Annotated in this window: 47 protein-coding genes and 2 pseudogenes (1 of these 49 running past the window's edge); 38 read left to right on the forward strand and 11 right to left on the reverse strand. The window is 39.5% G+C overall.

Annotated elements, in window-relative coordinates:
* Positions 1–545 precede the first annotated feature (545 nt).
* From RG571_RS03445 to RG571_RS03455, 3 genes are all read left to right on the forward strand, one after another.
* The gene (locus tag RG571_RS03445) at positions 546–812 is read left to right on the forward strand and encodes a GlsB/YeaQ/YmgE family stress response membrane protein (protein ID WP_002289280.1); all 267 of its coding nucleotides are present in this window, start codon (positions 546–548) and stop codon (positions 810–812) included.
* 143 nt (positions 813–955) lie between these two features.
* Complete coding sequence (locus RG571_RS03450) at positions 956–2,947, forward strand: KUP/HAK/KT family potassium transporter (protein WP_114635015.1); 1,992 nt, start codon at positions 956–958, stop codon at positions 2,945–2,947.
* A gap of 353 nt (positions 2,948–3,300) precedes the next feature.
* Positions 3,301–4,602, forward strand: a complete 1,302-nt coding sequence (locus tag RG571_RS03455; protein WP_195193844.1) for a hemolysin family protein — start codon at positions 3,301–3,303, stop codon at positions 4,600–4,602.
* Between the two features lie 129 nt (positions 4,603–4,731).
* On the opposite strand, the gene RG571_RS03460 is transcribed toward RG571_RS03455, so the two are convergent.
* The 3 genes from RG571_RS03460 to RG571_RS03470 form a co-directional block, all read right to left on the reverse strand.
* Complete coding sequence (locus RG571_RS03460) at positions 4,732–6,102, reverse strand: MATE family efflux transporter (RefSeq protein ID WP_308947770.1); 1,371 nt, start codon at positions 6,100–6,102, stop codon at positions 4,732–4,734.
* A gap of 181 nt (positions 6,103–6,283) precedes the next feature.
* Complete coding sequence (locus RG571_RS03465; protein ID WP_002289744.1) at positions 6,284–6,607, reverse strand: DUF960 domain-containing protein; 324 nt, start codon at positions 6,605–6,607, stop codon at positions 6,284–6,286.
* 325 nt (positions 6,608–6,932) lie between these two features.
* The gene (locus tag RG571_RS03470) at positions 6,933–7,541 is read right to left on the reverse strand and encodes a 50S ribosomal protein L25/general stress protein Ctc (protein ID WP_002299254.1); all 609 of its coding nucleotides are present in this window, start codon (positions 7,539–7,541) and stop codon (positions 6,933–6,935) included.
* Positions 7,542–7,870: 329 nt separating this feature from the next.
* Here RG571_RS03470 and RG571_RS03475 point away from each other — a divergent pair, with 329 nt between their 5' ends.
* The 7 genes from RG571_RS03475 (at position 7,871) to RG571_RS03505 (ending at position 13,770) form a co-directional block, all read left to right on the forward strand.
* Complete coding sequence (locus tag RG571_RS03475) at positions 7,871–8,587, forward strand: 16S rRNA pseudouridine(516) synthase (RefSeq protein ID WP_002325204.1); 717 nt, start codon at positions 7,871–7,873, stop codon at positions 8,585–8,587.
* Positions 8,588–8,599: 12 nt separating this feature from the next.
* Positions 8,600–9,295: a YjjG family noncanonical pyrimidine nucleotidase gene (locus RG571_RS03480; RefSeq protein ID WP_002317068.1), complete on the forward strand. Its 696-nt coding sequence runs from the start codon at positions 8,600–8,602 to the stop codon at positions 9,293–9,295.
* A gap of 83 nt (positions 9,296–9,378) precedes the next feature.
* Entirely contained in the window at positions 9,379–10,008 is a 630-nt protein-coding gene (gene udk, locus RG571_RS03485) for a uridine kinase (protein WP_002289751.1), read from the forward strand.
* A 502-nt stretch (positions 10,009–10,510) separates the two neighbouring features.
* A complete protein-coding gene (locus tag RG571_RS03490) occupies positions 10,511–11,113 on the forward strand; it encodes a TVP38/TMEM64 family protein (RefSeq protein WP_002331170.1) in 603 nt (200 codons plus the stop codon).
* 21 nt (positions 11,114–11,134) lie between these two features.
* Complete coding sequence (locus tag RG571_RS03495) at positions 11,135–11,623, forward strand: N-acetyltransferase (protein ID WP_002296548.1); 489 nt, start codon at positions 11,135–11,137, stop codon at positions 11,621–11,623.
* Between the two features lie 322 nt (positions 11,624–11,945).
* Complete coding sequence (locus tag RG571_RS03500) at positions 11,946–13,319, forward strand: hypothetical protein (protein ID WP_002317071.1); 1,374 nt, start codon at positions 11,946–11,948, stop codon at positions 13,317–13,319.
* Complete coding sequence (locus RG571_RS03505) at positions 13,303–13,770, forward strand: YaiI/YqxD family protein (RefSeq protein ID WP_002307386.1); 468 nt, start codon at positions 13,303–13,305, stop codon at positions 13,768–13,770. The genes RG571_RS03500 and RG571_RS03505 overlap by 17 nt, the downstream gene beginning before the upstream one ends.
* Positions 13,771–14,018: 248 nt before the next feature.
* Here the strand turns inward: RG571_RS03505 and RG571_RS03510 are convergent, their stop codons facing one another.
* A complete protein-coding gene (locus RG571_RS03510) occupies positions 14,019–15,764 on the reverse strand; it encodes an AarF/UbiB family protein (protein ID WP_308947515.1) in 1,746 nt (581 codons plus the stop codon).
* 195 nt (positions 15,765–15,959) lie between these two features.
* Here RG571_RS03510 and RG571_RS03515 point away from each other — a divergent pair, with 195 nt between their 5' ends.
* From RG571_RS03515 to RG571_RS03540, 6 genes are all read left to right on the forward strand, one after another.
* Positions 15,960–17,024 (forward strand): D-alanine--D-alanine ligase, encoded by a 1,065-nt coding sequence (locus RG571_RS03515; protein WP_002339488.1) that lies wholly within the window; start codon positions 15,960–15,962, stop codon positions 17,022–17,024.
* Positions 17,025–17,188: 164 nt separating this feature from the next.
* A complete protein-coding gene (gene murF, locus RG571_RS03520; protein WP_002317074.1) occupies positions 17,189–18,541 on the forward strand; it encodes a UDP-N-acetylmuramoyl-tripeptide--D-alanyl-D-alanine ligase in 1,353 nt (450 codons plus the stop codon).
* Positions 18,542–18,862: 321 nt separating this feature from the next.
* Positions 18,863–20,374, forward strand: coding sequence for a DEAD/DEAH box helicase (locus RG571_RS03525; protein ID WP_002294211.1), 1,512 nt, complete (start codon positions 18,863–18,865; stop codon positions 20,372–20,374).
* A gap of 129 nt (positions 20,375–20,503) precedes the next feature.
* Positions 20,504–20,854, forward strand: coding sequence for a holo-ACP synthase (gene acpS, locus RG571_RS03530; protein WP_002296554.1), 351 nt, complete (start codon positions 20,504–20,506; stop codon positions 20,852–20,854).
* Between the two features lie 15 nt (positions 20,855–20,869).
* The gene (alr, locus tag RG571_RS03535) at positions 20,870–21,991 is read left to right on the forward strand and encodes an alanine racemase (protein WP_002296555.1); all 1,122 of its coding nucleotides are present in this window, start codon (positions 20,870–20,872) and stop codon (positions 21,989–21,991) included.
* 10 nt (positions 21,992–22,001) lie between these two features.
* A complete protein-coding gene (locus RG571_RS03540; protein ID WP_002289874.1) occupies positions 22,002–22,364 on the forward strand; it encodes a type II toxin-antitoxin system PemK/MazF family toxin in 363 nt (120 codons plus the stop codon).
* 175 nt (positions 22,365–22,539) lie between these two features.
* On the opposite strand, the gene rpsN is transcribed toward RG571_RS03540, so the two are convergent.
* Positions 22,540–22,809, reverse strand: a complete 270-nt coding sequence (rpsN, locus tag RG571_RS03545; RefSeq protein WP_002293413.1) for a 30S ribosomal protein S14 — start codon at positions 22,807–22,809, stop codon at positions 22,540–22,542.
* A gap of 189 nt (positions 22,810–22,998) precedes the next feature.
* Between rpsN and RG571_RS03550 the strand changes: the two genes are divergently transcribed.
* The 3 genes from RG571_RS03550 (at position 22,999) to RG571_RS03560 (ending at position 29,377) form a co-directional block, all read left to right on the forward strand.
* Positions 22,999–23,946 (forward strand): NADP-dependent oxidoreductase, encoded by a 948-nt coding sequence (locus RG571_RS03550; RefSeq protein WP_202765112.1) that lies wholly within the window; start codon positions 22,999–23,001, stop codon positions 23,944–23,946.
* A gap of 305 nt (positions 23,947–24,251) precedes the next feature.
* Positions 24,252–26,957, forward strand: a complete 2,706-nt coding sequence (locus RG571_RS03555) for a YhgE/Pip domain-containing protein (RefSeq protein WP_258430414.1) — start codon at positions 24,252–24,254, stop codon at positions 26,955–26,957.
* Between the two features lie 596 nt (positions 26,958–27,553).
* Complete coding sequence (locus RG571_RS03560; protein WP_002294202.1) at positions 27,554–29,377, forward strand: APC family permease; 1,824 nt, start codon at positions 27,554–27,556, stop codon at positions 29,375–29,377.
* 97 nt (positions 29,378–29,474) lie between these two features.
* Here the strand turns inward: RG571_RS03560 and RG571_RS03565 are convergent, their stop codons facing one another.
* From RG571_RS03565 to RG571_RS03580, 4 genes are read right to left on the reverse strand one after another with little or no spacing between them, the layout of a single operon-like run.
* Positions 29,475–30,152, reverse strand: a complete 678-nt coding sequence (locus RG571_RS03565) for an ABC transporter permease (protein ID WP_002329722.1) — start codon at positions 30,150–30,152, stop codon at positions 29,475–29,477.
* Positions 30,149–31,066, reverse strand: a complete 918-nt coding sequence (locus tag RG571_RS03570) for an osmoprotectant ABC transporter substrate-binding protein (protein ID WP_002298332.1) — start codon at positions 31,064–31,066, stop codon at positions 30,149–30,151. The genes RG571_RS03565 and RG571_RS03570 overlap by 4 nt, the downstream gene beginning before the upstream one ends.
* Positions 31,063–31,704 carry an ABC transporter permease gene (locus tag RG571_RS03575; protein WP_114634825.1) on the reverse strand — a complete coding sequence of 214 codons (642 nt, stop codon included), beginning with the start codon at positions 31,702–31,704 and terminating at the stop codon, positions 31,063–31,065. Before RG571_RS03575 ends, RG571_RS03570 begins: the two co-directional genes overlap by 4 nt.
* A gap of 3 nt (positions 31,705–31,707) precedes the next feature.
* The gene (locus RG571_RS03580) at positions 31,708–32,883 is read right to left on the reverse strand and encodes a betaine/proline/choline family ABC transporter ATP-binding protein (protein ID WP_258430416.1); all 1,176 of its coding nucleotides are present in this window, start codon (positions 32,881–32,883) and stop codon (positions 31,708–31,710) included.
* A gap of 216 nt (positions 32,884–33,099) precedes the next feature.
* On the opposite strand from RG571_RS03580, the gene queA reads away from it, so the two are divergent.
* Positions 33,100–34,131, forward strand: a complete 1,032-nt coding sequence (gene queA, locus RG571_RS03585) for a tRNA preQ1(34) S-adenosylmethionine ribosyltransferase-isomerase QueA (protein WP_002293403.1) — start codon at positions 33,100–33,102, stop codon at positions 34,129–34,131.
* Between the two features lie 863 nt (positions 34,132–34,994).
* Positions 34,995–37,634 carry a cation-translocating P-type ATPase gene (locus tag RG571_RS03590; protein ID WP_308947772.1) on the forward strand — a complete coding sequence of 880 codons (2,640 nt, stop codon included), beginning with the start codon at positions 34,995–34,997 and terminating at the stop codon, positions 37,632–37,634.
* Positions 37,635–37,860: 226 nt separating this feature from the next.
* On the opposite strand, the gene RG571_RS03595 is transcribed toward RG571_RS03590, so the two are convergent.
* Positions 37,861–38,559, reverse strand: coding sequence for a DUF975 family protein (locus tag RG571_RS03595; protein ID WP_258430417.1), 699 nt, complete (start codon positions 38,557–38,559; stop codon positions 37,861–37,863).
* Between the two features lie 219 nt (positions 38,560–38,778).
* Between RG571_RS03595 and tgt the strand changes: the two genes are divergently transcribed.
* From tgt to RG571_RS03640, 9 genes and pseudogenes are all read left to right on the forward strand, one after another.
* The gene (tgt, locus tag RG571_RS03600) at positions 38,779–39,924 is read left to right on the forward strand and encodes a tRNA guanosine(34) transglycosylase Tgt (protein WP_002294183.1); all 1,146 of its coding nucleotides are present in this window, start codon (positions 38,779–38,781) and stop codon (positions 39,922–39,924) included.
* Between the two features lie 96 nt (positions 39,925–40,020).
* Positions 40,021–40,401 (forward strand): preprotein translocase subunit YajC, encoded by a 381-nt coding sequence (yajC, locus tag RG571_RS03605; protein WP_002300794.1) that lies wholly within the window; start codon positions 40,021–40,023, stop codon positions 40,399–40,401.
* Positions 40,402–40,705: 304 nt separating this feature from the next.
* On the forward strand, positions 40,706–43,303 hold the full coding sequence (gene adhE / locus RG571_RS03610) for a bifunctional acetaldehyde-CoA/alcohol dehydrogenase (protein WP_114634812.1): 2,598 nt from the start codon (positions 40,706–40,708) through the stop codon (positions 43,301–43,303).
* 228 nt (positions 43,304–43,531) lie between these two features.
* A pseudogene (locus RG571_RS03615) lies at positions 43,532–44,646 on the forward strand (glycoside hydrolase family 105 protein).
* Between the two features lie 16 nt (positions 44,647–44,662).
* Positions 44,663–45,691 (forward strand): TRAP transporter substrate-binding protein, encoded by a 1,029-nt coding sequence (locus tag RG571_RS03620; RefSeq protein WP_258430442.1) that lies wholly within the window; start codon positions 44,663–44,665, stop codon positions 45,689–45,691.
* Between the two features lie 5 nt (positions 45,692–45,696).
* On the forward strand, positions 45,697–46,176 hold the full coding sequence (locus RG571_RS03625; RefSeq protein ID WP_002288258.1) for a TRAP transporter small permease: 480 nt from the start codon (positions 45,697–45,699) through the stop codon (positions 46,174–46,176).
* A 15-nt stretch (positions 46,177–46,191) separates the two neighbouring features.
* A pseudogene (locus tag RG571_RS03630) lies at positions 46,192–47,471 on the forward strand (TRAP transporter large permease).
* Positions 47,472–47,481: 10 nt separating this feature from the next.
* Complete coding sequence (locus RG571_RS03635) at positions 47,482–48,306, forward strand: sugar phosphate isomerase/epimerase (protein WP_114634809.1); 825 nt, start codon at positions 47,482–47,484, stop codon at positions 48,304–48,306.
* Between the two features lie 164 nt (positions 48,307–48,470).
* Positions 48,471–49,370: an AraC family transcriptional regulator gene (locus RG571_RS03640; protein WP_308947773.1), complete on the forward strand. Its 900-nt coding sequence runs from the start codon at positions 48,471–48,473 to the stop codon at positions 49,368–49,370.
* Between the two features lie 125 nt (positions 49,371–49,495).
* Here the strand turns inward: RG571_RS03640 and RG571_RS03645 are convergent, their stop codons facing one another.
* Entirely contained in the window at positions 49,496–50,365 is an 870-nt protein-coding gene (locus RG571_RS03645; protein ID WP_104765307.1) for an AraC family transcriptional regulator, read from the reverse strand.
* 152 nt (positions 50,366–50,517) lie between these two features.
* Here RG571_RS03645 and rhaB point away from each other — a divergent pair, with 152 nt between their 5' ends.
* The 8 genes from rhaB to RG571_RS03685 form a co-directional block, all read left to right on the forward strand.
* Positions 50,518–51,978, forward strand: coding sequence for a rhamnulokinase (gene rhaB / locus RG571_RS03650; protein ID WP_258430446.1), 1,461 nt, complete (start codon positions 50,518–50,520; stop codon positions 51,976–51,978).
* Entirely contained in the window at positions 51,975–53,231 is a 1,257-nt protein-coding gene (gene rhaA, locus RG571_RS03655; protein WP_258430447.1) for an L-rhamnose isomerase, read from the forward strand. The genes rhaB and rhaA overlap by 4 nt, the downstream gene beginning before the upstream one ends.
* Before the next feature lie 13 nt (positions 53,232–53,244).
* Positions 53,245–54,090: a rhamnulose-1-phosphate aldolase gene (gene rhaD, locus RG571_RS03660; RefSeq protein WP_258430448.1), complete on the forward strand. Its 846-nt coding sequence runs from the start codon at positions 53,245–53,247 to the stop codon at positions 54,088–54,090.
* A gap of 1 nt (position 54,091) precedes the next feature.
* Positions 54,092–54,403: an L-rhamnose mutarotase gene (rhaM, locus tag RG571_RS03665; protein WP_258430449.1), complete on the forward strand. Its 312-nt coding sequence runs from the start codon at positions 54,092–54,094 to the stop codon at positions 54,401–54,403.
* Positions 54,404–54,485: 82 nt separating this feature from the next.
* Positions 54,486–55,637 (forward strand): lactaldehyde reductase, encoded by a 1,152-nt coding sequence (gene fucO, locus RG571_RS03670; protein ID WP_258430450.1) that lies wholly within the window; start codon positions 54,486–54,488, stop codon positions 55,635–55,637.
* A 126-nt stretch (positions 55,638–55,763) separates the two neighbouring features.
* On the forward strand, positions 55,764–56,522 hold the full coding sequence (locus RG571_RS03675; RefSeq protein ID WP_258430451.1) for an IclR family transcriptional regulator: 759 nt from the start codon (positions 55,764–55,766) through the stop codon (positions 56,520–56,522).
* A gap of 99 nt (positions 56,523–56,621) precedes the next feature.
* The gene (locus RG571_RS03680; protein WP_002288242.1) at positions 56,622–57,266 is read left to right on the forward strand and encodes a bifunctional 4-hydroxy-2-oxoglutarate aldolase/2-dehydro-3-deoxy-phosphogluconate aldolase; all 645 of its coding nucleotides are present in this window, start codon (positions 56,622–56,624) and stop codon (positions 57,264–57,266) included.
* 6 nt (positions 57,267–57,272) lie between these two features.
* On the forward strand, positions 57,273–57,671 hold the start of the coding sequence (locus tag RG571_RS03685; protein WP_002298306.1) for a sugar kinase. It continues 609 nt past the right edge of the window; only the first 399 of its 1,008 coding nucleotides appear in the window; its start codon is at positions 57,273–57,275; its stop codon lies beyond the right edge, outside the window.

Raw genomic sequence — 57,671 nt, forward strand, 5'->3', positions numbered from 1 at the left:
ACCATCCAAATAATCATGAACGATCTTTAATTTAAGTTCAAAAGTATACTTAGCCATAAAAAATACCGACCTCCAAAAGTTAGATTTTTTGGTCTAACTTTTGGGGGTCGGTACACAAAAGCCGTGTCACAGTCCTTTTTTTGCGAATAAACGGTGTTCAAAAGCTTGCATCTGCGGTAATAAGTCCAGCCAAGTTAAAAACATTAGGAGCTGTTTTTACTTGGCTGTTCTTATTACTTGATGCAGAACAGCTTTTTTACAACCTCTCCAATAAACGATGTTCAATCAGCTGTCCCTCGATATTAGCTCAAAAAACGGCAAAATATGAGGAACTATTTTTCCGTTTGTTTCTCTAATACTCAGGTCAAACCGCTGATTTCACAACCTCTGATTCACGGTGTTCCAGAAGCAGCTTCTACGGAAATAAGCTGAACACTTTTGTTACAACCTCTTTTTTTCTGGAGTTTCTTGGCGTATATTTTTGGAGTCCTTCTGAATAAAGCGTAAAATAAAAGTGAGAAATATGGATAAAGGAGGGAAAGAAGATGCTGAATTTTTTATGGTCGTTATTTATCGGCGGTATATTAGGTTTGATAGCTGGCGCAATTTTAGGAAAGGAAGTCCCGGGAGGTGTATCTGGAAATATCATTATCGGTTTTTTAGGTAGTTGGCTCGGCGAATTTTTACTAGGACCACTGGGACCGGAACTCGGCGGTTTTTATTTGATACCAGCATTATTGGGTGCAATTTTTTGCCTTGCTCTTTATTCATTTGTGGCAAGACGTATCAGAGAACGTCCAAAGAAAGAATAATTTTATTCAAATAAGTTGACACTTCAGTGTGTTACTTGGATAATTAGAAGCAATTTAGGAAAGCGGGTGTCATGGATAAGAATATCATCTATCATTCAAGCTTACCTAAAGGATATCCATATAACAAGAAATGAGGGAAAAACGTGGCAACAACGCACAATACCAAAAAGATATCAATGGCTGGCCTGCTTGTAGCGATGGGAGTCGTCTACGGAGACATCGGGACAAGTCCGCTTTACGTTATGAAATCGATTGTTGAAGATAATGGCGGATTGTCAGGAATCAATCCTGATTTTGTTATCGGATCAGTCTCATTGATTTTTTGGACATTGACTCTACTGACAACAATCAAATATGTCGTGATTGCATTGAATGCAGATAACCATGGTGAAGGTGGAATTTTCTCGCTCTACACACTTGTCCGAAAAGGTGGGAAGTATTTGATCATTCCTGCAATGATTGGAGGAGCTGCCTTACTAGCAGATGGGGTATTGACCCCTGCTGTGACGGTAACGACTGCGATTGAAGGCTTGCGAGGAATTCCGCAGTTTTTTGACCAATTCGGTAATAACCAGAACGTGATCGTCATTATCACTTTAGTTATTATTTTTGTTTTATTCATGGTCCAACGCTTTGGTACAGATATTGTCGGAAAAGCATTCGGACCAATCATGTTCGCTTGGTTTACTTTTTTAGGCGTCATGGGATTAATGAACTTCAGTCAAGACTGGACAGTTATCCGTGCACTGAATCCTTATTACGCTATCCAGCTGCTTTTTAGTGCAGATAACAAATTAGGCTTGTTCATTCTTGGAAATATTTTCCTGGCTACGACAGGTGCAGAGGCGCTTTATTCCGATCTTGGACATGTCGGCAAACGAAATATTCGTCTGAGCTGGCCTTACGTCAAAATTTGTTTGGTTATCAATTATTTTGGGCAGGCTGCGTGGTTGTTGAATGTTTATCAAAACCCTGAAGCACAGCAAATCAAGAACCTGAATCCATTCTTCCAAATGATGCCTCAAAGTTGGATCGTGATCGGCGTTGCTTTTGCAACAGTCGCTGCAGTCATTGCTTCGCAAGCATTGATTACAGGTTCGTTTACGCTAGTTTCAGAAGCAATCAAGTTGAAACTGCTGCCTCGGTTAAAGATCATGTATCCTGGGAACAGTATCGGGCAAATGTATATCCCAGCAGTCAATCTGATTTTATGGATCGCCTGTTCTCTAGTGGTTGTCACATTCCGAACGTCTCATCATATGGAAGCTGCTTACGGTCTATCGATCACTGTGACGATGTTGATGACAACAGCACTGCTTTACTTTTATCTTATCCAAAATGGGCATTCTCGTTGGCTTGCATATTTAGTTACCTTTTTCTTCGGTGCGATAGAAGTCGTTTTCTTTATCTCAAGTGTTGTCAAATTCTTCCGAGGCGGTTTTGTAGCCGTTCTGATTGGTCTGATCATTTTAGTCGTGATGTTTATTTGGGAACAAGGGAACATTATTCGCGAATCGTCAACCGAGGATGTGTCTTTGAGAGATTATATCCCGCAGCTTAGAGAATTACGTGATGATACTTCTTTACCAATCTATCAGACAAATGTGGTCTTCTTGGTTCCTGATATGGCTGAAGATAAAGTTGGCCGACAGTTCATCTATTCGATTTTAGATAAACGGCCTAAAAGAGCACGAGTCTATTGGTTTGTTCATGTGGAAGTGACGGATGAGCCATATACGAAAGAATATCAAGTAGTTATGATGGGCACCGACTTTATTGTCCAAGTGAATCTGTTCTTAGGTTTCAGGGTCCAACAGGAAATCAACGTATATGTTCGCCAAGTCATCCATGATTTGATGAAACAAGGCCGTTTGCCAAAACAGCCACAAAGATACTCTCTGACACCAGGACGGGAAGTTGGCGATTTCCAATTTGTCCTGATTGATGAAGTAGTTTCCAATGTGACAACTCTAGGAAAATGGCAACGTCAAATCATGCAGGCAAAACTGGCAATCAAAAAAATCGCTACCTCGCCAGAAACATGGTTTGGGCTAGAGTACAGCGAAGTAAAACATGAAACTGTTCCGCTTATCATTGGAAATACTCGGAAAACATGGTTGAAAGAGCGGTTGTGAAAGTAGCGCTTTGACCTGAACTAATGTCGAATGTCAGCTACTTGAACACCGTTTATCAGAGGTCATGAAAAAGCTGTACTGCAACAAGCAGTAAGAACGAGCAGATAAAAACAGCTTCTCATGTTTTTCATCTGTTTGGGCTTAATGCCGCAGATGCAAGCTTTTGAATACCGTTTTTATCAGAGGTCATGAAAAAGCTGTTTAGCAACAAGTAACGCAATGATTTTGAAGTGATAAGGAGATGTGGCTGAAAAATGCCGCATCTCCTTTTTTATTCTTAAATATGAATACGCATTATTTTCAATCTTTTTGTAGAAAAAGGGTACAATAGAAAAAGAGAAAGGCGGGAGAATATGGTTATCAATTTCATTATTTTATTTTTGATGATTGCAATTACTTCATTTTTTGTAGCAAGTGAATTTGCTTTAGTGAAAATCAGACGATCAAGATTGGAACAACTAGAAAAGGAAAATGTAAAGAACGCCAAGCTAGCTCTTCATGTTACACACCATTTAGATAACTATTTATCAGCTAGTCAATTAGGAATTACGCTAACCGGTTTGATCATCGGGTGGGTCGGTGAAGGATCTGTCGCGGCTTTACTAGAACCAGTGATCGGTAAACTACCTTTTAGTTCGGCTATTAGCAGTACAATCTCTGTGGCGCTGGGATTTATTTTAGTTACGTATATCGATGTGGTTATTGGCGAACTGCTTCCTAAGAGCTATAGTATCGTCAATACGGAGAAGGTCGTCTTGTTCGTAGTTAAACCACTTCATTATTTTTATAAAATAATGTTTCCTTTTATTTGGGTATTGAATCATTCAGCTGCAGGGCTAGGGAAGCTATTAGGTGTGCGTCTCGTATCTGAAGGAGAAGAGACATTGTCTCAAGAAGAGCTGACATTAGTCGCATTGAATTCTTATGAAAAAGGAGAGTTGACCAAAGAAGAATATCATTATTTGGAAAACGTGTTTGAATTTGATGATACCTTGGCAAAAGATATACAAGTAGACCGTACGTCCATGCAAGTATTCGAAGCTTCAGAAACCGTCAAAGAAGCGATAAGAGCTTCGATTGAACAAGGACATACTCGCTATCCGGTTATCTTAGAATCAAAAGACAATGTTTTAGGTTATGTCACCTTGCCAGATTTGATCAAGCAATCTTATAAAGATGACCAGCTGACAGTAGAACATTTGATTGAAGAGCCGATCGTAACAACTGAAACGATCCCTATAAAAAAATTATTGACGATCATGCGAAAAAAGGGAAAGCATATTGCTATCTTAAAAGATGAATACGGAGGAACAAGCGGTTTAGTGACGATTGAAGATATTTTAGAAGAAATTGTCGGGGAAATCCGAGATGAGACAGATTTGGACGAAGCATTGATAGCGGAACAGTCAGATGGCTCTTATATCATCTCCGGCAAACTAACATTAGATGATTTCCAGCGTTATTTTCATGTAGAAATTCCAGAGTTTGAAGAAACGAATTTTACTACACTTGCGGGCTTTGCTTCTAGCCGATATAAAGAAATAAAAGCAGGAACAATCATTGAGATTGCATCATTTCGTTTCACGGTATTAGAATACCAGCATGCACATATCGATTATTTCAAAGTAGAGTCCACAGAAAGAAAAACAGAATAAAAGAAAAAAGGCTGTGACATTTTTTGTCACAGCCTTTTTGTTATCTAAAAAACCTGTTTTCGGTAAACGAAGAAGATATTTTCAATAAAAGTTTTCATTTTTAGCCGCAACGATTTCTTTTAATCAAGGCTATCTTGCTTCTGCATATTCTAATGTGAAATGTTCCTCTTCACCCATGTGTTTCAATTGTTTCATCGAACGCATATAAGAGTAAAGCAACACGGCAACAGAACCGATCCAAGCTAAAGGAGAAGCTGCTGCTGCTCCTGGGTATCCCCACATTCCTGTAAGAACGATAGCTGCAAAAGAACGCATAAGCAATTCCATCATACCGGCGATCGTAGGGATCTTGCTTTGTCCAAGCCCTTGAAGTGTGTAGCGTAAAATGAACAGGACTGCTAAGATCCAGTAAAGAGACCCATTGATATTGAAGTAGGTTTGTGCTAATTCAAATACACGTGTTTCTGATGGGCTAACAAACAATTGAACAAAGAAATGACCGAAGAAAATGACGATAGCACCTGCTAAGAGACTAAATCCGACACTCATCAGTAAAGTTTGACGTACCCCTTGCAAGATTCGGCCATATTCTTTCGCACCATAGTTTTGTGCAGTGAAAGTTGCCATTGCAATACCAAATGACATCATCGGCTGATTTGCAAATTGGTCGATACGACCAGCAGCGGCTTGAGCAGCTACGACATCTGTCCCTAGACTATTTAGTGCTGCTTGTAACACGATAGCACCAACAGCGATGATCGAAGATTGAAACGCCATTGGCAAAGCAGCGTTTAGGTGTACAGCAAACTCTTCTTTTTCAAATTTGAAATCTTTTTTGCGTAACTGTAACAAAGGCATTTTTTTCTTGATATACACTAGACACAGTACGCTGGAAGAAACTTGTGCGATTACTGTAGCAATAGCTGCACCTTCCACACCCATGCCAAAATAGATAATAAAGATCAAATCAAGTACGACGTTGCTGATGACCGCAATGATCAGAAAGAATAGTGGTGTGCGGCTGTCACCAAGTGCGCGAATGACATTAGAAAGCAAATTGAAACTGACTGATGCAAAGATCCCTAATAAAATAATTGAAATAAATGTTTGTGCTTGATCAAGTATTTCAGGAGGAGTTTGCATCAATTGAAGCATCGGACGAATAAACAGGAGACTTAGGACAGTTAAAATCACAGTGACGACAAGACTAATGACAACACTAGCAGCAAAACTTTTCTTCAGACCCCGATAATCTTTTGCACCGTAACGTTGTGCGGTGATAATGGCTAAACCAGCTGTTAAACCTTGGGCAAAGCCAATGATCAAAAATGTCAGGCTTCCAGTTGCACCAACCGCTGCCAGCGCATTTTTACCTAGCGTCTGACCCACGATGATCATATCGATCATATTGTAGAACTGCTGAAAAACATTTCCGATCAGTAAAGGAACAGTGAACATCAAAATCAGTTTAGCGGGGCTTCCTTTTGTTAAATCGCGCATCTTTTAAACTCCTTATATCTTTAAAATTTAGTTAGTAGTATATAGCGTTTATCCTGAGAATACCATTTAGAAATCAATGATAATTTATGAAACTCCATAAAAAGAAGCCAAGAATTGAGTCAAAGAATCAACAACTTGGCCTGGTCTGTAAAATAAGGGACATCCACGTTTATCTATCACCTTAATATTGTCTGATCTCACTTGGTAAAAGGATCGTTTCTCTCGTACCGTCATCATAGGCGTATACTTGAGCAGGAAATTGGTTCGAATAGGCAAACGGCAAATCAATATCCATTTCCACATTGCTTCCTGCTTGAGAAAAATGCATCGTCACTTTTCCACGATTTTCGATCAAATCAAAGGTTAATATATTTTCTAATGGAATGACTCCCTTAAGATCTAGGTCAATAATAAACCATATACTGTCAATCAATTCATCTGGCAAACTTGATACGACACCAACTGAAGCGTAACGGTTGCGGCTGCTATCAAAACTTTCAAACATCTGTTTAACCTCCTTCGAATCAACGAATGTTTTATTTTTATAATTAATCCTAGGATAAACTAGAAATACTTACTTCAACGAGGGTTCATTCTAATAAAGAATCAGGAAAAATGCAACAATAATTGAATACTTTTTTTCAAAGTATAAATTTTTATAAAGGTACGATAAAAGTATGCGAGGAAAAGCTTGGTAAATTAGGATTTTTCGTTTGCAAAGCTATTTGTAAAAGTGGAAGCCTCATATGAAAATAAACGATTAGAAAGAAAAAAAGGCGTGTTAAAAGCTGCTGACCCGCCGCTTCTAACACCACCTGATTGTTTCAGTATTATTCTTCTGTTGAACCGATTACTTCTGGTTCGCCACCTTCACCTGTGCTTTCTTCTTCTTCACTTTGAGCGACTACAGCAGCGATTTGCTCTTCACTGTCGGTCACGAATTTGTAATCGTCGTTTTTTGGAAGATCGGCTACTGTAATAGAATCACCTAATTCCAAGTTTGTCACGTCAACTTCAATTCGTTCAGGCAATTTGTCTGGTGTAGCAGATACGACTACTGTATACAAGTTTTGAGCTAACACTCCACCAGATTTAGCACCCACTGATTCGCCAACAAGAACGACTTCTGTTTCGACTTCTGTTTCTTCCGACATGTTTACAGATAGAAATTCTGCATGTTCGAAATGATTGGTAAAAGTGTTCGTTTGGATCTTGTGAACCAATGTATTGACTTTTTGTCCATCGATGTCCATCGTGATGACTGTGTTCGCTCCATGTTCACGCAACAATTTGCTTAGTGTCAAACCATCGAATGAGATAGGGGTACTTTCTACTTTATACCCATAAACAACAGCTGGAACTTTCCCTTCGTGACGAAGTTTGTTTCTTAATGAACGGGGACGTACTTCTCTTTTACTTACTTCTAATGATACTGACATAACCAAAATTCCTCCTTAAAATGTGACTGTCTGCTTTGGTAACGGACAGATTTTATTTAAGTGAATTCTAAAGGCTAATCTCGTGCACATCATCGAAGGCAGGGCGCTTAAAAAAGCGCAAAAGGAGAGATGCGCGCATCTCCCCTTAGAAAGTCAGGATTCAACTTTTCTCCACCAGGTCATTACGCTGTGTATGAGAAATCCAATTCACTTTACTATTTAACCGTAACGTGAACTGTTAATTAAGTCAAGGAATAACTATGATGATGTATTTGCAAGCAAGAATATTCAAGGTATAATTAATTAGTAGTAATAAGAAAGGAAACAGCATGCGTTTAGATAAATTAATAGAAGAAAAATTAGAAACGACACGCAAGGAAATGAAGCGGCTGTTTGCTTTGAAGCAAGTGATGATAGATGGCACAGTCGAATTTCGACAAAATCGAAATGTAGATAGTTTACTGCATCAAATCGAAGTAGCAGGTGAACACTTAGAAACAAATGAGTCCTATTATCTTCTCAATAAACCTGAAAAAGCTGTTACAGCTGTATCAGATCCAGAAAAGACGACAGTAATCGATCTGATTGCAAGTGCCGATCGTTTCCAACCATTATATCCAGTGGGAAGACTAGATAGAGATACAACAGGACTATTGCTGATCACTTCGAATGGACAATTGGGATATGAAATGCTACTTCCAGAAAAAAAGGTTTCAAAGACTTATCAAGTAGTTGTGAACGAAAGGGTGACATCAGCAGACGTAACAGCATTTGAAAATGGAATCGTATTCGCTGATGGGTATCAATGTAAGCCGGCTGATTTAAAAATACTCAAAGCAGACAAGCACCAAAGTACGGTTTTATTGACGATCCAAGAAGGAAAATTCCATCAAGTCAAAAAGATGTTCTTAGCCCAAGGAAAGAAAGTGACCGCATTGAAACGGCTAAGCATGGGACCATTGGAATTAGATGAACAGCTAGGAGTAGGCGAGTATCGATCGTTGACATTAGCAGAGATGAAAAAGTTAAGTATTTATTTTAAATAGGAGGTCAAAAAGATGAAATATAAAACTTTATTGTTCGATGTAGATGATACATTGTTAGATTTTCAATTAACTGAAGCCAATGCTTTAAGTGCTTTGTTTGCAGAACAAGGAATCACATTGACACCAGAAATCGAAACCAGCTATAAGGCTTTGAATCATCATTTATGGCAGGAGTTTGAAAAAGGCAGACTATCACGAGAAGAAATAATAGGCAGTCGTTTTGGGTTACTTTTCCAGCAATTTGGGAAAACAGTAGATAGTGATCAAATGGAAAAACGCTACCGCCACTACTTGAACCAAGGTCATGATCTTGTTCCAGGAAGTCTAGAAATCCTGAAAAAGGTCCATCCGCATGCTGAACTTTATATTGTGACGAACGGTGTGTCGCACACGCAACATCGGCGATTAACAGATGCAGGAATGCTTGATTACTTCAAGGATATCTTTGTCTCAGAAGCTGTCGGAGCGCAAAAGCCGATGAAAGAATTTTTTGATCATGTCTTTTCCCACATTCCTAATTTTGATAAAAAGCAAACTGTGATCATTGGTGATTCTTTGACTTCTGATATCAAAGGAGGAAATATGGCAGGGATCGATACGATTTGGTTCAATAGAAATAAATTACCAGAAATCGAAGAAATCCAGCCTACTTATCGAATCGATTCATTAGAGGAACTTTATTCATTATTGGAAATTGAAAAGGATTAATTTTCAGAAAAATATAGCATTTTCGTGTTTTTTCGCTATAATAGATTAGAATGAAAAAACGGATACGAAAGAGGTTTTAGTCAATGACAAAAAGCAAGCCAATTATCATTGGTGTGACGGGTGGATCCGGAAGCGGAAAGACAAGTGTCAGCCGTGCGATTTTCAACAACTTCCCGGACCATTCCATCATGATGCTTGAACAAGATTCTTATTACAAGGATCAGAGCCATTTGAGTTTTGAAGAACGCTTGAACACAAATTACGATCACCCATTTGCCTTTGATAATGATCTGCTGATTCAGCATGTAGGCGACTTACTGAACTATAAAGCCATTGAAAAACCCGTGTATGACTATGTAGCGCATACAAGAAGTCAGGCAACGATCATTCAGGAACCAAAAGAAGTGATCATTCTAGAAGGAATCCTGATTTTAGAAGACGAACGTCTGCGTGACTTGATGGATATCAAAGTATACGTAGATACAGATGATGACATTCGTATCATTCGTCGTATCAAACGGGATATGGAAGAACGGGGACGCACATTGGACTCCGTGATCGAACAATATTTGACAGTTGTTAAACCGATGTATCATCAATTTATCGAACCAACGAAGCGCTATGCGGATATCATTGTTCCAGAAGGCGGAGAAAACCACGTTGCTATTGATTTGATTACAACAAAAGTAGCTAGTTTCTTAAACCATAAATAGTGCGCAGCGAAACAGTTGAACGGACTGCGACCGTTTGAAAAGCAAGGATTCTGCTTTTTGAACAGTCACCAGCCAACTGTTTTTTTATTTATAACAAGAGGTTGTGAAAACAGCATCTTGACCTGAGTATTAAAAGAAGAAACGGAAAATAGCTGTTTATATTTTACCGTTTTTTGAGCTAATACCGAAGGTCAGCTGATTGAGCACCGTGAAGTAGAGGTTGTAAAAAAGCTGTCTTTGCATCAAGCGATAAGAGCATCCAAATAAAACAGCTCCTCACGTTTTTCGTTGGGTTGGGCTTATTATCGTAGATGCAAGCTTTTGAACACCGTTTAACGAGAGGTTGTAACAGAAGTGGTTAGATGCAATAAATAAGAAGAAACTTACGAAAATTATTTCTCGAATTTGTGTGAGATTTCGACTTATTTTTTTGAAGAAGCTCTTTTGTCGCACCCCCTAAGGAGGCAGTTTTAATAAATGAAAAAAGATGTGGGGAATATAGATGTCTAAAAAAGGATCAGTTTTACAAAAATGTCTTCAGATCATGCCTATTATTGGTCTGTTTTTTTTCTTTGTGTTGATTCTTTATGCTTATCATCATGGGATTTTTCGATCGAGCACGTCTTTGCAAGCGTTTATCCAGCAATTTGGCAAGTATGCAGTGATGATATTTGTTCTGTTGCAAGTGATCCAAGTGATCATTCCTATTTTGCCGGGAGGGATCTCCTCAGTAGCGGGCATGCTGATGTTTGGCAATGGATTTGGGCTTTTATATAGTTGTATTGGCCTAGTGATTGGGGAAGCAATCGGATTTTTGCTTGTCCGTTACTATGGCGTAGCCTTTGTCCAGCTTATTTTATCGCCAAAAAAGTATCAGAAATTTGATGAATTGCTGACAAGAAAAACGAAAGATATCAAAAAAGTACTAGTCGTTACCTTGCTGCTTCCCTTTGCGCCAGACGACTTGATCTGTCTAGTAGCTGGTTTGACGAAATTATCTTTTAGGGAATTTATGCAGATTGTGATTTTCTTGAAACCATGGTCGGTAGGTGTGTATAGCATGATCATGCTCTTTTTATTCCATCAAGCGCAAGGTCATATATAATGTAAAAAAGGACGTGGGTGTATGGAAAAAATAAAAGTAACAGAAAATGAACTGGATGAGCTGATGGCAGTCATACAAGAAGTATGGCCGGAAGCTTTTGTGCCGATCATTGGTCAAAAACAAGTGGATTACATGCTGAAAACTTATCAGTCAAAAAAACAGATTCAAAAAGAACTGACAGAAGGTGTGTCCTACTTTTTATTAAAAAGCGAAGAAAAGACGGTCGGTTACACTGCTTATGAAGAGATAAATGGAAAAATTTATTTAAGTAAATTATATTTGCTAAATAAAGTACGTGGCCAAGGATTGACTTCTTCGGTTTTTCGCTGGTATGAAGAACTTGCTGCGCAAACAAAGGAAAGAGAGATCTTTTTGCGAGTGAACCAGGGAAATCATCAAGCAATCGAGGTTTATAAGCATGAAGGGTTTGAGATTACAGAAGAACTTATTTCAGATATCGGTCAAGGATTCCAGATGGTTGATTATAAAATGAAAAAAGCTCTCGCATAAACATAGGAACTGTGTTAAAGTAAATTTATGCGACGGGTCGAGAAGGACTCTGGTTTACAGAGTTCCTAATTGATTTTGGAGGCACAGGATAATTGATTTCTATCTTTATCACCTGCCGGATGCAGGGGTGTCGGACAAGACTTTTGTGGAGAAGGGCTTGTCTGCTTGAGTAATCAAGTACCGTAAAAATACAGAAAGAAGCTTATGCTTCTTTCTGTATTTTTTTTTACAAGAATATATTCTGTAAAATTGGTTTATTTCCCCTTTAATGCTAAAATCGAAGAGCAGATTAGTTATAAGACTGTTTAAGGGAGCCATTGTCATGTTCGAAAAACTCAAACGATTTGGGCGTAATTTTACACAAACAACGCCCTTTATCTTAAGTAACACGGTTATTTTTATTCCTTATCTTTTATTTTTGGGACTAACAGACTCGCATAATTGGCTGACGATTTTGCCATTTACGCTGTTTTATGCCTTTCGGATGACTGGACTATTTTTAGTCAACAGTCTACGATTTGGTCTAGATAGTTACACGTTGCTGATGATCGCTCTGCTGATTGGTGGTGCGGGTTCATTGCTTGGAATATTAGGCGTATTTTATTTTCCTTTATTTTATTTTTCAAGTGTTTTGCTAGGGCTGAGTGCAGCATGGCTTGTACCTGCTAATACCACGGTCAATTTTCACGAAAAGACGCAAGGTTTTATCAATATGGATGGGAAAAAGTACTTATTTGCAGCTATCTGGCTATTTCTCCTGTATCAAGCGATTGAGTTGCCTGCACCGACTCAGATTGCAGCAAGCTTTACTATTTATACACTTTTTTACGTTATGGCCTACCATACGGTTAGTCATTATCCGCGTTACGAACTGGATTTCAAAGACATCAAAAGAAATCTGGTAGCTACGCGAGAGCTTGTTTTATTTTTGATATTCTTTGGCTTATTGTTTCTTTTGAGAAATGCCCGATTGTTATTCGATGAAAGGCTTTTTGATCTTGCTATTTATGGTTTCTTGCTGCTGTTCATCTTGTTCGTGTTTGTTTTAGGACACCAGAAGAAGGAATGGAAGTTGCCAAGCTGGCTAAATCTGTTTACTTTTCTAAATGGAATGCTAGGGAATTTCCTTTTTTTGTTTAGCAGTTTTTATGTTGGCATACTGTACGGATTAGAAAAACTTTCGATTTTTATGTATTTGCCTTATGCAGCAGGCTTGATTGCAGCAAAAATAGTCGGACCATGGATTTTGAAACGTTTATCATGGTCTCCATTGGCTATGCAATTGCTTGGACTGAGTTCTTCTTTATTGGTCCTCTTGATTCCAAATGGTTTTGCGATAGGTGTCTTTCTGCTTAGTTTCTGGCACGTAGTAACAGGCAGCTGGCTAAATAAGGAATATTATCAAACTGATGCAGCTATTCCAATGGATCGCCGGATCGTTGTCAAGTATACTACTCAAAATAAAGGGAGTGTGATCCACCAGTTTTTATTGATGACGCTTTTGTTTATTTTAGCAAAAGAAATGGGAGAGCCAATCCATCTATTATTGATCACGCTGAACCGTGAATCAGTGCCGATAGAAAGTGTACAACTGCTTATCTTGGCAAAATGGATCAATGTTGGTCTTTTACTGAGCGGATTAGTAACTGTTTATCATTTATGGAAGAAGGCGAAAAAGAATGAGGCTATTCATTGATGGAGATGGTTCTCCAGTAAAAGAAGATGTCATAAAATTAGGAGAATCCTATGGTCTCGACGTGATTATCGTAACCAGTGTGGACCATTATACGACCAAAGAATACGCTAATCATGTCCAAATCGTCTACGTAGACCGCGGAGCTGATAGTGCGGATTATAAAATCGTCGGTATGGTTAAGAAGAATGACTTTTTGATCACGCAAGATTATGGTTTAGCTTCACTTGTATTGCCGAAGGGCGTCCGAGTGTTCCATCACTCTGGAAAAGAATTTGACGAAGCGAATATCGGCACGCTTCTAGAACAACGTTATCATAGTGGAAAGTTAAGAAAAGCTGGCATAAGGACAAAGGGTCCAAAACCCTTTACGGAGAAAGATCATATGTCTTTTCGTCAAGCGTTAAAAAAGGCAATTGACCAAGGTTTACCAAGTACAGAAGATAGTAGGTAACGAAGGTATTTTATTTATGCTCGAATACACCAAAAAAGGAACAGGGAAACAGGATAAATGGATTCCTTGTTCCTTTTTGATTGTTCTTATTACTGGGTGCAGAACAGCTTTTTCACATTTTTTATTCTCGGTGTTTCAGAAGTAGCCTCTTCGAAAAATAAGCCGAATTTTCACAAAAATTTGAGAAACAATTTATGTAAAACCCCTTCTTATTTCTTGAAGCTGATTCTTTCTGTCACAACCTTTTTCTACTTTTTCCTCTTCTTATACATTTGGATCAATGCATCGATTGCCAAAAAAATAATGACGAATGCGGCAATAGCATACGTAAATATCCCTAATAAGGAAACGACCTCTGCGTTTTCTACAGGTGCTGCTTGGACAAGCAGGGAGGACCCTACGATCAATGCAGCTAAAATCATACCGAAAACAAGCCGATTGATCATACTTTCGATCCTGCTCAATAATTTGTCTTGCTTTTTCAATTCCAAATTGACTTTTCCTTGTCCCGAAGACCACATTTCTAATAGATGGTGGAGCTGTTGAGGGATCTTAGGCGCAGCCTTCATCCCTTCCAATAAGTCTAATCCGCTTTGTTTCAATGTATCTTCTACATCCAGATGAGTGAGAAAATAATGTTGGGCAAAAGGCGAAGCGACTTCCATGAGGGAAACTTCAGGGTCAAGGACACGGATCACCCCTTCTAATGTCCCGAATGCTTTCAGCAAAAGCGTGATATCACGATCGAACTGCAGATTATTTTGATGACAAATCGTCACGACGTGTGTGAATACTTCTTGCAAGTTGATTTCATCAATAGGAGAATCATAATACTGTTCAAGAAAACTTGTCAGTTCTTGGTGGAACCGACTTTCATCAAACACGCCTTCTTGCTGACAAAGTCGCAAGACCGCTTTTTCGATTCGATAAGCATCTTTTGTATACAGCGCTAAAACGGCTTGTGTGAGTTTTTGCCTAAGCCCTGCAGAAAGATGCCCCATCATACCAAAATCGATGTAGTTGACGGTATATGGCGCAACAGGGTCTTCTGTAGAAGTAGAGGCTCGAAAAGTAAAGGAACCGAACTCTTTTTCATGGACTGTTTCAGTTTTTTGGCTAGCTCGTGTCTGTTCTTCTTTTGTTAGTACATGGAATAGCAGATTCCCTGGATGAGGATCAGCATGGAAAAAACCATCATCAAATACCTGTTTCATAAAGTTCTCAACTAAAAGCTTTGCAACTTCTTGTTTCAGCTGCTTGTTTTGAATACCGGTGATAAAAGTTTCTGTTCCGTTTTTGGCATTCATCAAATGATTCAAGTTTTTACCAGACATTTCTTCCATCACGATCACTTTTTTCGAACAAAAAGCGTCATAAATTTTGGGGCTGCGGATCTCTTTCCAGCCATTGTTCTTTTGATAGAATTGTTCGCCATTTTGATTTTCTTTTAAGAAGTCCATTTCATTGATCAAGGAACGTTTCACTTCTTGGAGTACCCCTTTTAGATCAACTACGCTAGTTTCAGGAATGTATTTGATCAAAGGGATCGCTCGTTCAAATAGTTGAAGATCAAGTCGAATCTCTTCGGCGATGTTAGGGTGTTGGATCTTAACGACGACCGAGTCACCGTTCTTCAGCTTGGCACGATGAGCCTGCCCCATAGAAGCAGAGGCAAAAGGCGATTTGGAAAAATCATCGAATATATCTGATAATGAAAGAGAAAGTTCTGTTTCGATCGTCTTTTTGACCGTTGAAAATGTGTCGCTAGGTACACTATCTTGTAATGTTTTGAATGTTTGAGTGAAGGCAGAAGAAAGCAAATCTTCTCGAACAGAAAGCATCTGTCCTATCTTGATGAAGGTGGGGCCTAGTTCTTCAAAGGCTTTTTTTACCTGTTCGGGATTTTTTTGCTGTACAAAGTTTGGCACTACATTGTAATTGATGAACACTCGAATGATTTCTGCCAAGCGGCTGCGTGGATTTGTTTGCGCCATCATCATCCCTCCTTTTCTTTATCATAACTTTTTAAAAAAAACGGGACAAATAATCTAGCTGACAAAAAATAAATGACGTTTGTTCTTTTAGAAACCAACTCGTTTTTTTATAAATAAGTTATTCGTTTATTTTTGTTTTGTGCTAAAATATGAGAGTAAATCACTGAACGATTTAGAATACAGGAGGACAATCTTTTGAAGATTACTTTACTATATGGCGGACGCAGCGCAGAGCATGAAGTGTCCATTCTTTCCGCATTTTCAGTTTTAAATGCCATTTATTATAATTATTACCAAGTTCAACTCATATTTATTACAAAAGAAGGACAATGGGTCAAAGGTCCATTACTAACAGAAAAACCTGCAAGCAAAGATGTCTTGCATCTTTCATGGGACCCAAGTGGACAGACGGAGGAAGGCTTTACAGGAAAAGTGATCAATCCGGGCGAAATCAAAGAAGAAGGAGCCATCGTTTTTCCAGTTTTACATGGGCCAAACGGGGAAGATGGAACGATCCAAGGCTTCTTAGAGACATTGAATATGCCTTATGTCGGCGCAGGCGTATTGACCAGTGCATGTGCCATGGATAAAATCATGACCAAGTATATTTTACAAGCTGCTGGTGTGCCGCAAGTTCCTTATGTACCAGTACTTAAGAATCAATGGAAAGAAAATCCTAAAAAAGTATTTGATCAATGTGAAGGTTCTTTGCTTTATCCGATGTTTGTCAAACCGGCGAATATGGGTTCTAGTGTCGGCATTACAAAAGCAGAAAACCGAGAAGAGCTGCAAAATGCTTTAGCAACAGCCTATCAGTATGATTCTCGAGCAATCGTTGAACAAGGAATTGAAGCGCGCGAAATCGAAGTTGCTGTATTAGGAAATGAAGACGTTCGGACGACTTTGCCTGGTGAAGTCGTAAAAGACGTAGCATTCTATGATTATGAAGCAAAATATATCAATAATAAAATCGAAATGCAGATTCCAGCCGAAGTGCCAGAAGAAGTTTATCAAAAAGCACAAGAGTACGCGAAGTTAGCTTACACGATGTTAGGCGGAAGCGGATTGAGCCGGTGTGATTTCTTTTTGACAAATAAAAATGAATTATTCCTGAATGAATTAAATTCTATGCCAGGATTTACGGAGTTCAGTATGTACCCACTCTTATGGGAAAATATGGGCTTGAAATACGGTGATTTGATTGAAGAACTGATTCAATTAGGAATGAATCGATACCATCAGCGTCAATCTTTTTTTTAAAAAAATGAATAAAGAGAAATAAAGAAGAAGCTGGAGTGATTGCGTAACCGCGTTCATTCTAGCTTCTAAATACGAATAGAGAAATTTACTTGGAAGTGAGAGTCATGCGAACCCGCCGTTTAGGCCAAACGCTTTTTTCACAACCTTTTTTAGGAGAGATCTCAATGAATCTAACAATACAAGAAATTGCACAAGCCGTGGGCAGCGAATGCTCTGCACTGACAAAGATTACCAATGTCGAATTTGACAGCCGGAAGATAACCGAAGGAAGTTTATTCGTTCCTCTTGCTGGTACGCGAGATGGACATGAATTTATCCAGCAAGCGATCACAAACGGAGCATCTGCTTCATTTTGGAGCTTGCCTGTTGAACAAGCTCCAAAAGATTTTCCAGTTATTCCTGTAGCAGATCCTTTGAAAGCCATGCAGCAATTGGCAACCTATTACTTGGAAAAAGTAGGCGCAGAAGTCGTTGCAATTACAGGAAGCAATGGTAAAACCACCACGAAAGATCTAACCGCGTCTGTCTTGTCTGAAAAATACAAAACATATAAGACGCAAGGAAATTACAACAATAATATTGGTCTTCCTTACACGATTTTGCACATGCCCCAAGATACAGAAAAGATCGTCTTGGAAATGGGCATGGATCACGCCAATGAAATCACGGAACTTTCACTTATGGCTCAACCAAAAGCTGCAGCAATCACAATGATCGGTGAAGCACACATAGAAAATCTTGGGTCGCGAGAAGGAATCGCTAAAGCCAAAATGGAAATCACTGACGGACTTGTACCAGACGGATTACTCGTTGTGCCCGCAGATGAACCGTTGCTGACACCTTTAACGGCAACATTAGTACAAACAGTCACAACATTCGGTATTGGAAATGGCGATGTTCATGCGGAAGTGACAGCAAAAGGAAAAGCACAAACCGATTTTGTAGTAGAAGGAGAAACATTTACGATCCCGCTGCCTGGAAGTTATAATGTAACGAATGCTTTGATTGCGTATACGATCGGGCGCTTCTTTGGACTGTCCATACCTGAGATACGCCAAGGGCTCGCCCATGTTTCTATCACTCAAAACAGAACCGAATGGCTAACGGCAGGAAATGGTGCAGCTATTTTGAGCGATGTCTATAATGCAAATCCAACAGCCATGGGACTGGTATTAGATACTTTTAAAAATCTACCAACAAAAGGACGCAGAATCGCTGTGTTAGCAGATATGCTGGAATTAGGGAAAGAGTCTTTAAATATGCATGCGCAAATGAGTGAACATATCGATCCTGAGAAATTCGCCATGATTTTCCTTTATGGGGAACAAATGCATGCACTAAAAGAAGAATTGAACCAAAAATACCCCCAACTACCTGTGTTCTATTTTGAAAAAGAAAAGAATAAATTGATTGATGCTGTAAAACAAAATCTTGAAGCAACAGATAGTATTATGCTAAAAGGCAGCAACAGCATGGGCTTATTTGAAGTGGTAGAACAGCTTCAGCAAATGAAATAAAAATCTGTAAACTTGCAGAAAACGAAAAACTATGTTAGAATAACCTATTGCCGAAAGATGAAGAGAAATTGGACTGGTTTTGCCATAGAAACAACTTGTTGAAGCCAGATGTCATAATAATGATAAAGCTGAACGCGACCCGTTTGGCTTTTCTAATGCCTAAACTTCGCAAAGTGATTTTTCGGTGGTGCCACAGGGGCTAAGAATGGATAAAAACGTGCGTGGCCACTGTCAAAAAGAAACAATACACTTTGACCGAACAAATCGACGGGGTAGCAAAAAAGCTACATCCTCAGTTAACAACCATATAGGAGGATTCATTTGAAATTTAAAGAACTAGAATTATCACCAGAATTGTTGAAATCAGTCGAACGCGCTGGTTTTGAAGAAGCAACACCTATCCAATCAGAAACGATTCCACTAGCATTAGCTGGAAAAGACGTTATTGGACAAGCACAGACAGGTACAGGGAAAACAGCTGCATTTGGATTACCAATGTTAGAAAAAATCGATCCAGATCGTCACGAATTACAAGGTTTAGTTATCGCACCAACACGTGAGTTAGCTATCCAAACACAAGAAGAATTATATCGTTTAGGGCGCGACAAAAAAGTACGTGTACAAGCCGTTTACGGCGGAGCAGATATTGGCCGTCAGATCCGTGGCTTGAAAGATCGTCCACATATCGTTGTGGGTACACCAGGACGTATGCTTGACCACATCAACCGCCACACATTGAAACTTGGAACCGTTCAAACATTAGTTTTGGATGAAGCAGATGAAATGTTGAATATGGGCTTCTTGGAAGATATCGAAAAAATCATTTCACAAGTTCCTGATCAAAGACAAACATTACTTTTCTCAGCAACGATGCCGCCAGCTATCAAGAATATTGGCGTTAAATTCATGAAAAATCCACATCATGTGAAGATCAAAGCGAAAGAAATGACAGCTGACTTGATCGATCAATACTATGTCCGCGCAAAAGAATACGAAAAATTCGATATCATGACTCGCTTGTTTGATGTTCAAACACCTGAACTAACAATCGTCTTCGGACGTACAAAACGTCGTGTAGACGAATTGGCACGCGGATTAGAAGCACGCGGTTACCGTGCAGAAGGAATCCATGGCGATTTGTCTCAACAAAAACGAATGAGCGTATTGCGTTCATTTAAGAGCGGTCATTTAGATATCCTTGTAGCGACAGACGTTGCTGCACGTGGATTAGATATTTCAGGTGTCACTCATGTGTACAACTATGATATCCCTCAAGATCCAGAAAGCTACGTTCACCGTATCGGACGTACAGGCCGTGCCGGAAAAGGCGGTATGTCTGTGACTTTCGTTACACCAAATGAAATGGACTACTTGCATGTGATTGAAAACTTGACGAAAAAACGGATGACGACTTTACGTCCACCAACCGAAAAAGAAGCATTCAAAGGTCAATTAGGTGCTGCAGTTGAACAAATCGAAACAAAACTTGCAGAAAATGGTCTAGATAAATACCTGCAAACAGCAGATAAATTATTAGAAGAATATTCTGCACAAGATTTAGTTGCACTTTTGCTAAAAACGACAGCAAAAGATCCAGCTGATGCAGTGCCAGTGAAGATCACACCAGAACGCCCATTGCCAATGCAGAAAAAAGGATACAATAAAAATGGCAAACGTGGTGGCGGAAACAACCGTAATCGTCGTGACGGCGGTAATTATCGTGGAAACAAATCAAAAGGCGGTTATAGCAAAAATAATAACAGCCAAAAAGATGGCGGTAAACGTCACAATGATAAAAAACGCGGATTTGTAATCCGTTCAAATAACGATTAAACATAAAATGAAAGTTTCTCTTTTTTAAGAGAAACTTTCATTTTTGTTATTTGTGGACTTATTTGTGGCAAAATGGTTATAATTTGGTAGAATGAGAGTGTTCTAAATTTATTGAAAAGAGAAAAGCATATGATAAAAGGAATTGGGATCGATGCAGTCGAACTTCCTAGGATCACTCGGCTGATCGAAGAAAAACCAAAATTCATTGCACGAATCTTGACCTCTGATGAAATGAAACTATTCCAGTCCTTGCCTTTTCATCGCCAAGTAGAATTTTTAGGCGGGCGTTACGCTTGCAAAGAGGCTTTCTCTAAAGCTTGGGGAACTGGGATCGGAAAAGTTACCTTTCAAGATGTCGAGATTTTAAAAAATGAAAACGGTCAGCCTGTTGTGACGCGTTCACCTCATGAAGGCAATGTATGGGTCAGTATTACTCATACAAATGAAACAGCTTTTGCACAAATTATTTTGGAAGACTAGAAAGAAGGAAAAACGATGGTTGTCGCTTGGCACCGCCCAACGAAAGCAGTGATACATAAAAAAGCTATAACTGAAAATGTAGCAAATGAAGTTGCAAGACTTCCGCAAGGAAAAGAATTGTTTGCAGTAGTAAAAGCAAACGGATACGGTCATGGAGCTATTGAAACAGCTGAGGCAGCAGTTGCAGGTGGAGCTTCGGGCTTTTGTGTTTCAAATTTAGATGAAGGAGTCGAGTTGAGAGAAGCTGGATTTACTCAGCCCATCCTTATCTTGAATATGGTTCCTTACGACGCACTGACTGTAGCTGTTGCTCATGATTTATCAGTAACTGCAGGTACACGGGAATGGTTGCAGGCAGCAGCTGCTGTTTTAGAGAAAAGTAAGCTAGAGACGCCTCTTTCGATTCATCTAAAAGCAGACACTGGGATGGGTCGTATCGGATTTTGTACACCTGAAGAAGTAAAAGAGGCAGCTGCATTCATCAAAGAAAGTCGTGTATTAGAATGGGAAGGTTTATTTACCCATTTTTCTACAGCAGATCAGGCAGATGATACATATTGGAATCTGCAAAAAGAACGCTTTATAGAAGTGCTAAAAAAACTTCCCGAACTTCCTCGATATGTACATGTCAGCAATAGTGCAACGGCTTTATGGCATGATGAAACAATCGGCAATATGATTCGTTATGGAGTAGCAATGTACGGACTGAATCCCTCTGGGCACGCACTACCGGAAGTTTATCCATTGCAGCCAGCACTTGAGCTGGTTTCTGAATTGATTCAAGTCAAAAAACTCCCAGCAGGTGAAGGAATCGGCTATGGAGAAACATATATCACTCCTGAAGCAGAGTGGATCGGAACGATACCGATCGGTTATGCAGATGGCTGGCCACGAAAGATGCAGGGTTTTTCTCTATTGGTAGAAGGGAACTACTGTGAAACGATTGGGCGTGTATGTATGGATCAACTGATGATCCGATTGCCTCAAGAATTTCCTGTCGGAACAAAAGTGACGCTTATCGGCAAAAATGCAGACAAAGAAATCACTATGCAGGATATAGCAGATCAATTAGGTACGATCCACTATGAAGTGGCTTGCGGATTAGGACAGCGGATACCAAGAGAATATCAAGAATAAGGAGGATCCTATGGTAAAAAGAGGAGATATTTATTTTGCTGATCTTTCTCCAGTCGTGGGATCGGAGCAAGGCGGAACACGCCCAGTTTTGGTTATTCAAAATAATCTAGGTAACCATTTTAGCCCGACGATCATTGTTGCGGCCATAACGGCAAAAATGGCTAAACCTAAGCTTCCGACTCACATTGGGATCAAAGCTACTGGAACAGGAATAGAAAGAGACTCCGTTATCCTGTTGGAGCAGATCAGAACGATCGATAAATCAAGATTGAAAGAAAAGGTCTGCCATTTGGATCGACCCATTATGGCAGAAGTTGACCGAGCATTGAAAATTAGTGTGGGTATCGAAGCACTGACTCCTGTTACTAAATAAATATAGCGAAGTAACCATGCAGCCTTTACATATAAAAAAGGACCAGCTGTGCGTAAAAAAAGATACGTCTGCTTCTAGTACCAGCATTTCTGCTAGAAGAAGCGAACGTATCTTTTTTGATGATCCAAGGAGTGGTCCATGCGCCCTCCTCCTTTACATTACAGCCAGACTTGGATTACCAGCTGGCTTTTTTTACTCCTGGAATCAAACCTTTATGTGCTAATTCACGGAATTTTATACGGGACATCCCGAATTTACGCATGTATCCGCGAGGGCGTCCATCGATTAAATCACGATTTTTCAATCGTTCTGGACGAGCATCTAAAGGAAGTTTGCGCAAGCCTTCGTAATCTTTTTGCGCTTTTAATTCCTGGCGTAAAGCAGCATAGCGTTCAATCGTTTCTTGCTGTTTTTTTGCTTTGGCAATCTTTGATTTTTTAGCCATCAACAAATTCCTCCAATTATTTTTTATTAGCGTAAATCGTAATCTTTACGCTTTTAGATAAATAATTTAACACGTTACGCGAAAAAAGACAACTATTTTGTTTTGAATCATGCGCCAAAACGAAAAGACATTTTTTTTGTCAAAATAAAGGCATAAACGTAAACTTAAAGAAAAAGGGAGATGGTGACCATGCGAAGATTTGCAATTAACGGTTACGGAGAAGCACAAGATGTTTTTGAAGAAATCGATGCTCATCCCAGAGAAGTCGGTTCTGGACATGTTCGTGTAGAAATAAAAGCATTCAGTGTGAATCCTTATGATGTTGCCTTGCGTTTAGGAGAAATGAAAGAGATACGAACATTGAAATTCCCTTATGTACCAGGTAATGATGGCGCTGGTATTGTGACAGAGATTGGTTCAGATGTCACAACTGTTCATGTAGGTGATCGAGTAGCTGTCCATGCAGTCGGCGGGACTTACGGAGAAGAAGTCGTGTTGCCATCAGCAAAAGTAGCAAAAATTCCAGATAAAATGAGTTGGGAAGAAGCAGCCGGAATGGTCACGCCAGGAATTACGGCTTATAATCTAATCAACCATTTGACGGAAATCCAGCCGACAGATACTGTAATGATACTAGGAGCATCAGGTGCGGTCGGGTCAAGTCTGATCCAGCTTCTCCATGAAAAGGGAATCCGAATCTTAACCAGTGCATCCAGTAAAAATGAGGAAAAGGTAAAAAAATTAGGAGCTTCAGCATTTGCTGCTTATGATAAAACAAATCCAGGTCTGCAATTTGCTGATCAGGCAGACCTTGTAATCGATGCGACGAAAGGAAGTATCAAAGGAGAAACCGGCATCCAGATCATGAAACCAGGCGGCAGGTATGTTGCATTAAATGACCTCCCAGATCTAGATTTGCGGCAAAAAAAGGAAGGCTTTTATGAATCGTTTGTTCCAAGAAAGGAATATCTAGATGCAGAAGCCTTTGCTGGCATAATCAAAGCCTACCAAAAAGGAGCCTTTCATGTTTTTATTTCAATGAATCTGTCTGCTTCACTTAAGCATGTCATCCAAGCACATCAGCTAGTTGAAGGACATCCTTCTGCTGGGAAAATCATCCTGTCATTCGAAAAATAAGAAATACAGGAATAAAAAACGAAAAAAGCTGAAACATTTTTGTAGGGGAAAAGACAAAAAATGTTTTAGCTTTTTTGCGTATACGTATAATAGATAAAAACTTTGGCATAAAATTATCTTTCCCTTTTATTTCATGATAAAGTAAAGGCTGTAATCCTTAATTATTTCTCAATATGTAAGAGATTACAATGAGACAATTGCCGTGATATGTCCAAAAATTCGACTTTTTTGAAAAAAGCCGATTGAAAAAAGTATGAAATACATGGTAAAGTAATTCAGCTGAAAAAAGAAGAAGGGGGAGAACTATGCAGTCAATCAAAAATACGCTTCGATTATATTTGCTTGACTGGAAACGGATTTTCAAAAACCCGATTGCAACACTTCTGATCATCGCGATCATGATCATCCCTTCGCTATATGCGTGGTTTAACATCAAAGCATTATGGGATCCATATGGAAATACTGGAGAGCTGCCAATTGCTGTTTACAGTGCAGACAAGCCAGCAGAGTTTCAAGGTAAAGAAGTGGCCATTGGGGAGCAAGTCATTGAATCGCTTCATAAAAATAAACAATTAGGATGGCAATTCGTTGATTCAAAAGAACAATTAGAAGACGGAGTCCGTTCCGGAAAGTATTACGCAGGTATTTACTTGCCAAAGGATTTCTCAGAAGATCTGCTGAGTTTTACTAGTGGTGATATCAAGAAACCAAAAATCGAATATACGGTAAATGAAAAAATCAATGCGATTGCACCGAAAATCACCGATAAAGGAGCAAGTTCGATCCAATCGCAAATCACAAATGAATTTATCAAAACAGCCAGTTCGACTTTATTGAAAGTATTCAATGAAATAGGTTACGACATCGATACGAACCTAGTAAGTATCAATAAAGTCAAAGATATGATTTTATCAACAGATGAAAATTTGGACACGATCGACGGCTACACAAAACAAGTCCTCGAATTACAAAGTCAACTACCTGAAATCAAGGAAAAACTGAATAAAGCAAATGAATTCGTGGATTACATCCCTAAAGTAGATGAGATGGGTGAAAAAGTCGTTGCATTGAATGACAAAATGCCTGAATTGAAAGACCAAGCAAAAATCATCCTTGATTTGCAAGAAAAAATCCCAGAGATCCAAAATGCCGGTAAACAACTAGCAGAGATCGACGGTGATTTTGCTTCGATCCAAGAGACAATGAATCAAGGAATTGACGAAGCAAAACAAGGCTTGACGATCATCCAACAAGTACAAGATATCTTGCCAGATGTGAAAAATTTAGAAAACCAGGCAAGTGATCTAGCAAACCAAACAAAATCAGGTGCCTCTCAACTGAAAGATGCGATACCAAGCATCACAAACAGCGTAGATGTCACATTGAAGTCAATTGGACAAGTGGCAACAACGACAGGTTCGTTAATAGATACTGTAAGAACAGCTATTGAAGATGGTAAGCTGACTGATGATGAAAAGAAAAACATCAGCAATGTATTGAACGGCTTTATTGACGGAATATCTCAACAACAAAATGCAATCGATAAACTGGTCGAGTTCCTGACTAAATTGCAAACAAGTGCTGGAAATACGAAATTACAGCCAATTATTGATCAGCTAAATCAATTAAAACCCTTGCTAAGCAATCTGCAAAACCGCCTATCTGCTTTGAACACAGCTGTTCAAAATGAAGACACGAAGGCTATTGATGAATTGCTAGATCAAATTGAGGTCGTTGTTAATAATATCAATGGCATCATTGCTGGTATCAATACAGGTCAAATCAGTTCCACTGTCACTTCTCTACTAGACCAAGTCATCGATACGATTGGGACTGCACAAGGGGTGCTAAGCAAAGCGGACCAGATCGATTTTGAATCTCTGCTAAGCTCAACGAAAGCAACTGTAACGAATGCAGTGACAATTTTAGAAAAATATCAAAAAGAAATGCCTGCAATTGGACAAGAAATCCATGATGCCAATACAATGCTGAATGGAAATATGGATACCATCGTCAATGGCATCAATGAAGGGGCAGACCTATACAACAATGAATTACCGATCCTTCAGCAAAAATTAGGATTGGCCGCTGATTTTATCCAAAATGATTGGCCAACACTAAAAAATGAAATCACCGGTACATTGACAACAGTAAATGAAAAAATGCCAGAGGTCGAAACAGCTGTGAACGCTGCTGCGGACTTGATCAACAATGACTGGCCAAATATCAAAGCTGGCATCCAAAAAGCAGCAGACGCGATCCGAAAAGGCGAACAAGAAGTCGATCTAGGCGAAGTCATCAAATTATTGAAACTAGATGCAACAAAAGAAAGTGACTTCTTTACACAACCTGTTGAGCTACAAACCAATGCGCTTTATCCAATCGCAAATAACGGTTCAGCTAGCACCCCGTTTTATACTGCACTATGTCTGTGGGTCGGCGCTGTTCTTCTTTCAAGTGTTGCTACGACAGAATACTATTTAGGAAAGAAAGACCGAAACAATTTTACGAAACGAGAACAATTCGTTGCTCGTATGCTGACATTTTTGACAATGGCGATTGCGCAAAGCTTGATCGTTACATTAGGGAATATTTTCTTACTAGGAGTAGATGTCCAAAATCCGGTCTACAGCGTGTCATTTGCTGTCTTGATCGCCTTAGCGTTCATGATGATCGTCTATGTCTTGGCTGCATTATTCGATAATGTCGGTAAAGGGATCGCTATTATCATCTTAGTACTGTCGATCTCTGGCGGAGGCGGGAACTATCCGATCCAAGTCTCAGGGAAATTCTTCCAAATGATCAATCCGTTCTTGCCATTTACTCATGCGGTAAACTTGTTACGGGAATCTGCAGGAGGAATTTATTGGCCAAATGCTACGAAAGCAATCTGGATCATGATCGGTTTGTTTGTTGTCTTTGGAATCGTAGGAACGGCAATCTATCCATTCATCGAAGAAAAAATGACGAAATTCAAAGAAGCGGCGCATGAGAGCCATATTTTTCATTAAAAAAAGAGGTTGTGAAATCAGCGTTTTGACCTGAGTATTAGAGAAAAAAATGGAAAAATAGTTCCTCATATTTTGCCGTTTTTTGAGCTAATGCCGAGGGTCAGCTGATTGAACACCGTGTACCAAGAGGTTGTAAAAAATCTGCTCTGCATCAAGTAATAAGAACGACCAAATAAAAACAGCTTCTTATGTTTTTAATTTGGTTGGGCTTATTACCGCAGATGCAAGCTTTTAAACACCGTTTATCAAGAGGTTGTGACAACTGCGCTATGCTTCGAGTAGTAAGAATGATGGGTAGAAAACAACCTTACATCTCTCTTTCAAAAGTTAAGATATCAAAAAGGATAGAACTTGATTTTCTAAGTCAAGTTCTATCCTTTTATTATAGAATTCAAAGAAAAAGCCCATAAAAAAATGTTAGATTTTTGCTGTATTAAAGCGTTTGAAAAAGCGCTTGATATTTTTCTGTTTTTTTCCAATTATTTTCTTAAAGTTTATTGACTTTTAAGGTCAGTGAGCGTACTATAACATCTTGTTTACTATAAATTTTCGACTATAAAACTTGAAGTAAAATTGTGTGTAAAGGAGTTTAGAAATTGGATTACTTAAAAAGGTTGTTAGTAGGTAAGCCTTTAAAATCTGCTGAAAATGATGAGCACAAATTAACCCGATTTGCTGCTTTGGCATTATTGTCGTCTGATGCGTTATCATCTATTGCATATGGTACGGAACAAATCGTTGTCGTTTTAGTCGCTTTGTCTGCTGCAGCCATCTGGTATTCGCTACCCATTGCCGCTTTTGTTATTATTTTATTGATTTCATTAACGCTATCATATCGTCAAATCATCCATGCTTATCCTCATGGCGGGGGAGCATATGTCGTCAGCAGTGAGAATCTTGGAAAGAATGCTGGCTTGATTTCCGGTGGCTCTTTATTGATCGACTACATGTTGACAGTAGCAGTATCTGTCTCAGCAGGTGCTGAAGCGATCACATCAGCGGTGCCAGCACTCTACGGTCATCAAGTCGCTATTTCTGTGACAATCGTTTTGCTACTGATGATGCTGAATCTTCGTGGTCTGAGGGAATCTGCATCGTTCCTGTTATTTCCGGTGTACACATTTATCCTTGTGATCTCGTTACTGATCGTTGTTGGTTTATATAATATCGTGACAGGTGCTGTGCCATTGCAAGCTACTGCACTTCCAGGAGCGGCTGTGCCGGGTGTTTCTATCGCTTTGATTTTACGAGCATTTTCTTCTGGTTCTTCCTCTTTAACTGGGGTGGAGGCGATTAGTAATGCTGTACCATTCTTTAAGAAGCCAAGAGCAAAAAATGCCGCTGCTACATTGACGATGATGGCATTGATCTTAGGTTTCTTCTTCGTGGGGATCACATTTATCAACTATTGGTATGGGATCGTTCCTGAAAAAGAAGTCACTGTTTTGTCTCAAATTGGTAAAGCTGTCTTTGGACATGGTATTTTGTATTACGTCCTTCAATTTGCTACAGCGCTGATTTTAGCAGTTGCTGCTAACACCGGTTTTTCTGCTTTTCCAGTTCTTGCATACAATCTGGCAAAAGATAAATTCATGCCTCACATGTATCAAGATCGTGGGGATCGACTAGGCTATTCCAATGGGATTATCACACTAGCGCTAGGTTCGATCGTATTGCTGTTTATTTTCCATGGCTCAACAGAACGCTTGATTCCGTTATACTCTATCGGCGTGTTCATTCCATTTGCTTTATCTCAAACAGGGATGGTCGTCAAATGGAAAAAAGAAGGAAAAAGATGGTTAAGCAAGTCGATTGCCAATATTACAGGTGCGTTCATCTCATATGCAATCATTGCGATTTTGTTTGTCTATCGGTTAGGGGACATTTGGCCTTTCTTCATCATTATGCCAATCGTTATGTTCATTTTTTATAAGATCCATGATCATTATAAAAAAGTAGCAGAACAGCTTCGTTTAGAAAATGATGCAAAACTACATGATTATGACGGGAATACCGTTCTTGTATTAGTCGGAAATGTGACACGGGTAAATATCGGTGCGTTGAATTACGCACGTTCGATCGGTGATTATGTCGTTGCGATGCATGTTTCGCTAGACGAAGATGTCGAAAAAGAAAAAGAAATCGAAGCAGAATTTAAAAAGCATTTCCCAGATGTCCGTTTTTCAATCGTCCACTCTTCTTATCGCTCGATTGAAAATCCAATTATCCGTTATGTAGATATCGTAAGTAAAAATGCAGCGAAACAAAACTATACAACTACTGTGTTGATTCCTCAATTTGTACCAAACAGACGCTGGCAGAATATTCTCCATAACCAAACAAGTTTGCGGTTAAGATTGCGATTGTCTTGGCGTGAAAATATCGTTGTCAGCACCTATAGCTACCATTTGAAGAAATAAGTCCATCAAGAATCTGGGACACAAAGTAGTTTATTGAATATCATTTAAATAAAAAAGGTCGTAGCGCTCAAGCGCCACGACCTTTTTTTGCCTTGATTCATTCTGTCTGCGATTTTTTTGAAGCAGGATCTAGCCGTCTTTCCAAAATACCTAAAAGCCAGTCCGTGATAATCGCCATTAATGCAGTTGGCAATGCACCTGCTAAAATAATCGATGTGCCATCTGTTGCATTGGTTCCTCGGATAATGATATCTCCAAGACCACCAGCACCGACGAATGCACCGATCGCGGTTATCCCGATGGCAACAACTAACGCGTTTCTTATGCCTGCCATGATAACAGAAACAGAGAGTGGTAACTCTACCATGAATAGTCGTTGTCTAGCAGTCATCCCCATGCCTTTGCCGACATCAAGGATGTTTTTGTCTACTTGGATCATCCCGGTATACGTATTCTTGATGATCGGTAAGAGGGAATACAAAAATACAGTAACAATCACGACATTGACTCCCAGGCCTAATCCAATGATTAAAATGGAGATCATGGCTAGAGAAGGGATCGTCTGGATGATATTCGCCAAACGAATCACCCAGTTTGCTAATTTACGTCTCCTAGAAATCATGATCCCAACCGGAATCCCGACAACTGCTGCAAAGAGGACACCATAGATAGAAATCAGGAAGTGACGGATAAATTGTGCAAAGATATAGGAGCCATTTTCCTGGAAATAATAGAAAAATTGTTGAAAGACATTCATTTTATCCAATTGCTTCACTTCCCTTCAAAATAGTGGTTTTCTTGTAAGAAACGTTGTGCTACTACTGATGGTTCCACTAGATTATTATCTGCTTCGTAGTTCAATTCCTGCATTTTTTCCGTACTGATGGTATGACCTAACTTATTTAAGGCTTCTTTTAAATGAGGCGTATCAGCTAATATCTTGTTGTCTACAACTGGAGCAGCATCATATGGTGGGAAGAATTGACGATCATCTTCCAACATGACTAGATCATAACTGGCGATCCGTCCATCCGTAGAGTAGCCAAGAACAATATCCATTTTTCCTGCTTCGACTGCGTCATAAACAAGTCCAATCTGCATAGGTAATATCGAATTAAAAGAGAAGCCATAAGTTTCTTGGAAGCCGTCATAACCGTCTCCTTTACGATTGATCCAAGAAGTATCTACACCAGCTACTAATTCATCCGCTACATTTTTCAGATCGCTGACTTTAGATAGATGGTATTTTTGTGCGGTGTCTTTTCGAACAAGAAAGACATACGTATTTTCAAAACCATAGGACGGGAACCACGTTTGATCGTATCTTTTCTCAAATTCATCTTTCACGGTAGCAAACGCTTTTTTCGGATCTTTTTCAGGAGGAAGGTTCAATGTAGTCGTTAAATCTGTTCCTGTGTAGCGAGCCGCTGAAATTGAAGCATCTCCGTTCATCATCGCTTGATGGTTGATAGTTGTGGTAGCCAGATTGTTGATGATTGCGGTATTTTTATCTGTATAATGTTCAACCATTCCGGCAACTAGGCTTGCTAAGATCTGTGCTTCTGAAGTGATTCCACCTGTGATCGAAATGGTGTCTTCATCTGTATTGCTGGCAAGACCAGGGAAGGAACAACTCGCAAGTATAAGAAGAGAGAAAAGAACCATGGTCATTTTTAGTATACGTTTCATTCTTCATTCTCCTCTCTAAGTGCGATCGGTGTCAGCCGATGTTCCAAGAGACCTAGAAGCCAATCAGCCAATAGTGCTAAAATTGTTACAGGGATCGTACCTGCCAAAATGAGATCTGGTTGGTAATTATTCAGTCCACTAAAAATCAAATCGCCTAAACCACCAGCGCCGATATAAGAGGCAAGTGTAGCCCATGCAATCACGTAAACGGCAGCTAAACGAATACCAGCCATGATCGTTGGCATAGCAATGGGCAATTCAACGGAAAAAATGGATTGGAACTCAGTCATCCCCATGCCTTTTGCCACATCCCGATAATTCCAATCGATATTTTTCATCCCAATGTACGTATTACGTAAAATCGGCAATAATGAATAAATAAAGAGTGCGATAATCGCAGGTAATTTACCTACGCCAAATAGCGGGATCATCAATGCCAATAAAGCAAGAGAAGGGATTGTCTGCAAGGCACTGGTTAAGCCAATCACAATCGTGGCAGCTTTTGGAAAACGTGTCAGTAAGACACCAAGCGGTACAGCAATGATGATACCAATGATCAAAGCAAGTCCCGAAATATAAAGATGTTCAAAACCTTTTGAGAGAATTTCTGAACCGTGCTGATGAAAAAACTGCTGCATAGGTCAGACCTCCTTAGATTCTTCAGGAGTAGCTGACTCTGCAACATCAGTAGTTGCGGGATCTTCTCCCCAAATCACATCGTAGACGATATCCACTAATGATGCACGAGTCAGGATACCTACGACTTTGTTCTGTTCATCAACGACCGGCACGTATTTCAGTCCGCGTTTTAAAATGCGTTGCAAGGTATCACGAAGATAGGCGGATTCTTTTACGTAAAAAACATGTTTATTCAAAATGTCGCCGACACTGGATACTTTTCCTCGCTTTTTATTCAACGTTTCTACATCGATAAATCCTTTTAATACATTCGAATTATCGGTAACTAACAACGTATCTACACGTTTTTCCCTCATCAGTTTGATTGCTTCTTGTAATGATTTTTCCGGTGTAATCGTGATTGCTGTATTTAGCATAACTTCTCCGACTCTTGTCGCATTTGGCTTGGCTTGTAGTAGGCGATCTTCTCCAATCAACTCTTCTACGAAATCGTTTGCAGGATGACGTAAAATATTTTCTGGTGTATCAAATTGGATCACACGGCCTTCACTCATGATGGCGATACGGCTTGCTAGCTTAATCGCTTCATCCATGTCATGGGTTACAAATACGATCGTTTTTCCCAAGCGCTCTTGTAAATCTTTGACAAGGTCTTGCAAAGAATCACGAGTGATGGGATCAAGCGCACCGAATGGCTCGTCCATCAAGATGATATCTTGATTCGCTGCAAGGGCACGAACGACTCCAATACGCTGCTGCTGCCCACCAGATAATTCATGTGGGTAGCGATCTAACATCTCACGGGGCAATTCCACAAGATCAATCATTTTTTCAGCTGTTTTATTCCGTTCTTCTTGACTGACTTTCAACAATTTTTGGACAAGAGTGATATTTTCACGGATCATCATGTGAGGCATCAATCCAATACTTTGGATAACATAGCCGATCTGACGTCGCAATTCCACTGGATCAATTTCTTGGATGGATTTTCCATCAATCAAAATTTTCCCTTGTGTTGGATCAGTCATTCGGTTGATCATCCGCATCGTCGTCGTTTTTCCGCTTCCGCTCGTACCGATAAAACAAATGAACTCACCCTTTTCAAATGAAAGATTGACGTCCTCTACAGCGACTTTTCCACCTTTATAAATTTTTGACACATTTTGAAATTCAATCATGGTGCCACCTCTTTTTCTATTTTCAATGAAGAACTATCTATTACTAGTATGCCTAAAAGAACGCTAGATTACAAATGAGGTGTATTTTTTTGGGCGCTGAGTGTTTTTGATGAAAATAAAAGGGACAGAGTCAAGAAAAATCAGTCGCCGTTTTTTGCCAATTCAGCACGAAAAATGGTAGAATGATTGAGCACATGATAGAAAGTGAGTGACGATATGTTAACAACAGAAGATTTTGATTTTGACTTGCCGGAAGAGTTGATCGCACAAACACCATTAAAAGACCGCGATCATTCTCGTTTACTTGTTTTGGATCGGAAAACTGGAGAAATGAAAGACAAGCATTTCCATGAAATCATTGAAGAATTACACCCTGGTGATGCGCTAGTCATGAATAATACACGAGTTCTGCCCGCTCGTTTATATGGAGAAAAACCAGATACTGGTGCTCATTTAGAAGTCCTTCTTCTAACGAATACAGAAGGAGATACGTGGGAGACATTGATCAAACCTGCGAAACGTGCTAAAGTTGGGACAAGAATCTCTTTTGGTGATGGCAGATTGCAAGCAGTAGTGAAAGAAGAATTGGAACACGGCGGACGGATCATTGACTTTGAGTATGAAGGAATTTTTCTAGAGATTCTTGAATCGTTGGGAGAAATGCCATTGCCTCCATATATCAAAGAACGTCTGGAAGACCCAGATCGCTATCAAACTGTCTATGCGAAAGAAAATGGTTCTGCTGCAGCGCCAACAGCGGGATTGCATTTTACGAAAGAACTGCTTGATGAGATTGAAGCAAAGGGTGTTGAATTAGTCTATCTGACACTACATGTAGGGTTAGGTACATTCCGACCTGTCAGCGTAGATAAAATTGAAGAACACCATATGCATAGTGAATTCTACCGTTTGACGGAAGAAGCAGCTGAGCGATTGAACCAAGTACGTAAAAATGGCGGGAAAATCGTGGCTGTCGGAACAACTTCAATTCGAACATTAGAAACGATTGGGACGAAATTTAATGGAGAAATCAAAGCAGACAGCGGATGGACTGATATTTTCATTACGCCTGGCTATGAATTCAAAGTGGTAGAAGCTTTCTCAACTAATTTCCATTTGCCAAAATCGACTTTAGTCATGTTAGTTAGTGCCTTTGCAGGAAGAGAATTGACTTTATCTGCTTACCAGCATGCGATTGACGAGCGCTATCGTTTCTTTAGTTTCGGAGATGCGATGTTCGTGAAATAAGACTGGTTAGAACGATCGTACTATGAGTATTAAAATGTCAAGAATATCTCCGTAAAAACAAAGAAAAAAGCTGCCAATTTTTTAACTGGCAGCTTTTTTCGATGCTTCTATTCGCAGATAATTATGCAGTTGCGTTTCTGCTTTGAAGCACGTGTTATTACTAGAAACTTCATTAACGAGTAATAACATTGAAGAAGTTAAGAACTATCTTTATGATACACCAACTTTTCAGCGACAATCGATCAATTTTTGTATGAAAAATGTAGTAAAATGCAAGTTAAAAGTTAAGAAAAATGCGTACAAATAAGAAAAAGCCGAGCTCTCGATAAGCTCGGCTTTCTTGTATCTCGGAAGGATTCAAATAAACAGAAATGATTGTAACTTTCCATCATACATGCAAAGCACGGTGTTGAATTTCTTCATGTTAAACAAAAATTTTGTTTTCGTTACATCTTCAACATTTGAAACATCTCTTGTTCCTATTCAATTTTCAGACGTTTACGTTATTCAATTGTTACGTATCGCATTACTTCTTGTTTCGGATACTTCGTGATCCAAACATCCATACGCATTCACTATTTATAGTTTTGTACTCTACACGCATGTCTGGGTGAAACCTGTACTTCTAACAACTTTGTTTGCTTACACTGTTCTATCGAGAAATTCTTCTGTTTATTTGATGGTATCCTCCTTCCTTACATCTATATAATAGCATCTTTTGGTAGCGTTTGCAAATGTAAGTGCTTTGGATTTTATACTTTCTTAACAAATAATCAATAGGCCCTTTGTTTGAAGTAATTAAAAAAGATGTTATAGTAAAATTAGTACCTTTTTTTGTACGAAGATTTTAAAGGAGGAATAGGATGGAAGAATACAAGCAGACAATAGAAGAAGTAAGGAAGGTAACGGAAGCAGATCCAGATACTGGGTTGTCTTCACAAGAAGTGGATGAACGACGAAAAAAGCAGGGATTGAATAAATTCGATGAGGCACCAAAAGAATCAATGATCAAAAAATTCTTTCGAAGCTTGTCGGATTTTACAACGATCATCCTTCTTATAGCAGCGGTGATTTCCTTTTATACTGCATTTGCTACAGAGCATGGAGATTTATTTGAAGGACTGTTGATCATCGCTATCGTTGTGATCAACTCGGTATTGTCAATCGTCCAAGAAGGAAACGCAGAAAAAGCACTGGAATCCTTGCAAGATATGAATAAACAAACGGCAACTGTCATACGTGATGGCAAAGTGACCACTGTTGAGTCAGAGCAACTGGTGGTTGGGGATATTCTTGTTTTAGAGTCCGGTGATGCTATTTCTGCCGATGCCCGTTTGATCGAAGCATACCAATTACGTGTAGAAGAATCGGCGCTGACTGGAGAAAGTGAAGCAGTCGAAAAAGATGCAGCATTCGTCGCAAAAGAAGATGAGTCATTAGGTGACCAACTCAATATGGTATTTAAAGGATGTACGGTTGTTGCAGGTCGTGGGAAAGCCATCGTCACGGCTATTGGTATGGCTACTGAAATGGGTAAGATCGCGGATCTTTTGAACGAAAACACCATGCAAAAAACACCTTTACAGGTCCGATTGAATCAGCTAGGCAAACGAATCAGTATGATCGCTTTAGCGGCTGCGGCTTTAGTATTTGTGATTGGCGAACTGCAAGGAGAACCACTCCTTGAGATGTTCATGACTTCGATTTCCTTGGCTGTTGCAGCTGTACCGGAAACCTTGACTGTTATTGTTACGTTGACACTTGCATACGGTGTGCAGAAGATGGCGAGGAAACATGCGATTATCCGGCAGCTACCAGCAGTAGAGACGCTAGGAACCGCTAATGTTATCTGCTCAGACAAAACAGGAACGCTGACACAAAATGAAATGCGCGTCCGCCAAGTCTGGAGCAAAGACGATGAAGTAACGAATATCGAAGACTCAATGACGAACAGCGCGATGGAAATATTGAAAATGGCTGCATTATGTACAGATGTGACGTTCGAACAAGAAGACGATGATCTTGTTATCAAAGGTAATCCAACAGAGGTAGCCATCGTTAGGGCTGTTGAAGAGAATTATCATACAAAAGCAGAATTAGAAGAAAAATATCCACGAGTAAACGAGCTTCCTTTTGATTCTGAACGAAAAATGATGACAACGGTTCATCAAATGGGTGAAAAATACATCTCAATCACCAAAGGAGCATTCGATGTTCTGGCTCCGCGCTTTAGTTCAGGCGATGTAGAACAAGCAGCAATCGTTAATGATCGTTTCGGTAAACGGGCACTGAGAGTGATTGCTGTTGGTTATGCTACTTATGACGAAGAACCGCAAGATATTTCTTCTGAAGCGTTGGAAAAAGACTTACATTTGATTGGTCTGATCGGAATGATCGATCCGCCGCGTCCAGAAAGTAAAGGAGCAATCAAGCGAGCGAAAAAGGCCGGCATCAAAACAGTCATGATCACTGGAGATCATGTGGTAACTGCCAGTGCCATAGCGAAAGAATTAGGTATCTTGAATGATCTGTCAGAAGCACTCTCAGGATCAGAACTGCATCAATTATCAGACGAGGAATTAGATGCGCGTGTCAAATCTCTCTCTGTCTATGCTCGGGTAACGCCAGAAGATAAGATCCGAATCGTCAAATCTTGGCAACGTACGGGTGCAGTCGTAGCGATGACTGGTGATGGCGTGAATGATGCACCAGCGTTGAAAGCAAGTAATGTCGGATGTTCCATGGGGATCACAGGTACAGATGTGGCGAAAAGTGCCGCAGATATTATTCTGACGGATGACAACTTTGCGACGATCGTCGATGCTGTCAGTCAAGGACGCTCAGTTTATCAGAATATTCGTAAAGCAATCAACTTTTTGCTAAGTTGCAATATTTCGGAGATCTTTATTGTTTTGATTGCGATGCTGTTAGGCTGGGGAGTGCCAGTCACAGCTGTACAACTACTGTTTGTCAATGTAGTTGCCGATGGACTTCCAGGATTTGCATTAGGAAGAGAACCAGCAGAACACGGCATCATGGATCAGCCGCCTATTCCGAAAAACGAAGGAATCTTTGCTCGAGGTTTATTGCAAAAAATCGCCATAAACGCAGGGGTCTTTACCATCGTAACACTGTTTGGTTATTATTTAGGTAGTTATGTCGATACCATCAGTCCATGGGTAGACGCAAGTCAGCATGTCGGTCAAACAGTTGCATTCTTGATCTTAGCTTATTCATCAATTTTGCATGTGTTCAATGTACGCAGCAGTCAATCGATCTTCAAAGTCAATTTAGCAACCAATAAAGCGTTGGTAGAAATGGCGTTACTGGCATTAGCTATTACAACAGCTGTTGCTTTGCTGCCATTTACGCAAGAACTATTCGGCCTAGTACACATCAGTTTGAATCACTGGTTCTTGGTAGGGATTTTGTCTATCGTACCAATCGCGGTCAATGAACTGATCAAGTTCCATCGATTACCGGAAGCAGAAGAAGAGGAATGATCAACTGTTTCTAAGTTGATTTTCTTTTTACTGGAACTATACAAAAAGGAGGTGTGACATGAATGTTGTCACACCTCCTTTTTGCTAATGGGCTGAATGTTTCTTTTACTGCCTTTCGATAAACGGTGTTCTCCTGCCAACCCAACGGTCACAAGTCACGATATTCATCAAACATGAGAAACTGTTTTTTGTGACTCGGAATTAAACGGCAGGTTCACACTCTCTTTTAAATATCTTTCGGCAATTGTTCATAAAATGCTGCTTTTGTTGCGGAAATATATGGGCTGAGCCATAGATAACCGATACCAGCAGTTGCTAATGCTAAGATATGCCAGCCGATAAATGAAAGATCTAACCAGAAAAGTTTTCCTTTGTAACCATCCATCAATTTTCGACTTGCGGTGATCGTATCCAGTACTTTAGGCGTTTGACCTGTTTCTTGGACGATATCATAATAGATAAAATAGCTTTGAGAATAAGAATAGCTTTTAATGATTCCAGGAATAACTAATAGCAAACCCCATAATGTTGTAAAGATTGAAATCAGTACAGCTAAGCCGATCACTCCGCCGATAAACAAACCTTTGAATCCACGAAATGCATCTTTGAATGGTTCGATCTGATCTTTTTGTCCACGTAAAATATCAAGATAAGTCCAAGAAATACCGCTCATGAACAAAGCGCTAATGATGCTGGAAATAATTCCGCCACCGCCTCCTGAACTACCGCCTCCTGAAGTTGTCGCATCTGAGACGCTCGCTGATCCATCATATATGGTGGTGGCAAATAAGATAATAGGAATCATAATAAGAAGAATAGCAGCAATACCAATCAATGTAGGGATTAGATTTAGTAAAACAGCTTGCCCCCAACGTCCTTTTAAACTCTCTTTTGCTTGGCGTTTTAGTTCTGCAGAAGATTGCATGATTTTTCCCTCCTTTTCTTTAATAACACCAATATACCATGTATAAAAAAATATTTCTGTCATAATGTTTTTCTTTTTTTTTTGTTATTCATAAAAAAAGGATAAAAAAAAGAATATTAAATAAAATAGAAGGAAGCCGAGGGAACTTGCAAAAAGCACTTGAAACGATTATGATGGTGGGAGTTGTCAAGATATTTTATATAGAAAGTAGGGAAATGAATGACGCAACCTGCCATTCGCTATCGTTTAATCAAGAAAGAAAAACATACTGGCGCGCGTTTAGGGGAATTGATCACGCCACACGGAACTTTCCCCACACCAATGTTCATGCCAGTAGGAACATTAGCTACAGTAAAAACAATGTCCCCAGAAGAGTTGAAAGAAATGGGTGCTGGCGTTATTTTAAGTAATACATATCATTTATGGCTACGCCCTGGTGAAGACTTAGTAGAAGAAGCTGGCGGACTGCATAAATTTATGAACTGGGATCAACCGATTTTAACAGATTCAGGCGGCTTTCAAGTTTTTTCATTAAGTGATATGCGGAATATCGAAGAAGAAGGCGTGCATTTCAAAAATCACTTGAACGGTTCACGTATGTTTTTATCACCAGAAAAAGCAATCAACATCCAAAATAAATTGGGCTCTGATATCATGATGAGTTTTGACGAATGTCCACCATTCGATGAAAGTTACGACTACGTGAAAAAATCAGTAGAACGTACGTCTCGATGGGCAGAACGAGGATTGAAAGCTCATGCTAACCCAGACCGTCAAGGATTATTTGGAATCATCCAAGGAGCAGGATTTGAAGATCTTCGTCGTCAAAGCGCGAAAGATCTAGTCGGGATGGATTTCCCTGGTTACTCAATCGGCGGGTTATCTGTCGGGGAACCTAAATCAGAAATGAATCGTGTATTAGAATTCACTACACCGTTGATCCCCGAAAACAAACCACGTTACTTGATGGGTGTCGGTGCTGCTGATTCATTGATCGATGGTGTTATCCGTGGAGTAGACATGTTTGACTGTGTCTTGCCTACTCGAATCGCTCGAAATGGCACATGTATGACTTCTCAAGGTCGTCTAGTAGTGAAAAATGCGAAGTATGCTCATGATTTCCGTCCAATTGATGAGAAATGTGATTGTTATACATGTAAAAACTATACACGTGCCTATATCCGCCATTTGATCAAATGTGATGAAACATTTGGGATTCGTTTGACTTCTTACCACAATTTATACTTCTTGTTGAATCTAATGAAACAAGTACGTCAAGCAATCATGGATGATAATTTGCTTGAATTTAGAGAAGCCTTTTTTGAAGAATACGGGTTCAATAAAGAAAACGCAAAAAGCTTCTAAAGGAAAATCTTTTAAAAATTAAGTAAAAAACTAGTGTTAGCAGCATTTTTCTGCTAAAGTGTTTTTTGTAGATACAGAATTAGTGAGGTGAAAAAAATGGGAACATTACCAATGCTTGTGATGTTTATCGCGCTATTAGCAATGTGGTTTTTTATGTCACGTTCGCAAAAGAAACAACAGCAAGAACGTCAAAACTTGTTAGATAGCATGAAACCAGGTGATTCAGTCGTAACGATCGGCGGATTACATGGAGTTGTTTCAGAAATCGACAATGACAAACGGACAGTTGTTTTAGACTGCGAAGGGATCTTCCTTGAGTACGATCGTGCAGCAATCAAAACGGTCAAACCAGGGACTGTCGTAACAAATGATGCAACGACTACTGTTGAAACAACAGAAGAACCAGCTGAGACAGTTGAAGTAAAAACTGAAACAACAGAAACGCTGGAAGAGACAGAAGAGAAGAAAGAAAAATAAGTATCAAAGCTTATTTAAAGACGAGGTAGGGCAGAAAGATGTCCTACCTCATTTTTTATTCAAAAAAGAAAGAGATAAGAGTATAGGATATATTGCTCAATATTGAATAATCGGGTGTGTAATATAAATAATAATAAATAACTTTATATATTTTTCTATACAAACACCTGTAAATAAAGCAATTTTATATTTAAAAATAACTGTGAAAAAAATCACAAAAAAGTGTTTACATAGAAAAACAAATATTGTATGATATACATGTGAATGATTTAACAAATAACCATGACCCATTAGGAGGATAATGATGGCTAAAGTAATGGAAAAAGAAAAAACGAAGACAATTGACGTACAAGCAATGATTGATGATTTGGCAGAAAAAGCAAATGCAGCATTGAAAGAAATGGAAAGCTTTGATCAAGAAAAAGTAGACCATATCGTGCATGAAATGGCAATGGCAGCTTTGGATCAACATATGCCATTAGCGAAGATGGCTGTAGAGGAAACAGGCCGCGGTGTTTACGAAGATAAAGCAATCAAAAATATGTATGCGTCCGAATATATTTGGCATAATATCAAACATGATAAAACAGTTGGTGTGATCAATGAAGATGTCCAAAAAGGGTTGATTGAAATTGCTGAACCAGTCGGTGTGGTTTGCGGAGTAACTCCAACAACGAATCCGACTTCCACAACGATTTTCAAATCAATGATCGCGTTGAAAACAAGAAATCCAATCGTTTTTGCTTTCCATCCAAGTGCCCAAAAATCTTCTGCAGAAGCAGCACGAGTAGTACGTGATGCTGCTATCGCTGCCGGAGCTCCTGAAAATTGTATCCAATGGATCGAACATCCTTCGATCGAAGCGACTTCTATGCTAATGAACCATCCAGGTATCGCGATCGTCTTAGCGACAGGTGGAGCTGGAATGGTCAAGTCTGCTTACTCTACAGGAAAACCAGCTTTAGGTGTAGGTCCAGGTAACGTACCAGCTTATATTGAAAAAACAGCAAAAATTAAACGTGCAGTGAACGATTTGATCGTTTCGAAAACATTTGATAATGGAATGATTTGTGCTTCTGAACAAGCTGTGATCGTGGATAAAGAAATCTATGCAGCAGTAAAAGCAGAATTCCAAGCACACCAAGTTTATATCGTAAAACCAGATGAATTGCAAAAATTAGAAGATGCAGTGATGAACGAAGGAAAATATGCGGTCAATCCATCAATCGTTGGACATTCTGCGATGGAAATCGCAAAATTGGCAGGAATCAGTGTACCAAAAGGAACGAAAATGCTGATTGTTGAATTGGAAGGCGTAGGCCCAGGTTATCCGCTATCAAGAGAAAAACTTTCTCCAGTTCTTGCCATGATCAAAGCTAACAACACGGACCATGCGTTTGATTTGTGTGAAGGTATGTTGAATCTTGGAGGATTAGGACATACAGCAGTTATCCATTCAGAAAACGAAGAGTTGCATGTCAAATTCGGTCTTCGAATGAAAGCTTGTCGTATTTTAGTGAATACACCATCTGCAGAAGGCGGCATCGGTGATATCTATAACGAAATGATTCCGTCATTGACTTTGGGATGCGGTTCTTATGGTAAGAACTCTGTTTCTCGTAACGTCTCTGCTGTAAACTTAATCAATGTCAAAACTGTAGCGAAACGGAGAAATAACATGCAATGGTTCAAATTACCGCCAAAAATCTTCTTTGAAAAGAACTCTCTATTGTACTTAGAGAAAATGGAAAACGTTGAACGTGTCATGATCATTTGTGACCCTGGTATGGTCCAATTCGGTTACTGCGATACAGTTCGTGAAGTATTGGCACGACGTAAAAATGATGTGAAGATCGAAGTCTTCTCAGATGTTGAACCGAACCCATCGACAAATACCGTATACGCAGGAACGAAACTGATGGCAGACTTCAAGCCAGATACAGTAATCGCTCTTGGAGGCGGTTCTGCAATGGACGCAGCTAAGGGAATGTGGATGTTCTATGAACACCCAGACACATCTTTCTTTGGTGCAAAACAAAAATTCTTGGATATCCGTAAACGGACATATAAGATCGACAAACCAGAAAAAACACAATTCGTATGTATCCCGACAACATCAGGAACTGGTTCTGAAGTAACGCCATTTGCGGTCATCACTGACAGTGAAACACATGTGAAATATCCGTTAGCAGATTATGCATTGACGCCAGATGTCGCAATCGTCGATCCTCAATTCGTCATGTCAGTTCCAGCATCTGTCACAGCAGATACCGGGATGGATGTGTTAACACATGCAATCGAATCCTATGTTTCAGTCATGGCTTCAGATTATACACGTGGATTGAGCCTACAAGCAATCAAGTTAGTCTTTGACTATTTAGAAAAATCAGTAAAAACACCTGATATGGAATCACGTGAAAAAATGCACAACGCTTCTACAATGGCTGGTATGGCGTTTGCTAACGCATTCCTAGGTATTTGTCACTCAGTCGCACATAAAATCGGCGGGGAATACGGGATCCCTCATGGACGGACAAATGCGATTCTTTTACCGCATATTATCCGCTATAATGCAAAAGATCCACAAAAACATGCGATGTTCCCTAAATATGACTATTTCCGTGCAGATACAGATTACGCAGATATTGCAAAATTCTTAGGTCTGAAAGGCGAAACAACAGAGGAATTAGTCGAAGCTTTAGCAACGGCTGTTTATGAATTAGGAAAATCTGTCGGCATCAACATGAGTCTAAAAGCTCAAGGAGTCACACAAGAAACACTAGATACAACCGTAGACCGTATGGCTGAATTAGCTTACGAAGACCAATGTACGACAGCTAATCCGAAAGAACCATTGATCTCTGAATTGAAACAGATCATCATTGATGCTTACAACGGATAAGCAAAAGAAAGCGTAGAAAAAAGATAAGAAAATAGATGAAAAAGAACTTGGAAAACGTTGTTTCTCCAAGTTCTTTTTTTAATTTCCAAGTAACTGAAAGTTACTTTTGTTATTTAACATTTAGGTCAATTTTAGACAGTTTTTGTTCAAAAAGCGATATTTATAGTGGACGGTATTACTGCTATATTAAGGATATAAAATGAAAGCGTTTAAAAAGGTGGCGTAAAGATGATTATTAAAGAAGAGATTTTTGTACCTAAAGAATTAGTGAAAGAAAAAATTGACCTGCTCGTTGAAAACCTGACAACGATCAAAGACGATAATGGTGAATTTTTGTTGGACTTTGAAGGACTGAAAGTAGATGACAAGAGCTGGACAGTGTGGAATTGGCCACAAGGTGTCGGTCTATATGGTATTTATAAAAATTACCAGATGACAAAAAATCCTCGCGCTTATCAAGTGGTCAATGAATGGTTTGAGGATCGTATGGAAGAAGGCGCTCCGCCCAAAAACGTCAATACAATGGCACCGCTATTGACTATGGCTTACTTGTATGAAGACACGAAAGATTCACGCTATTTGCCTTATTTAGAACAATGGGCAGAATGGGTCATGAATGACATGCCTCGGACAAATGAAGACGGGTTACAGCATGCCACATATGGACCGGAAAATAAGAATCAGTTGTGGGACGATACATTGATGATGACAGTGCTTCCTTTGGCAAAAATCGGGAAACTGTTGAATCGCCCAGAATATTTAGAAGAAGCTCGTTACCAGTTTATGATCCATATCAAATACTTGATGGATAAACGATCAGGATTGTGGTATCACGGCTGGACGTTTGAAGGAAATCATAACTATGCCGAAGCATTTTGGACTCGTGGAAACTGCTGGTTGACGATTGCTATTCCAGAGATCATTGAAATCTTAGAATTATCGAAAGAAGATGCATTGCGCAAATTATTGATCGAAACACTTGAAGCACAAGTGCGTGCATTAAAAACTTATCAGTCTGAAAGCGGTTTATGGCATACGTTGTTGGATGATCCTTCTTCTTACGTAGAATCTTCTGTAACTGCAGGATTTGCTTACGGTATTTTGAAAGCGGTCCATAAACGTTATTTACCACAAGAATATAAAGAAGTCGCTTATCGTGCTATCCAACTATCCAAGGATTGCTTGAACAAATCGATGAAAAAGGAGAAGTTCAAAACGTTTCAATCGGGACAGGAATGGGGGACAGTTTAGATTTTTATCGGAATATCGGAATCACAGCAATGCCTTATGGACAGTCGTTAACGGTGCTTTGTTTGACAGAATTGCTCGTCTCTTATTGTTAAAAGAAAGGAAACCCATATGAAAAAAACATCACTGCTGTTTGCAGCAAGTTCGCTTAGCCTAGGTCTGCTAGGTCTAAGCGGCTGCGGAAATAATTCTAGTGTGGCAACTGTCGCAGATGCAGACGTAAATGAGATAGTTACCTTGCGCTTTGCTTATGCAAGCAACAGCCAGCCAGTAATTGATGCAATGAATGAATTTGGGCGTTTAGTAAAAGAAAAAACAGATGGTTCCGTACAGATCCAGTATTTCCCAGATGGACAACTGGGTGGAGAACGTGAACTGATCGAATTGACACAGTCAGGAGCAGTAGATTTCACAAAAGTAAGTGCCTCAGCGTTGGAAAGTTTCTCTAAAGATTATTCGATTTTTTCAGTTCCTTATCTATTCAATGATGAAGAACATTTCTTTAAGGTGATGGATAATGAAGAAATAATGGAGCCAATCTACCAATCGACCAAAAATTTAGGATTTACCAGATTGACCTATTATGATTCTGGTCAGCGCAGCTTTTATATGGTAGACGGTCCGATCCATACGCCGGAAGATTTGAAGGGAAAGAAGATCCGTGTGATGCAAAGCGAAACCGCTATCAAAAGGGTAGAGCTTTTAGGCGGTTCGCCCGTACCTATGGGAAGTGATGAAGTGTACACGTCTCTTCAATCCAATTTGATCAACGGATCAGAAAACAATGAATTTGTCTTGTATACAGCTGGACATGGTGGTGTGGCTAAATACTATTCCTATGATGAGCATACACGTGTGCCAGATATCATCATCATGAATGATGCCATCAAAGAACAGCTAACTGATGAGCAGGAAAAAGCCATTGAAGAAGCAGCGAAAGAATCAACGGTTTTTGAAATTGAAGCTTTTGCAAAAGCAATTGAAGAAGAAAAAGCTTTAGCACAAGAAGAACATGGAGTCCAATTCAATGATGTAGATAATACACCGTTTCGAGAGGCAGTTGCCCCACTTCATGATATATTCAAAAACGATCCTACCTACAAAGACCTTTATCAAAAGATCCAAGAGCAAGGAGCGTAGCTGTGATGAAAATGATTTTAAACAAGGTATTAGAGATCCTGGGAGCTGTTTTGCTTGTTGGGATGGTCGCTGTTGTTTTATGGCAAGTATTTTCCAGAACGGTTTTAGGAAATCCAAATACGGTCACGGAAGAGCTTGTTCGATTCGGTCTTGTCTGGTTTGCCATGTTGTCTTCCGCGTATGTTGTGGGACAAAAAGCACATTTAGCCGTAACGGTTTTAAGTGAAAAATTAACTGGCAAAAAAAGTAAAATTTTAGAAGTTGTTGTTCAAAGTTTATTTCTGGTATTTGCTGCGATGATCATGGTGTATGGCGGATGGAATGCTGTCACATTGACAATGGGGCAGATCTCGCCTTCTTTAAGTATTCCTATGGGATATGTTTATCTGTCAGTACCTGTATCGGGGGTACTCATCATTATCTATAGCCTGATTAATCTAATCGATACATTAAGCAACAAGCCAGCAATTCAAGAAAAAATATAAAAATGGAGGAATAAAATGGCAATAGAAGCCGGATTAGTGTTATTTTTTGTATTTGCTGTGTTGCTTGTATTAGGGATGCCGATTGCTATAAGTATTGCATTCTCATCGATGATGACTTTATTGTTAGTTATACCGTTTGATGTTTCTGCTTTTAGTTCAGCTCAAAAAATGGTGGGAAGTATCAATAGTTTTTCGCTGATCGCTATTCCGTTTTTCGTTCTCTCGGGCATTATCATGAATAATGGAGGGATAGCTAAGAAACTAGTGGATTTTGCGATGTTGTTCGTCGGGCGCGTGCCGGGGGTTTTGGCTCATACGAATGTGTTAGGGAATGCTTTATTTGGTTCCATCTCTAGCTCGGCCATTGCCGCTTCTACCGCGATTGGTGGAGTGTTGATCCCTCAGCAAGTGGAAGAAGGATATGACCGGAAGTTTGCGACAGCGGTCAATATCGCGTCAGCTCCGACAGGTATGGTCATTCCTCCAAGTACTGCTTTTATCATGTATTCACTTGTTGCTGGTGGTGCTTCGATCTCTGCTTTGTTTAAGGCGCTTTGTGGGCGCTAGGAATCATGCTAGTAGCATTCATCGTTGCTAAAAAGAATAAATACCCTGTTGTCGAAAAAGGACAGATGGCTCATGCTGGAAAAATAATAAAAGAGGCGATTCCTAGCCTTCTATTGATTGTCATCATTATCGGTGGTATCTTGACGGGGATATTTACAGCAGTAGAAGCTTCAGCGATAGCTGTCATTTACTCCCTGTTGATTGCTATGTTTTACTATAAAACGGTAAAACTAAAAGATATACCTAATATGTTGTTTCAATCAGTAGCAATGTCAGGGACGATCATGTTCTTATTGGTTACTTCTTCCATGATGTCTTTCGCCATGGCGTTTACCGGTATTCCTCAGGCAATTAGTTCGTTGATTATGGGCGTAACGGATAATAAATTTATTATTCTGTTATTAGTCAATCTTGTGTTATTACTGGTGGGTATGTTTATGGATGTGGCGCCTGCTATCTTGATTTTTACACCAATATTTTTACCAATCGTCACAAGTGTAGGGGTTGATCCTGTACATTACGGGTTGTTTTCAATCATGAATCTGTGTGTAGGCTCCATCACGCCGCCAGTAGGTACAGGACTATATGTCGGTGCAAGTGTAGGAGGCGTAAAAGCAGAGGCAATGCTGAAACCGCTTCTTCCTTTTTATGGGGTTATCTTAGTCGTCTTGTTTTTGATTACTTACTTCCCGCAAATCGTCATGTGGCTACCCAATATGCTGAGTTAGGAGAATAGTTATGTTGAACATTACAATTAGAGGACATGATCTTTCCGAAGTCCAAACGATAGAAGATCTTGCAGAAAAAACAAAAGAACAAGGGATTCATACACTGCAGCTCGCCTTAGGTCTTTCGTTTCCTGAAATACCTTCTGGCGCAAATGAGATCAATTCTGGGATGGGAAATTATGTCAAACGAGTTTTAGAAAAGCAAGAAGTGACCGTAGGAATTTTAAGTTGCTATATCAATATGATTCATCCAGATTTAACGATACGAGAAGAGTTGCTGACAAAGTTCGAGCAGTATCTTCGCTATGCTTCTTCCTTTGGTGCGTCGATGGTTGCTTCGGAAACTGGATGTGTTTTGCCGGAAATCCAATATACGGAAGAAAATTTCACAGATGAAGCATTTGCTGAAGCAGTGTCCGTTATCCGTCGCTTGGTAAAAGCTGGAGAAAAATACCAAATGATGGTGGGGATACAACCAGGTTTGAATCATCCGGTGTATTCTTTAGCAAGGGTAGAGCAGCTGATCCAAGCAGTAGATTCGGACTATCTAGGAATCATTTTAGATCCGACCAATTTGATCACAAGTAGTGATTATCAAGAACAAGTCCAATTGGTAGAAGAAGCTTTTGAACGTTTTGGTGAAAAGATATGTGCGGTTCATTTGAAAGATTTTCGTGTCGAACAGGAAAAAATCGTGCCGGTAAATTTGGGAGACGGTGTGATCGAGTACACAAAAATCAAAGAAATCATCATGAAGAATCGTCCGTACCTGTATGTGGTTCTTGAAGAAACAAAAGATGATGGGATCCGTTATGGAAGAAGTCTTCTTGAATAATGTAAAGAAGACGTTGGTTAACTAATATTTAGAATGGAGGGGGCGGGGCTAGAAGATGCCACGTCTCTTCTTTTTTATAAGAGTATATAAAAGCAGCTCTTTTTGATTACAAAAAACGTGGTATAATAAAATTGTGCATAAGTGAACAAAAGGAGGTGCGGCACATGCTCCAAAAGAAAAACATCGGTGAACAAGTCAATACGATGGTTTCTGATAAGTATGAAATCTATCATGTCAAAGATGTCGTCAGCCAAAATAAAACGATCTATCATCATCATGATTTCTATGAGATCCATGCTACATTAAAGGGAGAAGCGACTTTTTATTTGAACGGACGACAATTTACGATCAAAGCAGGAAGTGTGCTGCTCATCCATTCCAATGATTTGCATTGTATCGTCCGCCAATCTTCAGATGTATTCGAGCGTGTCTATATCTTTGTCACCCCTTCTTTTCTAGAAAGTCGTTCCACGCCATGGTCTAATCTATCGGCTTGTTTTCAACCAATAGGAGAGAAGAGGAGTCGTGTATTGCAAATAGAACAGGAAGTATTGAAGCAAAAATTATCATTTATCGACCATCCTCCTGATAAAAAAATTTACGGTGAAGACATAAAATATGAACAAGCTCTGGTAGAATACTTGATTTTTCTCAATCAAGTTGTACAAAAAGAAGAGAGTGCGCAAGAACAGAATGCTGTAGTTCCTAATGAGCGTGTGGAACACATGTTACAATATATCTCAAAAAATTTATCTCATCCGCTTTCTTTAGAGGAAATGGAAAAGCAATTTTTTGTCAGCAAATACCATATCACACGAGAATTCAAAAAGTACACTGGATTTACGTTTCATCAGTATGTAATGAAGAAAAAGCTGATCTATGCCAAGCACTTATTGCGAGAGTACCGCAGCTCTAGTGCTGTATATAGTAAAAGTGGTTTTTCGTCTTATCCGCATTTTCTGAAAGCATTCAAGAGAGAGTTCGGCATAACGCCTAAAGAATTTTTGAAACGTGATACACAGAAACAGTTGGTTCATTATGAACATTTTGAAGATGAACAATGAGAATGATCACTAAAAAATAACCGCAGTAGCTGCTGTTGTTTATATAGAAGCAGAAACTGCGGTTATTTTATTTTTATCTATATATTTCAAAATATTTTGAAAAAATGACGTACATATTATATGAATCAGCTGAATTTACGAAAGTCTCTCGGCGATAGTCCTGTTTTTGCTTTGAACAGGCGGCTAAAGTAAGCAAAATTCTCAATCCCTATTTCTTCGGAAATCATTCGAACCGTAAATTCTGTATACCGAAGAAGGTCTTTAGCGTAAGAGAGTTTTTTGCTGATCAAATAATCGATTGGTGGAGAACCGATAAATTTGGAAAAATCTTTGCTCAGCTGATATTTATTCAATAAGAATTGTTGTTCTAATTGATCAAGTGTAATCGTTTCTTTGAAATGTTCGTCTAAGTATTGCTTCAGTTTGTAAACGTAGGCGGGAATATCCTCTTCTTCGAAATCTAGCTGATACTTTTGCAAAATCAGTTCATTCAGCAACTCGTGGATAGCTACAGAGGACTGGAAATCGGTACGGGCATTCGTACCTTGTTGCATGTGGATCAATTCTGTGATCAAATGGTGGATCTTGTTTTCTGATGGATCCCCTGTTGAATGGAAGGTGTTATGGCCATCTTTTGTGAACTCCTGATAAAATGATTGGACGTTCTGACCATTCAAATGGATCCAATCCATTTCCCATGGTTCTTCGCTGATCGTTTGATAACGCTGATATTCTTGGCAGTCAATAAAAAATAAGTCTCCAGCTTTTAGCTGTTGCTGATTATCATTATATGTAAGCGAACCTTCGCCAGACAAAGTGAACTTTATCAAGTAAGAAGGTAAATGTGCTCGTTCAGTATAGTAAGGGATTGGTGCTTTGAAGTAACCGATTTCTTGGATATAAAAAAATAATTTCCTGCTTCTTTGTGTAGGCGTCAAGATCACTCTTTTTGAGTCTTCCGACCATGAGTGGTTGGCTTTTTCCCAGTAATCCATGTAAACACTCCCAACTTGTCAAGATAATACAATTATATACCAAAATAGTGTGAAGCAAAATATAAGATTCTGTATTATGATAGCATTGTTAATAAATGATAACGCTTTATTAATAAAGTGCTAATCAACAATAAAGTAAAAGAGGTGGAGAAATGAATCCAACATTTGTTGCCATCGATATCGGTGCATCAAGCGGACGACTAATGAAAAGTACGAGGGATGCAAAAGGTTCTTTGATCTTGGAAGAAGTGCACCGGTTCAAAAACGGCTTTCGGAACAAAGACGGTCACGATCGCTGGAAGATCGATTATCTTATCAAAGAGATTTTGATTGGATTTGAAAAATTAAAGCAGACAGGGATTGATCGTCTTTTTGCGGGGATCGATACATGGGCAGTCGATTACTGTCTGATTGACGAACAAGGGGATCGGATAAATGATCCGATTGCTTATCGGGACAAGCGTACCAATGGAGCAGTAGAACAGTTTTCTGAAATCTATTCTCTAGATAAGTTGTATGAGCAGACAGGGATTCAGATCCAGCCTTTCAATACCTTGTTCCAATTGTTTGCTGAAGAAAAAGAAAATTTGGCAAAAGCACATAAATTGTTACTGATACCTGATTATTTAGGGTATGTCTTTACTGGTAACATGGTGACGGAGAAAACTAATGCATCTACTATGCAGCTGCTGAATGCAGGGACAAAAAAATGGGAAATAGAACTTCTTGAAAAAATCGGTGTCTCGAAGGAATTATTTCCACCATTGACAGAGCCGGGAACGATACTAGGAGATCTGCAAAAAGAACAATTTTCAAAATATGATTTGCCAGATGTGACCTTTATCACAGTAGCAAGTCATGATACGGCGTCAGCTGTATTAGGAACGCCAGGTCAAGGAGAACGTTGGGGTTATATCAGCAGTGGGACATGGTCGCTTTTAGGGATTGAAACAAAGATCGCCAATGTTTCTCGCAATGCTTTTTCTGAAAATTATACGAATGAATGGGGTGCCCATAACACGGTGCGTTTTTTGAAAAACATCATGGGGATGTGGTTGATCCAGGAAGTTGCCCGAATGCAAGAGTACGAGTACAGTTATGCGGAATTGGCAGAGCTTGCTGCAAAAGAAAAACCGCTGCAGCAAGTGATGGAAATCAATGACCCTCGATTTTTGAATCCCCCAAATATGATAGAAGAGATTCAGCAATACTGTTTTGAAACAGAGCAGCCAGTCCCTGTCTCATCGGGAGCTATCGCTCGTTGTGTGTATGATAATCTTGCTCTTTGTTACGCACAAGAGCTGATCAAAGTAGAACACTTAACTGGAACGAAATTGGAAAAGCTGCACATCGTAGGGGGCGGATCGAATAATCGTCTACTGAATCAATTGACAGCAGATTATGCCGGAATCATTGTAGAAGCAGGTCCTAGTGAAGCCACAGCAATCGGGAATGTTGCCATGCAAATGCTCAGTACAGGTCAGTTTTCGAATATAGAACAAGCAAGAAATGTAATCAAACAGTCGTTTCCATGTGAAACTTTTTACCCAGATGAAAATAAGCAAAACACGATGGAATGGTACGTGAATAAAATCAAAGGAGTAATCGTATGAACACGATTGAAAAAAATTACGAACAAGCAAAAGAAAAATATGCAACTATCGGTGTAGATACAGATGCTGTACTAGAAAAGATACAGGACATCAAAATTTCTATGCATTGCTGGCAAGGAGACGATGTCAAAGGTTTCTTGACACCGGATGGCGAATTGACCGGTGGAATTATGGCGACAGGGAATTTTCCAGGAGCCGCACGAACACCTGAAGAGCTTAGACAAGATCTGGAGAAAGCTTATTCGTTGATACCGGGCAAACACAAATTGAACCTTCATGCTATCTATTTGGATACAGAAGAATCTGTCGATCTAAATGAAATTGAGCCGAAACATTTTGAAAAATGGGTAGAGTGGGCAAAAAAAGAAGAAATCGGTCTTGATTTCAATCCGACTTTCTTTTCGCATCCAATGATGAAAGACGGCTTTACATTGGCTCATCCAGATAAAGAAATTCGTGAATACTGGATCGAACACGGGAAAAGAAGCCGCAAAATCGCGGAGTACTTTGGGAAAGAAACTGGACAAACAAGTATCAATAACTTTTGGGTACCTGATGGGATGAAAGATAATCCGATTGATCGTTTTACCCCACGGAAACGTTTAATGGAATCACTCGATGAAATTTTTACAGAAGAGTTAGATGAACGGTATGTACAAGATGCAGTAGAAAGCAAACTATTTGGTTTAGGCGCTGAAGCTTATACAGTCGGTTCCCATGAATTTTATATGGGTTACGGGTTGACTCGTGACAAACTTGTTTGTCTAGATGCTGGACATTTTCATCCAACAGAAGTGATTTCCAATAAATTATCTTCATTAGCTTTATTCAGCAAAGGAATCATGCTGCATGTTTCCCGTCCAGTGCGTTGGGATTCAGACCATGTGGTTTTGATGGATGATGAATTGCAGGAAATCGCTAAAGAATTAGTCCGTAACGAATTGTTGGAAAAAACAAATATCGGTCTGGATTTCTTTGATGCAACGATCAACCGTATCGCTGCTTGGGTCATCGGTACGAGAAATACACAAAAAGCACTGCTGAAAGCTATGCTGGAACCAGTTGAGCGATTGAAAGAAATGGAGCTGGCTTTTGACTTTACTTCAAGAATGGCTTATACGGAAGAATTGAAAGATTTCCCGTATGCCGATGTATGGAATTATTTCTGTTACAAAAATCAAATTCCAGTTGGTTTGGATTGGCTGGAAGAAGTCCAGGAATATCAAAAAGACGTGTTGGAATTAAGAAAATAGGAGTGTGGCTATATTGAAAAAAATAGATATTTTACAAGCGCCTTATGTGAAAGAAATGATCGAAACGACGTCGAATCTTTATCGCTTGGGATGGGATGAAAGAAATGGCGGGAATATTTCTTATTTACTAAAAGAAGAAGAGATCACACCGTTCTTGGATCCTGAAAAAGTGATCCGCCGCATCTCGATGATTTTTGATGCCAGCCGTTTAGCAGGATGCTATTTTATTGTAACTGGTTCAGGAAGATATTTTAAAAATGTAGCGAGCGAACCTGCCGAGAATCTTGGAATCGTTCGAGTTGCTGAAGATGGCAAAACACTGGAACTTTTGTGGGGGCTGGAAAACGAATGCCTTCCTACAAGCGAGTTGCCAAGTCATTTCATGAGTCATATCGCCCGTTTAGAAGTAGACCCAGATAATCGGATCGTTATGCATTGCCATGCTAGTCATCTATTAGCGATGAGTTTTACGCATGAATTAGACGAACGTTCCTTTAGTCGTACGCTATGGCAAATGTGTACGGAATGCTTAGTTGTTTTTCCAGAAGGAATTTCCATCATTCCGTGGATGGTTCCGGGAACAAATGAGATCGGGGAAGCAACAGCTGAAAAAATGAAAGAAACTCGATTGGTTTTATGGCCACAACATGGAATCTACGGGTCAGGAAAAGACATGGATGAAGTCTTTGGTTTGATCGAGACAGCAGAAAAGGCAGCAGAAGTCTATACGTACGTTAAAGCGCAAGGGCCAATCTTGCAAATAATCACGGACGAAAACCTGTGGCATTTAGCAGATGCGTTTGGTGTCACTCCAAAAGCAGGTTATTTGGAGGAAGTTCATACGAAAGCAGGTGTCTGACATGGTGAAAAAAGCTTTTTGCATGAAAGTTTACCCAGAAAAACAAGAAGAATACAAAAAAAGACATGATGAACTTTGGTCAGAAATGCGTACAGCACTTCGTGAACACGGGGTCATCGACTATTCGATCTATCTTGATCCGAGTGCAAGTTTGTTATTTGGTTACTTAGTGATCGAAGATGAAAAGTTATGGGAAAAAATGGCAAATACATCTATCAATCAAAAATGGTGGAAGTACATGGAAGATATCATGGAGACAAATCCAGATGCCTCTCCAGTCAGTTGGGAATTGATGCCAGTCTTTGAACTGTAGTAACAAGCAACTGGGCAACCGGTTGCTTGGGGTTCTTTCGTTTTTTATTGTGAAAAATAATACAAATTAGGAGGAATAGAAAATGAGTAATCGAATGATTTTAAATGAAACATCGTATTTTGGAAAAGGAGCGATTGAGTCGATCGTCCCTGAATTTCAGCAGCGAGGATTCAGCAAAGCAGCTGTCATTACTGACAAAGGATTGATCGAGCACGGTATAGCAACAAAAGTAACAGAACTTCTAGATAAAGCAGCAATCGATTATGCTTTATACGACGGGATCGTACCTAATCCAACGATCCAAAATGTAAAAGATGGAGTGGCTTTTGTTAAAGAGGCAGAGGCAGACTGTTTGATCGCAATCGGTGGAGGTTCGCCAATCGATACGGCAAAAGCCATTGGGATTATTTTGACGAATCCAGAGTTTTCAGACGTCATCAGCTTAGAAGGTGTTGCTGATACGAAAAATCCATGTTTACCTATCTTAGCTGTACCAACGACTTCTGGGACAGCAGCTGAGGTAACAATCAACTACGTCATCACAGATGAAGCAAATCACCGGAAATTCGTTTGTGTCGATCCACATGATATCCCAATCGTTGCGTTCATCGACAGTGACATGATGATGGGAATGCCAAAAAAATTGGCTGCGTCAACAGGGATGGATGCTATGACACATGCTATCGAAGGGTTGATTACAAAAGGCGCTTGGGAAATGACTGATATGCTGCATTTAAAGGCAATCGAAATCATCGGTCATTCTTTGGAAGCTTCTGTAGATGGCGATCAAAATGGGCGAGAAAAAATGGCATTAGGACAGTATATTGCAGGAATGGGCTTCTCAAATGTCGGTTTAGGACTGGTACACGGGATGGCTCACCCGTTAAGTGCATGGTACAACATTCCTCATGGCGTAGCGTGTGCAGCACTTTTGCCAACTGTCATGAAATATAACAAAGAATATACTGGAGAAAAGTACCGTGAGATCGCTCTTGTGCTAGGGATTAAAGGAGCAGCTGAAATGTCTTTAGAAGATGTAAGAGAAGCGGCTTGTGGTGAGATCGATCGGTTGAGCAAAGCGGTTGGAATCCCAGAAACCATTTCTGAGTTAGGTGTAAAAGAAGCAGATATCCCAGCAATTGCAGAAGATGCTTTGCGAGATGTATGCACACCAGGAAATCCAAGAGAAACGACAGTAGAAGAAATCATTGCTTTATATCAAAGTTTGATGTAAAAACGAAGCGGATCTTCAACATTAAATTGCCTGTAAAGAGAAATGGTAGTTTATATCTGGATATCTCTTTTAAATTGATGGTATTTCCGCTATAATTTTTCTTATAAAGAAATAGGAGAATATTATATGAAAAATAAAAAGCCTTATGGAACTGTATTGATCAAAGCCTCTAAAATACTAGACTATTTAGCGGAAAACCAAGATGTCTCTTTGCAGACGATCGCAAAGGGTGTGGGAATGACCTCTTCTACAGTCTTGAAAATACTAGATACTTTGCTGATGATCGGCTACGTAAATAAAAATTCAGAGAAAAACTATCGTTTAGGTGCAAAGCTTATTCGCTACGCGAATAAAAACATTGAACAAATCGATTTGGTAGAGTTGACTTTACCGTTTTTAGAACAGCTGCAGCAAAAGATCGATGAGACTATCCACTTAGGAGTATTGGACAACAATGAGATCTTGTACGTGAACAAACTAGATCCAAAACATCAAACGATCCGCATGTCTTCAAAAATCGGAATCACCCGACCATTATACAATTCTGCGATGGGCAAAGCCGTATTAGCAGAATTCAGTGAAGAGCAGTACACTGATTATCTTGAAAAGCATCCGTTGATCCCTTACACAGAATATACGATCACCAATGCATTACGGTTGAAAAAGGAAATCCAAACGGTAAAAGAAACCCACATCGCATTTGACGATGAAGAAATCGAACGTGATATTTTTTGTATAGGAGCCTCAATCGTGAAAAACGAACAAATCATTGGTGCATTTAGTGTAAGTATGCCGAAATATCGTTTAACAGATGAGACAAAAGAACAAATAATCATTGCCCTCAAGCAAACAAAAAGCGAAATCGAGCAAAGAATTCAAAAATAATGAAAAAAGCGTTTGCAATTTTTCTTTTCTGCCGTATAATATGGGTATAGATTTCCAAGTTATAAAATAAAATTTCTAAATAGGAAATAGGTGGAGAAGATGAAAAAAATTGATATTTTATCTCGATTGAAAAACGCCGGAGTGATTGCGGTGGTACGCGGAAAAAGCAAAGAAGAAGCTTTGAATGCTTGCCACGCAATCATCAAAGGTGGTCTAACTGGTATTGAGTTGACTTTTACAGTCCCTCAAGCAGATCAAGTAATCAAAGAACTTTTGTCATTCTACAAAGACCAACCAGAAATAGTGATTGGCGCAGGCACAGTATTAGACGCTGTCACAGCTCGCTTGGCTATCTTAGCTGGCGCAGAGTATATTGTTAGCCCTTCCTTTGATCAAGAAACGGCAGAGATGTGCAATCTGTATCAAATTCCTTACTTACCAGGATGTATGACTATTACCGAGATCAAAACAGCGCTGAAAAGCGGGGTAGATATCGTCAAACTATTTCCTGGAAGCGCTTATGGACCAAGTATCATTTCTGCCTTCAAGGCGCCGATGCCTCAAGTCAATATCATGCCAACTGGCGGTGTGAGTCTGGACAATATGAAAGAGTGGTTCGATGCTGGTGTCGTAACAGTCGGAGTAGGTGGGAACCTTTTAGCACCCGCAGCTACAGGAGATTTTGACAAAGTAACGGAAGTCGCGCAACAGTATGCAGCAAAAATGAAAGAAATCAAGAGGTAGCTGCTTATGGGAAAAGTAGTGACACTCGGAGAAATCATGTTGCGATTGTCCACAGAACAGGGAACCCGTATTGATTCAAGTAAACGATTCGCTGCCCATTATGGCGGAGGGGAAGCAAATGTAGCAATTTCTTTAGCTAATTACGGACATGAAGCGATTTTTGCTACAAAAGTACCTGATAACGCATTGGGAAAAGCAGTCAAAAAGCACTTGCAATGTTATGGAGTAGATACGAAACAGGTATTATCTGGTGGACCAAGACTAGGTACTTATTATATGGAAACTGGTAGTGGCGAACGCGCCGCCTCAGTGATCTATGATCGTGCCGGATCAAGCTTTGCTGAAATGGATCATTTGGAATGGTCGCTAGAGGAGTTATTCCAAGGAATAGATATATTTCATGTT

The organism is Enterococcus sp. FR204, from assembly GCF_031143325.1.
Taxonomy (GTDB): Bacteria; Bacillota; Bacilli; order Lactobacillales; family Enterococcaceae; genus Enterococcus_B; species Enterococcus_B faecium.

Coding starts and splice junctions, on each gene's coding strand:
- RG571_RS03445 (WP_002289280.1), top strand. CDS start 546: ATGCTGAATTTTTTATGGTCGTTATTTATCGGCGGTATATTAGGTTTG.
- RG571_RS03455 (WP_195193844.1), top strand. CDS start 3,301: ATGGTTATCAATTTCATTATTTTATTTTTGATGATTGCAATTACTTCA.
- RG571_RS03460 (WP_308947770.1), bottom strand. CDS start 6,102: ATGCGCGATTTAACAAAAGGAAGCCCCGCTAAACTGATTTTGATGTTC.
- RG571_RS03465 (WP_002289744.1), bottom strand. CDS start 6,607: ATGTTTGAAAGTTTTGATAGCAGCCGCAACCGTTACGCTTCAGTTGGT.
- RG571_RS03470 (WP_002299254.1), bottom strand. CDS start 7,541: ATGTCAGTATCATTAGAAGTAAGTAAAAGAGAAGTACGTCCCCGTTCA.
- RG571_RS03475 (WP_002325204.1), top strand. CDS start 7,871: ATGCGTTTAGATAAATTAATAGAAGAAAAATTAGAAACGACACGCAAG.
- RG571_RS03480 (WP_002317068.1), top strand. CDS start 8,600: ATGAAATATAAAACTTTATTGTTCGATGTAGATGATACATTGTTAGAT.
- udk (WP_002289751.1), top strand. CDS start 9,379: ATGACAAAAAGCAAGCCAATTATCATTGGTGTGACGGGTGGATCCGGA.
- RG571_RS03490 (WP_002331170.1), top strand. CDS start 10,511: ATGTCTAAAAAAGGATCAGTTTTACAAAAATGTCTTCAGATCATGCCT.
- RG571_RS03495 (WP_002296548.1), top strand. CDS start 11,135: ATGGAAAAAATAAAAGTAACAGAAAATGAACTGGATGAGCTGATGGCA.
- RG571_RS03500 (WP_002317071.1), top strand. CDS start 11,946: ATGTTCGAAAAACTCAAACGATTTGGGCGTAATTTTACACAAACAACG.
- RG571_RS03505 (WP_002307386.1), top strand. CDS start 13,303: ATGAGGCTATTCATTGATGGAGATGGTTCTCCAGTAAAAGAAGATGTC.
- RG571_RS03510 (WP_308947515.1), bottom strand. CDS start 15,764: ATGGCGCAAACAAATCCACGCAGCCGCTTGGCAGAAATCATTCGAGTG.
- murF (WP_002317074.1), top strand. CDS start 17,189: ATGAATCTAACAATACAAGAAATTGCACAAGCCGTGGGCAGCGAATGC.
- acpS (WP_002296554.1), top strand. CDS start 20,504: ATGATAAAAGGAATTGGGATCGATGCAGTCGAACTTCCTAGGATCACT.
- alr (WP_002296555.1), top strand. CDS start 20,870: ATGGTTGTCGCTTGGCACCGCCCAACGAAAGCAGTGATACATAAAAAA.
- RG571_RS03540 (WP_002289874.1), top strand. CDS start 22,002: ATGGTAAAAAGAGGAGATATTTATTTTGCTGATCTTTCTCCAGTCGTG.
- rpsN (WP_002293413.1), bottom strand. CDS start 22,809: ATGGCTAAAAAATCAAAGATTGCCAAAGCAAAAAAACAGCAAGAAACG.
- RG571_RS03550 (WP_202765112.1), top strand. CDS start 22,999: ATGCGAAGATTTGCAATTAACGGTTACGGAGAAGCACAAGATGTTTTT.
- RG571_RS03555 (WP_258430414.1), top strand. CDS start 24,252: ATGCAGTCAATCAAAAATACGCTTCGATTATATTTGCTTGACTGGAAA.
- RG571_RS03570 (WP_002298332.1), bottom strand. CDS start 31,066: ATGAAACGTATACTAAAAATGACCATGGTTCTTTTCTCTCTTCTTATA.
- RG571_RS03575 (WP_114634825.1), bottom strand. CDS start 31,704: ATGCAGCAGTTTTTTCATCAGCACGGTTCAGAAATTCTCTCAAAAGGT.
- RG571_RS03580 (WP_258430416.1), bottom strand. CDS start 32,883: ATGATTGAATTTCAAAATGTGTCAAAAATTTATAAAGGTGGAAAAGTC.
- queA (WP_002293403.1), top strand. CDS start 33,100: ATGTTAACAACAGAAGATTTTGATTTTGACTTGCCGGAAGAGTTGATC.
- RG571_RS03590 (WP_308947772.1), top strand. CDS start 34,995: ATGGAAGAATACAAGCAGACAATAGAAGAAGTAAGGAAGGTAACGGAA.
- RG571_RS03595 (WP_258430417.1), bottom strand. CDS start 38,559: ATGCAATCTTCTGCAGAACTAAAACGCCAAGCAAAAGAGAGTTTAAAA.
- tgt (WP_002294183.1), top strand. CDS start 38,779: ATGACGCAACCTGCCATTCGCTATCGTTTAATCAAGAAAGAAAAACAT.
- yajC (WP_002300794.1), top strand. CDS start 40,021: ATGGGAACATTACCAATGCTTGTGATGTTTATCGCGCTATTAGCAATG.
- adhE (WP_114634812.1), top strand. CDS start 40,706: ATGGCTAAAGTAATGGAAAAAGAAAAAACGAAGACAATTGACGTACAA.
- RG571_RS03620 (WP_258430442.1), top strand. CDS start 44,663: ATGAAAAAAACATCACTGCTGTTTGCAGCAAGTTCGCTTAGCCTAGGT.
- RG571_RS03625 (WP_002288258.1), top strand. CDS start 45,697: ATGAAAATGATTTTAAACAAGGTATTAGAGATCCTGGGAGCTGTTTTG.
- RG571_RS03635 (WP_114634809.1), top strand. CDS start 47,482: ATGTTGAACATTACAATTAGAGGACATGATCTTTCCGAAGTCCAAACG.
- RG571_RS03640 (WP_308947773.1), top strand. CDS start 48,471: ATGCTCCAAAAGAAAAACATCGGTGAACAAGTCAATACGATGGTTTCT.
- RG571_RS03645 (WP_104765307.1), bottom strand. CDS start 50,365: ATGGATTACTGGGAAAAAGCCAACCACTCATGGTCGGAAGACTCAAAA.
- rhaB (WP_258430446.1), top strand. CDS start 50,518: ATGAATCCAACATTTGTTGCCATCGATATCGGTGCATCAAGCGGACGA.
- rhaA (WP_258430447.1), top strand. CDS start 51,975: ATGAACACGATTGAAAAAAATTACGAACAAGCAAAAGAAAAATATGCA.
- rhaM (WP_258430449.1), top strand. CDS start 54,092: ATGGTGAAAAAAGCTTTTTGCATGAAAGTTTACCCAGAAAAACAAGAA.
- fucO (WP_258430450.1), top strand. CDS start 54,486: ATGAGTAATCGAATGATTTTAAATGAAACATCGTATTTTGGAAAAGGA.
- RG571_RS03675 (WP_258430451.1), top strand. CDS start 55,764: ATGAAAAATAAAAAGCCTTATGGAACTGTATTGATCAAAGCCTCTAAA.
- RG571_RS03680 (WP_002288242.1), top strand. CDS start 56,622: ATGAAAAAAATTGATATTTTATCTCGATTGAAAAACGCCGGAGTGATT.